Origin of the sequence: Variovorax endophyticus, assembly GCF_025376855.1 — a bacterium.
In the GTDB taxonomy this organism is placed as follows: Bacteria; Pseudomonadota; Gammaproteobacteria; order Burkholderiales; family Burkholderiaceae_C; genus Variovorax.
In genome coordinates this window covers 1-55,756 of sequence record NZ_JAHUTH010000006.1, presented here as the reverse complement: position 1 = coordinate 55,756, position 55,756 = coordinate 1, and the positions used below count along the sequence as shown (strand labels likewise).

General features: G+C 69.1%; 52 protein-coding genes (1 of these 52 cut by a window edge). 18 read left to right on the top strand and 34 right to left on the bottom strand.

The features are described 5' to 3' along the window. The 4 genes in view from arsH to KV106_RS09610 are tightly spaced (at most 33 nt apart) and all read right to left on the bottom strand, a layout consistent with a single transcriptional unit that may run on beyond the window. Positions 1 to 686, bottom strand: the 5' portion of a protein-coding gene (gene arsH, locus KV106_RS09625; protein WP_261209709.1) for an arsenical resistance protein ArsH. Its footprint begins 49 nt before the window's first position; the window shows 686 of its 735 coding nt (coding positions 1-686); the start codon lies at positions 684 to 686; the stop codon falls past the left edge of the window. Then, positions 655 to 1,086 carry an arsenate reductase (glutaredoxin) gene (arsC, locus tag KV106_RS09620; protein WP_261209707.1) on the bottom strand — a complete coding sequence of 144 codons (432 nt, stop codon included), beginning with the start codon at positions 1,084 to 1,086 and terminating at the stop codon, positions 655 to 657. Before arsC ends, arsH begins: the two co-directional genes overlap by 32 nt. Positions 1,087 to 1,119: 33 nt before the next feature. Further along, positions 1,120 to 2,406 carry an arsenic transporter gene (locus tag KV106_RS09615; RefSeq protein WP_261209705.1) on the bottom strand — a complete coding sequence of 429 codons (1,287 nt, stop codon included), beginning with the start codon at positions 2,404 to 2,406 and terminating at the stop codon, positions 1,120 to 1,122. A 17-nt stretch (positions 2,407 to 2,423) separates the two neighbouring features. After that, entirely contained in the window at positions 2,424 to 2,750 is a 327-nt protein-coding gene (locus tag KV106_RS09610; protein ID WP_261209703.1) for an ArsR/SmtB family transcription factor, read from the bottom strand. Between the two features lie 205 nt (positions 2,751 to 2,955). Here KV106_RS09610 and KV106_RS09605 point away from each other — a divergent pair, with 205 nt between their 5' ends. Both KV106_RS09605 and groL read left to right on the top strand, forming a co-directional pair. Beyond that, positions 2,956 to 3,246, top strand: coding sequence for a co-chaperone GroES (locus KV106_RS09605; RefSeq protein ID WP_007835162.1), 291 nt, complete (start codon positions 2,956 to 2,958; stop codon positions 3,244 to 3,246). 31 nt (positions 3,247 to 3,277) lie between these two features. Continuing rightward, entirely contained in the window at positions 3,278 to 4,930 is a 1,653-nt protein-coding gene (groL, locus tag KV106_RS09600; RefSeq protein WP_261209685.1) for a chaperonin GroEL, read from the top strand. Between the two features lie 84 nt (positions 4,931 to 5,014). On the opposite strand, the gene KV106_RS09595 is transcribed toward groL, so the two are convergent. Continuing rightward, positions 5,015 to 5,530: an Lrp/AsnC family transcriptional regulator gene (locus tag KV106_RS09595; protein WP_261209683.1), complete on the bottom strand. Its 516-nt coding sequence runs from the start codon at positions 5,528 to 5,530 to the stop codon at positions 5,015 to 5,017. 91 nt (positions 5,531 to 5,621) lie between these two features. Between KV106_RS09595 and KV106_RS09590 the strand changes: the two genes are divergently transcribed. Continuing rightward, a complete protein-coding gene (locus tag KV106_RS09590) occupies positions 5,622 to 9,284 on the top strand; it encodes an indolepyruvate ferredoxin oxidoreductase family protein (protein ID WP_261209681.1) in 3,663 nt (1,220 codons plus the stop codon). A gap of 14 nt (positions 9,285 to 9,298) precedes the next feature. Here KV106_RS09590 and xylB read toward each other — a convergent pair whose 3' ends face one another. From xylB to KV106_RS09535, 11 genes are all read right to left on the bottom strand, one after another. Beyond that, complete coding sequence (gene xylB, locus KV106_RS09585; protein WP_261209679.1) at positions 9,299 to 10,756, bottom strand: xylulokinase; 1,458 nt, start codon at positions 10,754 to 10,756, stop codon at positions 9,299 to 9,301. A gap of 36 nt (positions 10,757 to 10,792) precedes the next feature. Next, on the bottom strand, positions 10,793 to 11,746 hold the full coding sequence (locus KV106_RS09580) for an AraC family transcriptional regulator (protein WP_261209677.1): 954 nt from the start codon (positions 11,744 to 11,746) through the stop codon (positions 10,793 to 10,795). Positions 11,747 to 11,793: 47 nt separating this feature from the next. Further along, positions 11,794 to 12,744, bottom strand: a complete 951-nt coding sequence (locus tag KV106_RS09575) for a carbohydrate kinase family protein (RefSeq protein ID WP_261209675.1) — start codon at positions 12,742 to 12,744, stop codon at positions 11,794 to 11,796. A 23-nt stretch (positions 12,745 to 12,767) separates the two neighbouring features. Then, positions 12,768 to 13,439, bottom strand: coding sequence for a transaldolase family protein (locus tag KV106_RS09570; protein ID WP_261209673.1), 672 nt, complete (start codon positions 13,437 to 13,439; stop codon positions 12,768 to 12,770). Positions 13,440 to 13,552: 113 nt separating this feature from the next. Then, positions 13,553 to 14,341, bottom strand: coding sequence for an L-iditol 2-dehydrogenase (locus tag KV106_RS09565; RefSeq protein WP_261209671.1), 789 nt, complete (start codon positions 14,339 to 14,341; stop codon positions 13,553 to 13,555). Further along, positions 14,338 to 15,720 (bottom strand): D-arabinitol 4-dehydrogenase, encoded by a 1,383-nt coding sequence (gene dalD, locus KV106_RS09560; RefSeq protein ID WP_261210125.1) that lies wholly within the window; start codon positions 15,718 to 15,720, stop codon positions 14,338 to 14,340. Before dalD ends, KV106_RS09565 begins: the two co-directional genes overlap by 4 nt. Before the next feature lie 91 nt (positions 15,721 to 15,811). Further along, positions 15,812 to 16,852: an ABC transporter ATP-binding protein gene (locus KV106_RS09555; RefSeq protein ID WP_057594077.1), complete on the bottom strand. Its 1,041-nt coding sequence runs from the start codon at positions 16,850 to 16,852 to the stop codon at positions 15,812 to 15,814. Between the two features lie 17 nt (positions 16,853 to 16,869). Next, positions 16,870 to 17,703, bottom strand: coding sequence for a carbohydrate ABC transporter permease (locus KV106_RS09550; protein WP_261209668.1), 834 nt, complete (start codon positions 17,701 to 17,703; stop codon positions 16,870 to 16,872). A gap of 13 nt (positions 17,704 to 17,716) precedes the next feature. Next, complete coding sequence (locus KV106_RS09545; RefSeq protein WP_057594079.1) at positions 17,717 to 18,574, bottom strand: carbohydrate ABC transporter permease; 858 nt, start codon at positions 18,572 to 18,574, stop codon at positions 17,717 to 17,719. A 63-nt stretch (positions 18,575 to 18,637) separates the two neighbouring features. After that, entirely contained in the window at positions 18,638 to 19,948 is a 1,311-nt protein-coding gene (locus tag KV106_RS09540; RefSeq protein ID WP_261209665.1) for an ABC transporter substrate-binding protein, read from the bottom strand. A gap of 174 nt (positions 19,949 to 20,122) precedes the next feature. Further along, a complete protein-coding gene (locus KV106_RS09535; protein WP_261209664.1) occupies positions 20,123 to 21,058 on the bottom strand; it encodes a LysR family transcriptional regulator in 936 nt (311 codons plus the stop codon). A gap of 125 nt (positions 21,059 to 21,183) precedes the next feature. Between KV106_RS09535 and KV106_RS09530 the strand changes: the two genes are divergently transcribed. Together KV106_RS09530 and KV106_RS09525 are read left to right on the top strand one after the other, a co-directional pair. After that, positions 21,184 to 22,179 carry a Bug family tripartite tricarboxylate transporter substrate binding protein gene (locus tag KV106_RS09530; protein WP_261209663.1) on the top strand — a complete coding sequence of 332 codons (996 nt, stop codon included), beginning with the start codon at positions 21,184 to 21,186 and terminating at the stop codon, positions 22,177 to 22,179. 35 nt (positions 22,180 to 22,214) lie between these two features. Further along, positions 22,215 to 23,273 carry a 4-hydroxythreonine-4-phosphate dehydrogenase PdxA gene (locus KV106_RS09525; RefSeq protein ID WP_261209662.1) on the top strand — a complete coding sequence of 353 codons (1,059 nt, stop codon included), beginning with the start codon at positions 22,215 to 22,217 and terminating at the stop codon, positions 23,271 to 23,273. Positions 23,274 to 23,346: 73 nt separating this feature from the next. On the opposite strand, the gene KV106_RS09520 is transcribed toward KV106_RS09525, so the two are convergent. The 3 genes from KV106_RS09520 to tal form a co-directional block, all read right to left on the bottom strand. After that, positions 23,347 to 23,679, bottom strand: a complete 333-nt coding sequence (locus KV106_RS09520) for a DUF805 domain-containing protein (RefSeq protein ID WP_057594083.1) — start codon at positions 23,677 to 23,679, stop codon at positions 23,347 to 23,349. A 106-nt stretch (positions 23,680 to 23,785) separates the two neighbouring features. Further along, positions 23,786 to 25,351, bottom strand: a complete 1,566-nt coding sequence (gene pgi / locus KV106_RS09515) for a glucose-6-phosphate isomerase (protein ID WP_261209661.1) — start codon at positions 25,349 to 25,351, stop codon at positions 23,786 to 23,788. A 2-nt stretch (positions 25,352 to 25,353) separates the two neighbouring features. Continuing rightward, the gene (tal, locus tag KV106_RS09510; protein ID WP_261209660.1) at positions 25,354 to 26,310 is read right to left on the bottom strand and encodes a transaldolase; all 957 of its coding nucleotides are present in this window, start codon (positions 26,308 to 26,310) and stop codon (positions 25,354 to 25,356) included. A gap of 268 nt (positions 26,311 to 26,578) precedes the next feature. Between tal and KV106_RS09505 the strand changes: the two genes are divergently transcribed. Next, a complete protein-coding gene (locus KV106_RS09505) occupies positions 26,579 to 27,250 on the top strand; it encodes a lipocalin family protein (RefSeq protein ID WP_057594086.1) in 672 nt (223 codons plus the stop codon). Here KV106_RS09505 and KV106_RS09500 read toward each other — a convergent pair. The 4 genes from KV106_RS09500 to KV106_RS09485 are packed head-to-tail and all read right to left on the bottom strand — an operon-like array spanning position 27,196 to position 32,224. After that, positions 27,196 to 27,858 (bottom strand): HAD family hydrolase, encoded by a 663-nt coding sequence (locus KV106_RS09500; protein WP_057594087.1) that lies wholly within the window; start codon positions 27,856 to 27,858, stop codon positions 27,196 to 27,198. The genes KV106_RS09505 and KV106_RS09500 overlap by 55 nt on opposite strands. 23 nt (positions 27,859 to 27,881) lie before the next feature. Further along, positions 27,882 to 28,928 (bottom strand): ABC transporter ATP-binding protein, encoded by a 1,047-nt coding sequence (locus KV106_RS09495; protein WP_261209659.1) that lies wholly within the window; start codon positions 28,926 to 28,928, stop codon positions 27,882 to 27,884. Further along, complete coding sequence (locus KV106_RS09490; protein ID WP_261209657.1) at positions 28,925 to 31,210, bottom strand: ABC transporter permease; 2,286 nt, start codon at positions 31,208 to 31,210, stop codon at positions 28,925 to 28,927. Before KV106_RS09490 ends, KV106_RS09495 begins: the two co-directional genes overlap by 4 nt. After that, positions 31,211 to 32,224 (bottom strand): ABC transporter substrate-binding protein, encoded by a 1,014-nt coding sequence (locus KV106_RS09485; RefSeq protein WP_261209655.1) that lies wholly within the window; start codon positions 32,222 to 32,224, stop codon positions 31,211 to 31,213. Between the two features lie 152 nt (positions 32,225 to 32,376). On the opposite strand from KV106_RS09485, the gene zwf reads away from it, so the two are divergent. Beyond that, complete coding sequence (zwf, locus tag KV106_RS09480; RefSeq protein WP_057594091.1) at positions 32,377 to 33,846, top strand: glucose-6-phosphate dehydrogenase; 1,470 nt, start codon at positions 32,377 to 32,379, stop codon at positions 33,844 to 33,846. A gap of 1 nt (position 33,847) precedes the next feature. Here zwf and ygiD read toward each other — a convergent pair whose 3' ends face one another. The 8 genes from ygiD to KV106_RS09440 form a co-directional block, all read right to left on the bottom strand. Next, positions 33,848 to 34,786 carry a 4,5-DOPA-extradiol-dioxygenase gene (gene ygiD / locus KV106_RS09475; protein WP_261209650.1) on the bottom strand — a complete coding sequence of 313 codons (939 nt, stop codon included), beginning with the start codon at positions 34,784 to 34,786 and terminating at the stop codon, positions 33,848 to 33,850. Positions 34,787 to 34,877: 91 nt separating this feature from the next. Beyond that, positions 34,878 to 35,906, bottom strand: a complete 1,029-nt coding sequence (locus KV106_RS09470) for an ABC transporter ATP-binding protein (protein WP_057594093.1) — start codon at positions 35,904 to 35,906, stop codon at positions 34,878 to 34,880. Then, entirely contained in the window at positions 35,903 to 36,973 is a 1,071-nt protein-coding gene (locus KV106_RS09465) for an ABC transporter ATP-binding protein (protein WP_261209648.1), read from the bottom strand. Before KV106_RS09465 ends, KV106_RS09470 begins: the two co-directional genes overlap by 4 nt. A gap of 18 nt (positions 36,974 to 36,991) precedes the next feature. After that, on the bottom strand, positions 36,992 to 37,903 hold the full coding sequence (locus KV106_RS09460) for an ABC transporter permease (protein WP_261209646.1): 912 nt from the start codon (positions 37,901 to 37,903) through the stop codon (positions 36,992 to 36,994). A gap of 158 nt (positions 37,904 to 38,061) precedes the next feature. Next, complete coding sequence (locus KV106_RS09455) at positions 38,062 to 39,645, bottom strand: ABC transporter substrate-binding protein (protein WP_261209644.1); 1,584 nt, start codon at positions 39,643 to 39,645, stop codon at positions 38,062 to 38,064. A 32-nt stretch (positions 39,646 to 39,677) separates the two neighbouring features. Then, positions 39,678 to 40,952 carry a M20 aminoacylase family protein gene (locus tag KV106_RS09450; protein ID WP_057594097.1) on the bottom strand — a complete coding sequence of 425 codons (1,275 nt, stop codon included), beginning with the start codon at positions 40,950 to 40,952 and terminating at the stop codon, positions 39,678 to 39,680. 1 nt (position 40,953) lies between these two features. Beyond that, the gene (locus KV106_RS09445) at positions 40,954 to 41,934 is read right to left on the bottom strand and encodes an ABC transporter permease (protein WP_261209635.1); all 981 of its coding nucleotides are present in this window, start codon (positions 41,932 to 41,934) and stop codon (positions 40,954 to 40,956) included. A gap of 222 nt (positions 41,935 to 42,156) precedes the next feature. Continuing rightward, entirely contained in the window at positions 42,157 to 43,428 is a 1,272-nt protein-coding gene (locus KV106_RS09440; RefSeq protein ID WP_261209633.1) for a porin, read from the bottom strand. 280 nt (positions 43,429 to 43,708) lie between these two features. On the opposite strand from KV106_RS09440, the gene coq7 reads away from it, so the two are divergent. Then, the gene (gene coq7 / locus KV106_RS09435) at positions 43,709 to 44,338 is read left to right on the top strand and encodes a 2-polyprenyl-3-methyl-6-methoxy-1,4-benzoquinone monooxygenase (RefSeq protein ID WP_261209622.1); all 630 of its coding nucleotides are present in this window, start codon (positions 43,709 to 43,711) and stop codon (positions 44,336 to 44,338) included. A 12-nt stretch (positions 44,339 to 44,350) separates the two neighbouring features. Here coq7 and KV106_RS09430 read toward each other — a convergent pair whose 3' ends face one another. Then, on the bottom strand, positions 44,351 to 44,800 hold the full coding sequence (locus tag KV106_RS09430; protein ID WP_057594099.1) for an OsmC family protein: 450 nt from the start codon (positions 44,798 to 44,800) through the stop codon (positions 44,351 to 44,353). Between the two features lie 253 nt (positions 44,801 to 45,053). Between KV106_RS09430 and KV106_RS09425 the strand changes: the two genes are divergently transcribed. After that, on the top strand, positions 45,054 to 46,343 hold the full coding sequence (locus KV106_RS09425; RefSeq protein ID WP_261210123.1) for a porin: 1,290 nt from the start codon (positions 45,054 to 45,056) through the stop codon (positions 46,341 to 46,343). Positions 46,344 to 46,542: 199 nt separating this feature from the next. Here the strand turns inward: KV106_RS09425 and KV106_RS09420 are convergent, their stop codons facing one another. Beyond that, complete coding sequence (locus KV106_RS09420; RefSeq protein ID WP_057594102.1) at positions 46,543 to 47,673, bottom strand: hypothetical protein; 1,131 nt, start codon at positions 47,671 to 47,673, stop codon at positions 46,543 to 46,545. A 70-nt stretch (positions 47,674 to 47,743) separates the two neighbouring features. Between KV106_RS09420 and ilvA the strand changes: the two genes are divergently transcribed. Further along, the gene (gene ilvA, locus KV106_RS09415) at positions 47,744 to 49,336 is read left to right on the top strand and encodes a threonine ammonia-lyase, biosynthetic (protein WP_261209598.1); all 1,593 of its coding nucleotides are present in this window, start codon (positions 47,744 to 47,746) and stop codon (positions 49,334 to 49,336) included. 51 nt (positions 49,337 to 49,387) lie between these two features. On the opposite strand, the gene KV106_RS09410 is transcribed toward ilvA, so the two are convergent. Next, the gene (locus KV106_RS09410; RefSeq protein WP_261209597.1) at positions 49,388 to 50,020 is read right to left on the bottom strand and encodes a type II secretion system protein N; all 633 of its coding nucleotides are present in this window, start codon (positions 50,018 to 50,020) and stop codon (positions 49,388 to 49,390) included. Positions 50,021 to 50,070: 50 nt separating this feature from the next. Here KV106_RS09410 and gspG point away from each other — a divergent pair, with 50 nt between their 5' ends. The 8 genes from gspG to gspN form a co-directional block, all read left to right on the top strand. Next, entirely contained in the window at positions 50,071 to 50,511 is a 441-nt protein-coding gene (gene gspG / locus KV106_RS09405) for a type II secretion system major pseudopilin GspG (RefSeq protein ID WP_057594104.1), read from the top strand. Beyond that, positions 50,486 to 50,965 (top strand): prepilin-type N-terminal cleavage/methylation domain-containing protein, encoded by a 480-nt coding sequence (locus tag KV106_RS09400; protein ID WP_057594105.1) that lies wholly within the window; start codon positions 50,486 to 50,488, stop codon positions 50,963 to 50,965. The genes gspG and KV106_RS09400 overlap by 26 nt, the downstream gene beginning before the upstream one ends. After that, entirely contained in the window at positions 50,962 to 51,354 is a 393-nt protein-coding gene (gene gspI, locus KV106_RS09395) for a type II secretion system minor pseudopilin GspI (RefSeq protein ID WP_057594106.1), read from the top strand. The genes KV106_RS09400 and gspI overlap by 4 nt, the downstream gene beginning before the upstream one ends. Then, positions 51,354 to 52,064 carry a PulJ/GspJ family protein gene (locus KV106_RS09390; RefSeq protein WP_261209592.1) on the top strand — a complete coding sequence of 237 codons (711 nt, stop codon included), beginning with the start codon at positions 51,354 to 51,356 and terminating at the stop codon, positions 52,062 to 52,064. The genes gspI and KV106_RS09390 overlap by 1 nt, the downstream gene beginning before the upstream one ends. Then, positions 52,061 to 53,059, top strand: a complete 999-nt coding sequence (gene gspK / locus KV106_RS09385; RefSeq protein WP_057594108.1) for a type II secretion system minor pseudopilin GspK — start codon at positions 52,061 to 52,063, stop codon at positions 53,057 to 53,059. The genes KV106_RS09390 and gspK overlap by 4 nt, the downstream gene beginning before the upstream one ends. A gap of 128 nt (positions 53,060 to 53,187) precedes the next feature. Continuing rightward, positions 53,188 to 54,399, top strand: coding sequence for a type II secretion system protein GspL (gene gspL / locus KV106_RS09380; RefSeq protein ID WP_057594109.1), 1,212 nt, complete (start codon positions 53,188 to 53,190; stop codon positions 54,397 to 54,399). Continuing rightward, a complete protein-coding gene (gspM, locus tag KV106_RS09375; RefSeq protein ID WP_057598076.1) occupies positions 54,396 to 54,962 on the top strand; it encodes a type II secretion system protein GspM in 567 nt (188 codons plus the stop codon). Before gspL ends, gspM begins: the two co-directional genes overlap by 4 nt. A 28-nt stretch (positions 54,963 to 54,990) precedes the next feature. Beyond that, a partial coding sequence (gene gspN / locus KV106_RS09370; protein WP_261209578.1) for a type II secretion system protein N occupies positions 54,991 to 55,756 on the top strand: 766 nt, incomplete at its 3' end.

The following is a 55,756-nucleotide window of genomic DNA, read 5'->3' as shown; positions in this document are numbered from 1 at the left end:
CGCCGCTCGCTGTAGCGATCGACCAGATGGCCGGCGCAGTCGCGCGTCAGCAGCGTGAACTTGACCAGCTCCTCCATGACGTCGACCACGCGTTCGTAGTACGGCGAGGGCTTCATGCGCCCGGCTTCGTCGAACTCGAGGTAGGCCTTGGCCACCGAGGACTGGTTCGGGATGGTGATCATGCGCATCCAGCGTCCGAGCACGCGCAGCTGGTTCACCGCATTGAAGGACTGCGAGCCGCCCGAGACCTCCATCACGGCCAGCGTCTTGCCCTGCGTCGGCCGCACGGAGCCGACCGACAGCGGGATCCAGTCGAGCTGCGCCTTCATGATGCCGGTCATCGCGCCATGGCGTTCCGGCGAGCACCAGACCATGCCTTCGGACCACTGCGCGAGCGCGCGCAGCTCCTGCACCTTCGGATGGTCCTCGGGTTCGCTGTCGGGCAGCGGCAGGCCGCGCGGATCGAAGACGCGGGTCTGCGCGCCCAGCGTGCGCAGCAACCGCTCGGCCTCTTCGGTCAGCAGGCGGCTGTACGAGCGCTCGCGGACCGAGCCGTAGAGCAACAGGATGCGCGGCGCGTGCGTCGAACGCTCGGCGGGCCACAGGTGCCGTGGGTCCGGCAGCCGGAAGGCCTCCGCATCCAGGTTCGGCAGGTCAGGGCTTGGCGACACGCTGGCCTTTCGCATCGATGACGGGCTCGCCGTCTTCCTTCGAGAACGCGCCGCGCTGGGCGTGCGGCAGCAGGTCGAGCACGGCCTCCGATGGCCGGCACAGGCGCGTGCCCAACGGCGTGACGACGATCGGGCGGTTGATGAGGATCGGATGCGCGAGCATGAAGCCGATCAGCTCCGCATCGGTCCACTTCGCATCGGCCAGCCCGAGCTCGTCGTGGGGCGTGCCCTTCTGGCGCAGCAGGTCGCGCACGCCGATGCCCATGTCGGCGACCAGTTGCTCGAGCGTTGCGCGGCTCGGCGGATGCTTGAGGTACTCGATGACGGTCGGCTCCTCGCCGCTGTTGCGGATCAGCGCGAGCACGTTGCGCGACGTGCCGCAGTCGGGGTTGTGATAGATCGTGATGTCGCTCATGGAAGGGAGGGATGTCGCTGGTGAGAAAGCAGATCAGCCGAAGCTCAGGCGCAGTGCGAGCGCGGCGAGGGTCAGGGCGAGCACGGGCACCGTCATGACGACGCCCACCTTGAAGTAGCAGTCCCAGCCGATGGTGGTGCCCTTCTTCGCGAGCACATGCAGCCACAGCAAGGTGGCGAGGCTGCCGATCGGCGTGATCTTCGGGCCCAGGTCGCAGCCGATGACGTTGGCGTAGACCATCGCCTCCTTCACCACGCCGGTGGCGCCCGAGGCATCGATGGAGAACGCGCCGACCAGCACCGTCGGCATGTTGTTCATCACGGAGGACAGCACGGCCGCCAGGAAACCCGTGCCCAGGGCCGCGCCCCAGATGCCGCCTTGCGCGAACACGTCGAGCAGCGTCGAGATCCGCTCGGTCAGGCCGGCATTGCGCAGGCCGTAGACCACCAGGTACATGCCCAGCGAGAACACGACGATCTGCCAGGGCGCGCCGCGCAGCACCTTGCGCGTGGCAATGACCTCGCCGCGGGCCGCCACGGCCAGCAGCAGCAGCGCGCCAACGGCCGCCACGGCGCTGACCGGCACGCCCAATGGCTCGAGGCCGAAGAAGCCGACGAGCAGCAGCACCAGCACGACCCAGCCCGCGCGGAAGGTGGCCGGGTCGCGAATGGCATCGGCCGGGCGCTTGAGGCGGCTGGCGTCGTAGCGCGCGGGGATGTCGCGACGAAAGTAGAGCAGCAAGGCCAGCAGGCTGGCGACCACCGCAACGAGGTTGACCGGCACCATCACCGCCGCATAGGCGCTGAAACCGATCCCGAAGAAGTCGGCCGAGACGATGTTGACGAGATTCGACACGATCAGCGGCAGGCTCGCGGTGTCGGCGATGAAGCCCGCCGCCATCACGAAAGCCAGGGTGGTGGCCGGCGTGAAGCCCAGCGCCACCAGCATGGCCATCACGATCGGCGTGAGGATCAGCGCGGCGCCGTCGTTGGCGAACAGCGCCGAGACGGCCGCGCCCAGCAGCACGATGAAGGCGAACAGCCGGCCGCCGCTGCCGCCGCCCCAGCGCGCGACGTGCAGCGCGGCCCATTCGAAGAAGCCGGCCTCGTCGAGCAGCAGGCTGATGACGATCACGGCGATGAAGGTCCCGGTGGCATTCCAGACGATCTGCCAGACCCGCACGACGTCGGGCGGATGCACCACGCCGAGGGCCAGGGCCACCAGCGCGCCCAGCGCGGCGCTCCATCCGATGCCGAGGCCGCGCGGCTGCCAGATGACGAGCACCAGGGTCGCGAGAAAGATGAGAACGGCGGTGAGCATGAGGATGGCGCCGACCGTCAGCAGTCGCAGGACGCGCCTTGCGCATCGACCTCGCAGGGCTGCCCCTGGCAGCAGTTCTCGCTCAGATAGGCCAGCAGCCCGTTCATCCGGTCGAACGAGGCGCGGTAGATCAGGTGACGCCCCTGCCGCTCCTGCGACACCAGGCCCGCGCGGCCCAGCTCCTTGAGATGGAACGACAGGCCCGTGGCCGGAACGCCCAGCGTTTCGGTCAGCGCGCCAGGCGTCATGCCCTGCGGGCCGGCCACGACCAGGGCGCGAAACACGCGCAAGCGCACGCTCTGGGCGAGTGCCATGAGGGAACGGATGACGACTTCTTCTTCCATATTTCAATCATCGTTGAAATATTGAATCGTGGCAACCGACTTCCGGCTCGGCCCGCTCCGGCGCTTGAAACCCCGGCGATTGCCCTTATGATTAGCACTCGCTGTGGTTGAGTGCTAACAAGCCTCGCCTCCAGTCGACGGGCAACCGGTCCTGCGGGATGGGCGCCCAAAAAACCACCACCCAGTTTCTTATCCAGGAGATGCAATGAAACTTCGTCCTTTGGCCGATCGCGTGATCGTCAAGCGTGTTGACAGCGAAACCAAGACTGCCTCGGGCATCGTCATTCCCGACGCCGCCGCCGAAAAGCCCGATCAGGGTGAAGTCCTGGCCGTGGGCCCGGGCAAGCGCAACGACAAGGGCGAACTGGCCGCACTGACCGTCAAGGTCGGCGACCGCGTCCTGTTCGGCAAGTACAGCGGCCAGACCGTCAAGGTCGGCGGCGACGAACTGCTGGTCATGAAGGAAGACGACCTGTTCGCGGTCGTCGAGAAGTAATTCAACAGATCCCCATTCGGAGTAATAGAACATGGCAGCAAAAGACGTAGTCTTCGGCGGTGAAGCCCGCGCACGCATGGTCGAGGGTGTGAACATCCTGGCCAACGCGGTCAAGGTCACCCTGGGCCCCAAGGGCCGCAACGTGGTGCTCGAGCGCTCGTTCGGCGCCCCCACCGTGACCAAGGACGGTGTGTCGGTCGCCAAGGAAATCGAACTCAAGGACAAGCTGCAGAACATGGGCGCCCAGCTCGTGAAGGAAGTGGCTTCCAAGACTTCGGACAACGCCGGTGACGGCACCACCACCGCGACCGTGCTGGCACAAGCCATCGTGCGCGAAGGCTTCAAGTACGTGGCCGCCGGCATCAACCCGATGGACCTGAAGCGCGGCATCGACAAGGCCGTGACGGCCCTGGTCGAAGAGCTGAAGAAGGCTTCGAAGCCCACCACCACGTCGAAGGAAATCGCTCAAGTCGGCTCGATCTCGGCCAACAGCGACGAAACCATCGGCAAGCTCATCGCCGACGCGATGGACAAGGTCGGCAAGGAAGGCGTGATCACCGTCGAAGACGGCAAGTCGCTGGACAGCGAACTGGACGTCGTCGAAGGCATGCAATTCGACCGCGGCTACCTGTCGCCCTACTTCATCAACAACCCCGAGAAGCAATCGGCGCTGCTCGACAACCCCTTCGTGCTGCTGTTCGACAAGAAGATCAGCAACATCCGTGACCTGCTCCCCACGCTGGAACAAGTCGCCAAGGCCGGTCGTCCGCTGCTGATCATTGCCGAAGAAGTCGAGGGCGAAGCCCTGGCGACGCTGGTCGTGAACACGATCCGCGGCATCCTGAAGGTCGTGGCCGTCAAGGCGCCTGGCTTCGGCGACCGCCGCAAGGCCATGCTCGAAGACATCGCCATTCTGACGGGCGGCAAGGTCATCGCCGAAGAAGTCGGCCTGACCCTCGAGAAGGTGACGCTGGCCGACCTGGGCCAGGCCAAGCGCATCGAAGTGGGCAAGGAAAACACCATCATCATCGACGGCGCCGGCGCTGCTGCCGACATCGAAGCCCGCGTGAAGCAAGTGCGCGTGCAGATCGAGGAAGCCACGAGCGACTACGACCGTGAAAAGCTGCAAGAGCGCGTGGCCAAGCTGGCCGGCGGCGTTGCGGTGATCAAGGTCGGCGCCGCCACCGAAGTCGAAATGAAGGAAAAGAAGGCTCGCGTCGAAGACGCCCTGCACGCCACCCGCGCTGCAGTGGAAGAAGGCGTGGTTGCCGGTGGTGGCGTGGCCCTGCTGCGCGCCAAGCAAGCCGTGGGCGACAAGGTCAAGGGCGACAACGCCGACCAGGACGCCGGCATCAAGCTGGTGCTGAAGGCCATCGAAGCCCCCCTGCGCGAAATCGTGAACAACGCCGGCGGCGAAGCCTCGGTGGTGGTGAACGCGGTGCTGGCCGGCAAGGGCAACTACGGTTTCAATGCCGCCAACGACTCGTATGGCGACATGCTCGAGCTGGGCATCCTGGACCCGACCAAGGTGACCCGCACCGCGCTGCAGAACGCCGCCTCGGTGGCCTCGCTGCTGCTGACGACCGAAGCCATGGTGGCTGACGCTCCGAAGGACGAAGCTCCTGCCGGCGGCGGCATGCCCGACATGGGCGGCATGGGTGGCATGGGCGGCATGGGCATGTAATTGCCTCTCGCCCGGCGAGCGCTTCGGCGTTCGGCGGGCGGGTCGTCCAGACACGAAGAAGGCCGGGGTTCGCCCCGGCCTTTTTCATTTCGAGCGCCGTCTCGGCCCCGCCGCGGTCGACGCCATGTCGATCGGCAGCGGCGCATCGGCCTTGACCTCGCGCAGCACGATCGCCGAGCGCACGTGCGTCACGCCGGCCTGCTCGAACAGCGTGGTGTGCAGGAATTGCTCGTAGTGCTTGATGTCGGGCACCAGCACCGTGAGGATGTAGTCGGCCGGCCCGGTGGCCGAGGCACAGCGCACCACCTGCGGACTCGCGGCCACCGCACGCTCGAAGTCGCGCACCTTGGCCTCGCTGTGGCGGTCGAGGTTCACCTCGGTCACGGCCGCGAGGTTCAGCCCCACCTTCTCGCGGTCGACGATCACCGTGTAGCCGCGGATCACGCCGCTGGCCTCCATGTCCTTGATGCGGCGCCAGCAGGGCGTGGGCGACAGTCCCACCGCGTCGGCGATCTGCTGCACGGTCTGGCGCGCGTCGCGCTGCAGTTCGTCGAGGATGCGCAGCGAATGATGGTCGAGAGGAATGAATTCGTCGTTCATGGCGATTTTCGAGATGGATATTCCTGATTACAGGGTCACCCTGTAGTGATTCAAGAGAATATTCCTCCTGAGCGAGAACAACAATCTCGCAATGAATTCGAATGACCTCTCTTCGGCCGCAGCCCCCACCCGCGCCGCCGAAACCGCCGCCACGACCACCCTCGCCCGTCCGGGCTACCAGCTCGCCGACAACCTCTGGGCGAGCTCGGGCGTGGTCTTTCTCACCGGCACGCAGGCGCTGGTGCGCCTCTTGTGCATGCAGCGCCAGCGCGATGCCGCGCGCGGCCTCGACAGCCGCGGCTTCGTCAGCGGCTACCGCGGCTCGCCGCTCGGCATGGTCGACCAGGCGATCTGGAAGGCCGGCAGCCGCTTCGAGCAGGAGGGCGTGCGCTTCGTGCCCGCCATCAACGAGGAGCTGGCCGCCACCCAGGTGCTCGGCACCCAGCGCGTGGAGTCCGACCCCGAGCGCGAGGTCGAGGCCGTGTTCGGCATGTGGTACGGCAAGGGCCCGGGCGTGGACCGCGCGGGCGACGCGATCAAGCACGGCAACGCCTACGGCGCCTCGCCCAACGGCGGCGTGCTGGTGGTGGCGGGCGACGACCACGGCTGCGTGTCCTCGTCGATGCCGCACCAGTCCGACCAGGCCTTCGCGGCCTGGGGCATGCCGGTGCTGCAGCCGGCCAACGTGGCCGAGCTGGTGGAGTTCGGGCTCTACGGCTATGCGCTCTCGCGCTATTCGGGCACCTGGGTCGGCATGCCGGCGCTGTCGGAGGTGGTCGAGAGCTCGAGCACGGTCGACCTCGACCTGATCCTCGCGCGCAGCGCCGCCTGGCTCGATGCCGACGGCGTGCGCGAGGCCACCGGCCACCGCGCGCCGGCCGACGGCCTGCACTACCGCTGGCCCGACCTGCCCTCGCTGCGCATCGAGTCGCGGCTGGCCGACAAGCACGAGGCGGTGGCCGCCTTCGCGCGCGTCAACAGCATCGACCGCGTGGCGGTCGAGAGCCCCGAGGCGCGCGTCGGCATCGTGACCTGCGGCAAGGCCCACTACGACCTGATGGAGGTGCTGCGCCGGCTCGAGATCCCGACCGAACGCCTGGCCGCGGCCGGCGTGCGCATCTACAAGGTGGGCCTGAGCTTCCCGCTCGAGCAGACGCGCATGCGCGCCTTCACGGCGGGCCTGGCCGAGGTGCTGGTGATCGAGGAGAAAGGCGCCTTCGTCGAGAGCCAGCTGCGCGACATGTTCTACAACGCGCCGGCCGACGCACGCCCGGCGCTGGTCGGCAAGCACGACCGCGACGGCCGCCCCTTCATCTCGGCGCTCGGCGAGCTGCGGCCCTCGCGGCTGATCGAGCGCGTGGCCGAATGGCTCGAGCGCCACGTCGGCGGCGCCGACGGCATCGGCCGCCCGACCGAGCGCGTGCGCGACTTCACGCCGCCCGACCTGCTGGCCAACGCCAGCGATGCCGTGAAGCGCCTGCCCTACTTCTGCGCCGGCTGCCCGCACAACACCAGCACCAAGGTGCCCGAGGGCTCGACCGCGCGCGCCGGCATCGGCTGCCACTTCATGGCCAGTTGGATGGAGCGCGGCACCGCGGGCCTGGTGCAGATGGGCGGCGAAGGCGTGGACTGGATCTCGCATTCCAAGTTCACGCGCGTGCCGCACGTGTTCCAGAACCTCGGCGACGGCACCTACTACCACTCGGGCTACCTGGCGATCCGCCAGGCGGTGGCGGCCAAGGCCACCATGACCTACAAGATCCTGTTCAACGACGCGGTCGCGATGACCGGCGGCCAGCCGGTGGACGGCGTGATCACCGTCGACGCGATCGCGCGCCAGGTCGAATCGGAAGGCGTGGCGCGCGTGGTGGTGGTCAGCGACGACATCCGCAAGTACGACGGCCAGAAGGACCGCTTCCCGGCCGGCACCGGCTTCCACGACCGCAGCCTCCTCGACACGGTGCAGCGCGAGCTGCGCGAGGTGGCGGGCGTCACCGTGCTGATCTACGAGCAGACCTGCGCCGCCGAGAAGCGCCGCCGGCGCAAGAAGGGCGAGCTCGCCGATCCGCCCAAGCGCCTGTTCATCAACCAGGCGGTGTGCGAGGGCTGCGGCGACTGCACGGTGCAGAGCAACTGCGTGGCGGTGGTGCCGCACGAGACGCCGCTGGGCCGCAAGCGCCAGATCGACCAGACCCACTGCAACAAGGACTACTCCTGCGCCCAGGGCTTCTGCCCGAGCTTCGTGGGCGTCACCGGTGCCTCGCTGCGCCGCAAGGCCGGCGCGCTGCAGCGCGAGAAGGACGCCGTGCTGGCGCGCGCCGCCGCGCTGCCGCAGCCCCCGGGCCACGACTGGGACAACGCGCCCTACGACCTGCTGGTCACCGGCGTCGGCGGCACCGGCGTGGTGACCGTGGGCGCGCTGGTCGCGATGGCCGCGCACCTCGAGGGCAAGGCCGCGAGCGTGCTCGACTTCATGGGCTTCGCGCAGAAGGGCGGCTCGGTGCTGAGCTTCGTGCGCATGGCGAGCCATCCGGAGCGCCTGAACCAGGCCCGCATCGACACCCAGCAGGCCGATGCCGTGCTGGCCTGCGACCTCGTCGTCGGCGCCTCGCCCGAGGCGCTGCAGGCCGTGCGCCACGGCCGCACGCGCATCCTCGCGAACCTGCACGAGATCCCGGTCGCCGAGTCGCTGCGCAATCCCGACGCCGAGCTGCACATCGACCTGCTGCTCGAGAAGCTGCAGTTCGCGGCCGGCGAGGAACAGGTGAAGACCTTCGACGCGCAGGCGCTGGCCGAGGAGTTCATCGGCGACACGCTGGCCGCCAACATCCTCGCCGTGGGCTATGCGTGGCAGCTCGGCCTGGTGCCGCTGGGCTTCGAGGCGCTGATGCGCGCCATCGAACTCAACGGCGTGGCGGTCGCCGCCAATCACCTGGCCTTCGCGCTGGGCCGCATGGCCGCGGCCGATCCCGAAGGGCTCGAGCGCCTGGGCGACACGCTGCAGCCCGCGTCGACGATGGACCTCGCGAACGCGGCCGACGGCAACGACCTCGAGGCCATCGTCGCGCGCGGCGTGGCCCATCTCTCGGGCTACCAGAACGCCGCCTGGGCGCGGCGCTTCGAGACCCGCATCCGCGCGCTGCAGCAGCGCGAATCGGCGCTCGGCGGCGATGCCTCGCTGCCCTTCACGCGCAACGCGGCGCGCAGCCTGCTCAAGCTCATGAGCTACAAGGACGAGTACGAGGTGGCGCGCCTGTACACCGACGGCAGCTTCCAGCGCAGCCTGATGGAACAGTTCGAGGGCGAGAAGATCAAGCTCGAGTTCCACATGGCCCCGCCCTTCCTCGCACCGCCGAAGAACGGCCAGGCCCCGCGCAAGATCCGCTTCGGCGCCTGGATGCTGCCCGCGATGCGCCTGCTCGCGCACGGCAAGGCGCTGCGCCACACGCCCTTCGATCCCTTCGGCCGTACGCAGGAGCGGCGGCTGGAGCGCGAGCTGATCGCCCACTTCGAGGCCCGGCTCGACGAACTGGCGCAGGACATGGCGGCCGCCGACCAGAAGCTGCTGGCCGACATCGCCGCGCTGCCGATGACGATTCGCGGCTACGGCCACGTGAAGATCGGCAACCTCGCGCTGGCGCGTGCGCGCGAAGCCGAACTGCTGCACCGCCTGCGGCCGCAGCGCTATCCGGCGCCGGCCTCGACCAAGGCCGCGGGGCAGATCAAGGGCATCGCGATCGTCGCGGCGCACTGAGGCCGCGGAGGCACTCAGGCCTCGAAGGACGCGCGCAGCAGCGGATAGAGCTTGCGAAAGCGCGCATGCCGCGCGCGGTGCCCCGCAGCGGCCTCGGCCTTCGGATCGAAGCGCTGCCGCACCGCGGGCGCGGTGCAGACCGCGGCGATCGCGCCGCCGTCGGCCAGCCAGGCCAGCCGCGCGGCGCCCAGCGCGCCACCGGCCTCGCCACCCTCGGCCAGCGTCAGCGGCACCTCGAGGATGTCGGCCAGCAGCTGCGCCCACCAGCTGCTGCGCGCGCCGCCCCCCACCAGCGCCAGCGCGCCCGCGGGCCGCGCCAGCGTGTCGAGCCCGTCGCGCAGGCCGAAGCTCACGCCCTCGACCACGGCATAGGCGATGTCGTCGGCGCCGTGCGCCTGCGTGAGCCCGAAGAGCACGCCCTGCGCGTTCGCGTTGTTGTGCGGCGAGCGTTCGCCCGACAGGTAGGGCAGGAAGATCGGCGCGCGCGCACGCGCCGCGTCGTCGAGCCGCGCGGCCGCCGCCAGCAGCGTGGCCTCGTCGCCGAAGCCCAGGTGCCGCGAGGCCCAGCTCACGGCGCTCGCGGCCGAGAGCATCACCGACATCTGGTGCCAGCGGCCCGGCAGCGCATGGCAGAAGGCATGCACCGCCTGCGCGGGATTCGGTTCGAAGCGGCTGGAGGCGACGAAGATCACGCCCGAGGTGCCGAGCGAGACGAAGCCCTGCCCCGGCTCCACGATGCCCATGCCGACCGCGCTGGCGGCGTTGTCGCCCGCGCCGCCGGCGATCTTCACGTCCGCAGCCAAGCCCCAGCGTTCGGCGAGCGCGGGCTTCAGCATGGCAGAGACCTCGCTGCCCTCCACCAGCCGCGGCATCTGCGCCCGCACGAGGCCGGTGGCCGCGAGCAGCTCGTCGGACCAGTCGCGCGCGCCGACGTCGAGCCACAGCGTGCCGGCCGCGTCGGACATCTCGCCGACCGCCTCGCCGCTCAGCATGAAGCGCAGCCAGTCCTTGGGCAGCAGCACGCGCGCCACGCGCGCGAAGATGTCCGGCTCGTGCTCGCGCACCCACAGCAGCTTGGGCGCCGTGAAGCCCGGCATCGCGAGGTTGCCCGCGATTTCGCCCAGGCGCGGCACCGCGCGCGTCAGCGCCTCGCACTGCGCGCCGCTGCGGCCGTCGTTCCAGAGGATGGCCGGGCGCAGCACCTCGCCGGCCGCGTCGAGCAGCGTGGCGCCGTGCATCTGGCCCGACAGCCCGATGGCGCGCACCTGCGCGAGCGCCGCCGGCTGGTCGACGCGCAGCTGCGCCATCACCTGCTCGAGCGCCTGCCACCATTGCGCGGGCGATTGTTCGGACCACAGCGGATGCGGCCGGTCCACGGTCAGCGATGCGCGCGCCACGCCGACGATGCGGTGATCGTCGGCGAGCAGCAGCGCCTTGAGCTCGGACGTGCCGAGGTCGAGTCCCAGATACAAGAGAAGCTCCCGGTGGGTTTGGATGAAAGGCGGCGTTCAGGCCATGCCGTTGCCGAAGCGGGTGTCGGCCTGGCGGCGGAACTCGCTGGGCGTCATGCCCTTGATCTCGAGAAAGCGCCGGTTGAAGTTCGCCACGTTGTTGAAGCCGACCTGGTAGCAGATGTCGGTCACGTAATGGTCGGTCTGCATCAGCAGGTGGCAGGCGCTGTTGATGCGCACGCGGTTGACGAAGTCGGTGAAGCTGTTGCCGGTGGAACGCCGGAAGAAGCGGCTGAAGCGGCTCTCGCTCATGCCGAGCTCGGCGGCCAGGTCGGCCATCGAGAGCTGCTCGGTCATGTTGTTGGTGATGCGGTTGACGATGCCGTTGATCTGGTCGACCTGCGCATCGCCATCGGCGCCCTGCGCGCCCTGCATCTGCACGCTCGACAGCAGCCGGTAGTCGGTGCACTGCGCGAGGTCGGCCAGGAAGCCCAGGAACAGCCCGAGCCGGCGCACGCCGCGCGCGGCCTTGATGTCGTCCCAGTGCCGCTGCGCCTGCTGCGAGAGGCCGAAGAACTCGATGCCGTGGCGCGCGCGCTCGAGCAGCTGCATGACCTCGCGCAGCTCGGGAATCTGCGCCGCGGCCTGCTCGATCGGCTCGTGCCGGAACTGGATCACGCGGTCGCGCCCGGCGGCACCTCCTTCGGGCACGTCGAGCGAGATCCAGTTGTGCGGCAGCCGCGGGCCGCACAGCACCAGGTGGCCGGGCTGGAACGGCCCGATCCAGTCGCCGATGAAGGCCTTGCCCGAGGTCTCGGTGATCAGGTGCAGCTCGTAGTCCTCGTGGAAGTGCCAGCGCACCAGCGGGCTCGGGAAGCCATGCGCCAGGCATCGCACCAGGCCGGTCTCCTCGGGCGCCTCGTAGCCCAGCGAGGGCGAGCGCGCGAAGTCGCGCTCCAGCTCGGGCTGGCGCTGGCGGGGAATCGAACGCTTGCGGGTGGTGGTGGTCATGGCTGCATGCTCGCTGGCGGGCCGCGCCCGCTGCCAATGCAAGGGTGCTAGAGATTGTCTCCCTGCGCCAGCGCCGCCTGCACGGCCGCCAGCACCGGTGGATCGGCACCCTCGCGGGTGCAGTTCAGGGCCGCGGCGGTGGCGGCGAAGCGCATCACCGCGCGCCAGCCGTCGTCGCCGAGCGCCGCGAGCTGGTCGCGGTGCTCCACGCCCTGGTCGAGCAGCGCGACCGACAGGCCGGCCGTGAAGGTGTCGCCGGCGCCGATGGTGTCGACCACCTGCACGCGCGGCGCGGCCACCGACAGCGGCGCCTTGCCCGCGCGCCACAGCGTGGCGCCCTCGCCGCCGCGCGTGACGATGACGGCGCGCGCGCCCGCGGCCAGGATCTCGGTGGCCAGCGCATCGACCGGGCGATCCGGTGCCAACAGCGCGGCATCCTCGTCGCTGAGCTTCACGAGGTCGGCCATCGCGAACCAGTTGGCGACTCGCAGGCGGTAGGCCGCGAGGTCGGGGATCAGGCTGGGCCGCACGTTGGGATCGAACACGATCACGCAGCGGCCCGCGTTGGCGCTCACGAGGTCGGCGATGCGCGTCGCGGCCGGCTCCTGCAGCAGCGAGATCGAGCCGAAGTGCAGGAAGCGGCAGTCGGCCGGCAGCTGCGGCAGCGGCTCGGGCGCCCAGGTCGCGTCGGCGCTGCCGTGCGTGTAGAAGGCATAGCGGTTGGTCTGCGGCGTGCGCTCGACGAAGGCCAGGGTCGAGGGCGCGCTGCTGCGAAGGATGAAGCCGGTGTCGACGCCATTGCGTTCGAGGAAGGCCATCAGCCGCTCGCCGAACAGGTCGGTCGACAGCTGCGTGAAGAAGCCCGTGTGCTGGCCCAGGCGCGCGCAGGCCACGGCCGTGTTGAGCGGCGAACCGCCCTCGTGGCCGAGGAAAGCCAGTGCGCCGGCCTCGCTGGCGGTGAAATCGATCAGGGCTTCGCCCGTGAGTGCAATGCGCATGGTGGAGAAAGGATTTTCTTCGGTCAGTTCAGGGCGCCAGCGTCGTCCAGGAAGCCGCGTTCGGCGGCCAAGGTGGCGGGATGGTCGAGCAGTTCGGCGAACAGGCGCGGCGGGATCGTGATGGCGCCGACGCCCAGCGCGAGCAGCGACAGGTAGGCCTCGCGCGAGCGGATGCTCGCCACCAGCAGCCGCGTGCCCGACGCGGGCCGTTGCGCGACCAGCGACTGCATGCGCGCGATCAGCGCGAGCCCGTCCTGGCCGGCATCCTCGAGCCGCCCGAGGTACGGCGCCGCATAGGCCGCGCCCAATTGCGCCGCGAAGTGCGCCTGCTCGGGCGCGTAGACGGCGGTCCAGGTCACGGGCACGCCCTGCGCGATCAGCCGCGCGCCGGCCACCAGGCCCTGGCGCGTGGCGGGAATCTTGACGACGAGCTGGCCGGCGTCGAACTTCGGCAGCAGCGAGCGCGCATCCTCGAGCATGCCGTCGACCTCGCTCGAGTACACCTGAGCCTGCACCTGGCGCGCACCCAGCTCGATGCAGCGCTGCAGCAGGCCGGGCACGTCGGCGCGACCGACACCGGCGCGCCGAAGCAAGGTCGGGTTGGTCGTCACGCCATGGACGACCGGGTGCGGCAGGCAGGCCCGCAACTCCGCGAGGTCGGCGCTGTCGAGGTAGAGATGGAAATCGTCGTTCATGGATCGCGTGCGGCGGGGGCCGGCTATCTTCTCACCGGGCGGCCCGCGCTTCACCGCAAGGAAGGCAAGCGCTCCGATACTTTCCTGACTTCGCTGCAGCGTGCATCGCCACCTCAGCTCATGACGTTGCCGCCATCGACGTTCAAGGTCTGCGCCGTGATGTAGCGCGCCTCGTCGCTGGCCAGGAACACGGCCGCGCCCGCGATGTCGCCCGGCAGGCCCATGCGGCCCAGCGGCACCTCGAGCCCCACGCGCCGCTTCTTCTCGCCGAGGGCCAGTCCCTCGGCCCGGGCGAACAGGCTGTCGACCTGGTCCCACATCGGCGTGTCGACCACGCCGGGCGCGATGCCGTTGACGCGGATGCCGTGCGGCGCCATCGCGAGCGCCGCGCTCTGGGTGTAGCTGATCACGGCGGCCTTGGTGGCGCAGTAGTGCGACACCAGCGCCTCGCCGCGCCGCCCCGCCTGCGAGGCCATGTTGATGACCGAGGCACCGCGGGTGCCGGCTTCCACCATGTGGCGCAGCACGGCCTGCATGACGAAGAACATGCCCTTCACGTTGACGGCGAACAGGCGGTCGAACGAGGCCTCGTCGCTGTCCAGCAGCGGCGCGAGATCGAACACGGCGGCGTTGTTGAACAGCACGTGGATCGGCCCGAAGGCCACCTGCGCCTCGACCAGCAGGCGCGCGATGGCCTGCATGTCGGTCACGTCGGCCGCGATGTAGGCCAGGCGATCGGGATGGCGCTGCTGCAGCGCGCGCACCGCCTCGGAGGGCGCGGCCGCGCGATCGACCACGCTGCAGCGCGCGCCCTCGGCGATGCAGGCCTCGGCGACCGCCAGGCCGATGCCGCCGCCCGCGCCGGTCAGCAGCACATGGCGATCCTGCAGCCGGGTGTTCATGCCTTGTCGCCGATGAAACTCGCGACACGCCCGCTCGCGCGGCGCACCGCATCGACCAGCCGCGCATCGCCCGCGATCGGGCCCCACAGGCCCGCGTCCGCGCACAGCGCGGCGACCGGGTCGGCCGCATCGCAGATCGCATGCGCCACGGCTTCGTCCATGCCCTGGTCCTGGTAGGCATAGGGCAAGGTGCCGCGGTGCCAGCGCTGCAGGAAGGCCAGGAACAGCGCGGGCAGCATCGCCACGCTGTCGATGGGCTGGCCAGCGGCCAGCCGCTCGCGCACGGTGGGTGCGATGAAGCCAGGGATCTTCGAGAAGCCGTCGGCTGCCACGCGCTGGTTGGTGTCGCGGATGGCGGGGTTGCCGAATCGGTCGAGCACCACGTCGCGGTAGGCCGCGAGGTCGATCGGGCTCGGGCTCAGGCAGGGAATGACGTCGTCGCTCACGTAGTCGAAGGCCATCTGGCGGATGGCGGCGTCGTGCGTGCCCTCGTGGATGAAGCCGAGCCCCACCAGCGTGCCGGCCCAGGCGATGCAGCTGTGGGTGGCGTTGAGGATGCGGATCTTGGCTTCCTCGTAGGGCTGCACCGAGTCGACCAGTTCGACACCCACGCGCGCCCAGTCGGGGCGGCCGGCCGCGAAGTCGTCCTCGATGACCCACTGGATGAAGCTCTCGCCGGTGATCGCGGCCGCGTCGTCGCGACCGGTGGCGGCCTGCACGCGCGCGCGCAGCTCGGGCGGCGGGCGCGGCGTGATGCGGTCGACCATGGCGTTGGGGCAGCGGGTGTTGGCCTGCGTCCAGGCCAGCAGCTCGGCATCGCCCGCGCGCTCGATGAACTCGAGCAGGCCGGCGCGGAAGCGCTCGCCGTTGTGGCGCAGGTTGTCGCAGTTCAGCAGCGTGAGCGGGCCCGCGTCGGCCGCCTTGCGCGCGCGCAGGATCGCGCAGACGGCGCCGTAGATGGTCACGCCCGCGCCACCCGCCTCGCCTTTGGCGGCACGCGCGATGTCGGCAGCGAGGTCGGCGAAGGACAGGTCGAGCCGGCCCTTGGTGTCGAGGTAGTAGCCGGCCTCGGTGACGGTGAAGGAGACGATGCGCGTCGACGGCGCGGCGCCGCGCGCGATCGGGCCGGCGAGCGAGGGCTCGTAGGGCAGCACCTCGCGGATGGCCTCGATCTGCTCGTAGCGGTACTCGCCCGCGGGCGACACGGTTTCGAGCGTGTAGCGGCCGCCCTGGGCGCGCAGCGCCTCGACGACCTCGGCCATGTCGGGCCGGATGTTGGCGCCCGAGATCGACCAGCGCGTGTCGCCCGCGTCGATCAGCCGCTGCAGGTAGACCGCCTGGTGCGCCCGGTGGAAGGACCCGAGGCCGAGGTGGAGCACCGTGAACTCCGAGGGAGCGGGTGGAAGGGGTGCTGCTGCGAGAGTCACGAAGAATGTCCCGGAAGAGGAAGAGTGAAACGAGAGAGGGGATTCAGGCCGCGACCGCGCGCCCGTCGCGCGTGAACAGGTGCAGCACCGAGGGATCGAGCTCGACCGCCACGTCGTCGCCGGCCTGCAGCGGCGTGCGGTCGTTCTGGCGCGCCACCAGCGGCACGCCGCCCACGTCGACGTGGATCAGCGTGTCGGCGCCCAGCGCCTCGATCAGCTCGACGCGGCCCTGCACGTCCGACACCGGTGCGCCGGCCTTCGCATGCACGCGCAGGCCCTCGGGCCGCACGCCGAGGAAGCCGTCGCTCGGCAGCCGGCCGCCGGTGGCGGCCGAGAAGCTCGGGATGGCGCTGGCCGCCACCATGTTCATCGAGGGCATGCCAATGAACTGCGCGACGAACTGGTTGGCCGGGCGGTCGTAGAGCTCGAGCGGCGTGCCGACCTGCTCGATCAGCCCGTCCTTGAGCACCACCACGCGGTCGGCCAGGGTCATGGCCTCGACCTGGTCGTGCGTGACGTAGATGGTGGTCGCGCCCAGCGCGCGGTGCAGCTTGTGGATCTCCACGCGCGTGTTGCCGCGCAGCGCCGCGTCGAGGTTCGACAGCGGCTCGTCGAACAGGAACACCTTGGGCGCGCGCACGATGGCGCGGCCGATGGCCACGCGCTGGCGCTGGCCGCCCGAGAGGTCCTTGGGCAGGCGGTCGAGGTACTGCGTGAGGTTCAGCGTCTTGGCCGCATGCTCGACCTTGGTCTTGATCTCGGACTTGCTCGTGCCCGCGAGCTTGAGCGCGAAGGACATGTTGTCGTACACGCTCATGTGCGGATAGAGCGCATAGCTCTGGAACACCATCGCGAGGTCGCGCTTGCCCGAGGGCGCCCAGGTGATGTCCTTGCCGTCGAGCAGCAGGTTGCCGCTGGTGATCGGCTCGAGTCCCGCGATCAGCCGCAGCAGGGTCGACTTGCCGCAGCCCGAAGGCCCGACGAAGACGATGAATTCGCCCTTCTGGATTTCGAGGTCGACGCCCTTGATGATGTTGACGTCACCAAAGCTCTTCTTGATGTTCTTGAGTTCGAGGTAGGCCATGGGGTGTCTCCCTTTCTTTACTTGACGGCGCCGAAGGTCAGGCCTTGCACGAGTTGCTTCTGGCTGAACCAGCCGAACACGACGATGGGCGCGATGGCCATCAGCGAGGCCGCCGACAACTTGGCCCAGAACAGGCCCTCGGGGCTCGAGTACGAGGCGATCAGCGTGGCCAGCGTGCCGGCCTTGGCCGAGGTGAGGTTGAGCGCCCAGAAGGCTTCGTTCCAGCTCAGCACCAGGCACAGCAGGCCGGTGGAGGCGAGGCCGCCGACCGACAGCGGCATCACGACATGGCGGAACTCGGTCCACAGGCTCGCGCCGTCCATGCGCGCGGCCTCGAGGATCTCGTTCGGGATGTCCTTGTAGGCGCTGTAGAGCATCCAGACCATGATCGGCAGGTTCGACAGCGTGAACACGATGGTCAGCGCGCTCAGCGAGTCCAGCATGCCCGCGGTCTGCGCGAGCACGTAGATCGGCACCAGCGCGCCCACGGCCGGCATCATCTTGGTCGAGAGCATCCACATCAGGATGTCGCGCGTCTTCTTCGTGCGGAAGAAGGCCATCGAGTACGCGGCCGGCGCCGCGATCAACAGGCCGAGGATGGTCGAGCCCAGGCTGGTGATCAGCGAGTTGCGCGCGTACAGCAGGTAGTCGCTGCGCCGCTGCACCTCGCCGAAGTTGTCGAGCGTGGGCTCGAAGATGAACAGCGGCGGCACGTGGATCGCCTGCAGCTCGGTCTTGAAGGCCGTGAGAAACAGCCAGCCGAGCGGGAAGAACAGCAGCAGCGCGACGGCCCAGGCACCGACGGTGCGCAGCAGTTGCGGCAGGAAATTGCTGGGCGCTTTTTGTTGCATGGCGTGGCGCTCCTCAGTCCAGGTTCTTGCCGATGATGCGGATCAGGAACACGGCCACGATGTTGGCCAGCACCACCGCGAACAGCGCGCCCGCTGAAGCCACGCCCACGTCGAAGTTCATGAGCGACTGCTTGAAGATCATGTAGGTCATGTTCGTGCTCTCGTTGCCCGGGCCGCCGTTGGTGGTGATGGCGATCTCGGCGAACACGCTGAGCAGGAAGATCATCTCGATCATGATCACCACCGCCATCGGGCGCGCGAGGTGCGGCACGGTGAGGTAGAAGAAGCGCTGGAACGCGCTCGCGCCGTCCATGCGCGCGGCCTCCATCTGCTCGCGGTCGAGCGACTGCAGCGAGGTGATGAAGATCAGGCAGGCGAAGGGCAGCCATTGCCAGGCCACCATGATGATCACCGACAGCAGGGGCACGTCGGTGAGCCAGTCGATCGGCTGGGCGCCGAACATGCGCCACACGTCGGCCAGGATGCCGTAGATCGGGTTCATCATCATGTGCTTCCACAGCAGCGCGTTGACCGCGGGCATGACGAAGAAGGGCGAGATCAAGAGCACACGCACGATGCCGCGGCCCGGGAAGGGTTCGTTGACCAGCAGCGCGAGCAGCACGCCGAGCACCACGGTGATGCCGATCACGCTGCCGATCAGGAGCAGCGTGTTCCAGGTCGCGGGCCAGAAGTCCGGGTCGGTGACGAAGTACTCGAAGTTGGCGAGGCCCGCGAAGGGATGGTCGCCGGGCTGCATGAGGTTGTAGTTCACGAACGAGAAGTACAACGTCATCGCGAGCGGCACGATCATCCAGAGGAAGAGCGTGAGCACGGCCGGCGCCATGAGCGCGCGGGGCAGGAGTCTTTTCATGGGTGATCCCTTCTCTCTTCTGTCTGGCGCCCTCCCCCAGGGGGAGGGCGCAGGCCGCGCGGCTTACTTGTAGTAGCCGGCCTTCTTCATCTCGCGCTCGGCCGTGGTCTGCGAGGTCTTCAGCGCCTGGTCGACCGTGACCTTGCCCGCGAGCGCCGCGCTCATCTGCTGGCCCACCGCCACGCCGATGGCCTGGAACTCGGGGATGGCCGCGTACTGCACGCCGACATAAGGCGACTTGGGCAGCGTGCTGTCGCTGAGGTTGGCGCTGTCGATGGCCTTCTTCTCGGCGGCGGCGAACTTCGCGACCTTCTGGAACTCGGGGTTCGCGTAGGTCGACTTGCGCGTGCCGGTGGGCACCGCGCCCCAGCCCTGCTCCTTGGCGACCAGGTTGATGTAGTCCTTGGAGGTGGCCCACTTCACGAAGGTCTGGGCGGCGGCGGCCTTGGTCGAGCTGGCGGGGATCGCCAGGTTCCAGGTCCACAGCCAGTTGGCGCCCTTGGGCGTGACGGCCACCGGTGCCTGCGCGAAAGCCACCTTGTCGGCCACCTTCGACTGCTTGGGATCGCTGATGAACGAGGCCGCGATGGTCGCGTCGACCCACATGCCGCACTTGCCTTCGTTGAAGAGCGCGAGGTTCTCGTTGAAGCTGTTGGCCGAGGCGCCCGGCGGGCCGTAGGCCTTCATCAGGTCGACGTAGAAGCCGATCGCGTCCTTCCAGGGCTTGGTGTCGATCTGCGGCTTCCACTGCATGTCGAACCACTGGCCGCCGTTGGTGTTGACCAGCGTGGTCAGGAAGGCCATGTTGTCGCCCCAGCCCGGCTTGCCGCGCAGGCACATGCCGTAGACGCCGGCCTTCGGGTCGTGGATCTTGCCGGCCAGTTCCTTCACCTGGGTCCAGGTCGGCTGCTCGGGCATCTGGAAGCCGACCTTGTCGGCCAGGTCCTTGCGGTACATGAGCATCGAGCTCTCGCCGTAGAACGGCGCGGCGTAGAGCTTGCCCTGGTACGACAGGCCGTCGCGGATCGCGGGCAGCAGGTCGTCGGCGTCGTAGGCGGCATCGGTGGCGATGGGCTGCAGCCAGCCCTTCTTCGACCAGATCGGCGCTTCGTACAGGCCGATGGTCATCACGTCGAACTGGCCGCCCTTGGTGGCGATGTCGGTGGTCACGCGCTGGCGCAGCGTGCCCTCCTCCAGCGTGACCCACTTGAGCTTGATGTCGGGATTGGCCTTCTCGAAGAAGGGCGTGAGCTTCTGCATCTCGATCATGTGGCCGTTGTTGACGGTCGCGATCACGAGTTCGGTGGCCGCCTGGGCGACGAGGCCGGTGCCGGCGAGTGCGAGGACGAGGCCCGCTTTCAGAAAACGCTGCATGTTGTCTCCTAGAGGGTGAGCGACGCCCCCTTGGGTCGCCGTGCCCGGATTCTGGATAAACCGGCTTGCGATTTTGGTACTTCGAATGTCATCGACAGTACTTTCATGCACCGATTGGCTAGTGAAATCCCTAGTCAATGCAATACAGCATGTGTTTTGTGCAATCCAAAGCGTTCAGCCGGTGCCCAGCAGCTGCCGGCGGAACTGGGCCGCCGCGGGCGAGAGCGGCCGCCCCTCGCGCGTGACCAGGCAGATCGGCGGCACGCGCACCGGCAGCTCGATCGGCACCACCCGCAGCAGCCCGAGCCGCGCATAGTGCCGGGCCTGCGAGGCGGGCATGACGGCCGCCATGTCGGAGCTCTCGAGCAGCGCCGTGATGGCGATCGGCGAGGCGGTCTCGAGAATGTCGAGCCGCGCCTGCACGCCGGCCTCGCGCATGGCGGCCTCGAAGCGCCCGCGCTGCGGCGAGCCCGGCGGCTGCAGCACCCATTGCCAGGCCGCCAGGTCGGCCAGCGTGAGGCCCTCGCGCTCGAAGGCCGGATGGCCGCCGCGCACCACCACCACCTGCGATTCGCCGAGCAGCGGCACGCTGGCGTAGCGCGACTCGTCGTGCCCGTCGGTGAGCCGGCCCAGCACCAGGTCGACCTCGCCCTGCTCGAGCTGGGCCTGCATCACGTCGCTGGTCTCGACCACCACCGACACCGCCACCTGCGGGTGGCGCCGGCGGTACTCGACCAGCGCGGGCGCCAGCAGCTCGGGCACGGCGCCGGGCACGCTGCCCACGCGCAGCGCGCCGCTGAGGCCGGAGCGCAGCGCCAGCATCTCCTCGCGCGCGCTGCCGAAGTCGCTGACCACGCGGTGGGCGTAGCGCACCAGGATCTCGCCGTAGGCGGTGGGCTCCATGCCGCGCGCCAGCCGCTCGAACAGCTTCTCGCCGAGCGAATCCTCGAGCTGCTGCAGCAGCTTGGTGGCCGCGGGCTGGCTGATGTTCATGGCCTCGGCCGCGCGACCCAGGTGGCGGTGGGCGTCGAGGCGCACCAGCAGCAACAGCTGGCGCGGTCGCACCTGCAGCATCAGCGAGGCATCGGGCGAGGCTTTCTGGATGGCCATCACCAAAAGTATATGGAGACCCCGCCAATTTCGATTGGATCGAGGGGAGCGAACGGCCTAACCTGCGGCCTCGCCATGCATGGAAAGCAATGGCATCCAAGACCAACAAGCAGGAGACAACCCCGATGCGCCCCTTTTCCCCGGCCTTCCGCCAGCGATGCGCCATCGCCTTCGCCGCCGCGCTCGCGCTGGCCACCGGCCTCGCCACCGCCCAGACCGCGCCCGCCTACCCCGACAAGCCACTGCGCATCATGGTCGGCGCCTCGCCGGGCGGCGGCACCGACATCCTGGCGCGCGTGCTGGCCGACAAGCTCTCGCCCGCGCTCAAGCAGCCGGTGGTGGTCGAGAACCGGCCCGGCGCCTCCAACACCATCGCGGGCGAGCTCACGGCGCGCGCGCCGGCCGACGGCGCCACGCTGCTCCTGGCCACCAACACCGCTCAGGCGGTGGCGCCGCACATCCTCAAGCTCAAGTACGACCCGCTCAAGGACCTGCAACCGCTGGGCCTGGTGGCCGTGATGCCCAACGTGCTCGTGGTGTCGGCCAGCTCGCCCTACAAGTCGGTGAAGGACCTGCTGGCCGCGATGGCGGCCAGGCCCGGCGGCTTCAAGTACGCCTCCTCGGGCATCGGCAGCACCCAGCACGTGGGCGGCGAGGCCTTCAACCTGGCCACCGGCATGAAGTCGGTGCACGTGCCCTACAAGGGCAGCTCGCAGGCGCACATCGACATCATCGCGGGCGAGGTCGAGATGATGTTCGACAGCACCTCCTCGGCCATGGGCCAGATCAAGGCCGGCAAGTTCCGCGCGCTGGCCGTGAGCGCGCCGCAGCGCTCGCCCGAGCTGCCCGACGTGCCCACGCTGGCCGAACAGGGCGTCAAGGGCGCCGACGTCTCGACCTGGTACGGCCTCTACGTGACCGCCGGCACGCCGCGCCCGGCCGTCGAGCGCCTGAGCGCCGAGCTCGCGCGCAGCCTGCAGCTGCCCGACGTGCAGGCCCGCATCAAGGCCCTGGGCGGCGAGCCCGGCAACCTGATCGGCGAGCCCTTCGCGGCCATGAACCGGCAGGAGTTCGAGCACTACGGCCAGCTCGTGCGCGCCGCCAACATCAAGGCCGAATGAGGCCGTCCCCCGCTTTTTCTCCACCGACGATCGCCATGTCCACTCCTTCGAAGATCCCGACCGTGACCTCCGCCAAGCCCCGCATCGCCGTGCTGCTCGGCGACCCCAGCGGGGTCGGCCCCGAGATGGCGGTCAAGCTGCTCGCGCGCCAGCGCAACCTCGACGCCGCGCGCGTGCTGCTGATCGCCGACCCGGTGGTGCTGGCCGCGGGCGAGCGCATCGCCGGCGCGAAGCTCGATCCGCTCGCGACCGAGAGCCTCGACACGCTGCGCTTCGAGGACGGCCGGCCCACGCTGCTGGCCCGCGACTGGATGGACGGCGCCGAGCCGGTGCTCGGCGAATCGAACGAAGCCTCGGGCCGCGCCTCCTTCGAGGCGCTCGAGCTCGCGACCGCGGCCGTGCGCCGCGGCCAGGTCGACGCGATCCTGTTCGCGCCGCTCAACAAGCATTCGCTGCGCCTGGGCGGCCTGGTGCACGAGGACGAGCTGCGCTACATGCAGGCGCGCTTCGCGGTGCCGGGCTTCGTCTGCGAGTTCAACCTCACGGGCGCGCTGTGGACCTCGCGCGTGACCTCGCACATTCCTCTCAAGGACGTGGCGAGCCACATCACCGGCGAAGGCGTGCGCGACGCGGTGAAGATCATCGCCGCGGCACTGCGCCAGTCGGGCGTGGCGCAGCCGCGCATCGCGGTCTCGGGGCTCAACCCGCATGCCGGCGACGGCGGCTCGATCGGCATGGAGGAGATCGAGATCATCGGCCCGGCCATCGAGAAGCTGCGCGCCGAGGGCTACGACGCGCGCGGCCCGTTCTCGCCCGACACGGTGTTCATCGGCGCGCGGCGCGGCGACGTCGACGCGGTGGTCTCGATGTACCACGACCAGGGCCAGATCGCGATGAAGCTCATGGGCTTCGAGCAGGGCGTGACCCTGCACGGCGGCCTGCCCGTGCCCGTGGCCACCTCGGCCAGCGGCAGCGCCTTCGACATCGCGGGCCGGGGCATCGCGCAGATCGAGGGCCTGCAGCAGGCCTTCGACCTGTGCCTGCGCATGGCCAGCGGCGCGCCGGTGCGCGCGGCCGCGACGGCCGAGGCCTGAGTCGGCGGCGACCAGAAAAAAGGGCCGCATGCGCGGCCCTGTCGAATCGTTGTTCTGCGAGTCCCGGGGGGCTTCAGGCGCCCGGCGGCTGGCCGTAGGCGTTGGCCTCGGGCTGGCTGGGCTGCACGAAGAAATAGATCAGCACGAGGTTGACCAGCGGAATGATCATCAGCAGCTGGAACCAGCCGCTCTTGCCGATGTCGTGCAGGCGGCGCGAGCCCGCGGCCAGCACGGGCAGCAGGAAACCCAGCGCGGCGATCAGGTAGACGATCTGGTGGATGAGGCTGGCGACGATCAGCACGACCACCTCGGCCAATATGAACCACCAGAACTCGGAGCGCGAGGCGCGCCCACTGAAATCCGTGTACTTCTGAAAGCAGGTCTTGACCGCTGTTTGAAAATCCATTTGCTCGGCTCCTCTTGAGGTCCCCGGGAAATTTCCCGGGGCCATCATATCGGCGCCTTCTTCAACGGCAATGGCAACGAATGGCGTACTTCAAATGGCCAAGCAGCTATTGCGCGGGCGGACTCAGGCGCTGCAGCAGCCCCGCGGTCGAGGCATCGAGCCCCGTGATGTCGCCCGAGGCGAGCCGCGGCTCGATGTCCTTCGCGAGCACCTTGCCGAGCTCCACGCCCCACTGGTCGAAGCTGTTGATGCCCCACAGCGCGCCGCTGGTGAACACGCGGTGCTCGTACATCGCGATGAAGGCGCCGAGCGCCTCGGGCGTGAGCTTCTCGAACACGAAGAAGCTGCTGGGCCGGTTGCCCGGGAAGTTCTTGTGGCCGCCCGCGTCGAGCTTGCCCACCATCAGCGCCTGCGCCTGCGCGAGCGCATTGGCCAGCAGCTTCGGATGGTGGCCCTCGAGGTCGTGCGAGGCATCGCGCACCGCGAGGAACTCCAGCGGGATCACGTCGGTGCCCTGGTGCAGCATCTGGAAGTAGGCATGCTGGCCGTTGGTGCCCGGCTCGCCCCACAGCACGGGCGAGGTGCCCAGGCCCGGCGGCAGCGCGGCACCGGTCGCGTCGACCTGCTTGCCGTTGCTCTCCATCTCGAGCTGCTGCAGGTAGGCCGGCAGCCGCTTCAATGCGCTGTGATAGGGCGCGATGCTGCGGCTCGTGAAGCGGTGGAAGTTGCGATACCAGACGTCGAGCAGGCCGAGGCGGATCGGCAGGTTCTGCGCCAGCGGCGCGGTGCGGAAGTGCTCGTCCATCGCATGCGCGCCCGCCAGCAGCCGGCGGAAGCCCTCGGCGCCGATGGCCAGCGCGATCGGCAGGCCGATGGCCGACCACAGCGAATAGCGGCCGCCCACCCAGTCCCAGAAGCCGAAGGTGGTCTCGATGCCGAACTTGTTGGCTGCTTCCACGTTGGTGGTGAGCGCCGCGAAGTGGCCCGCGATGTCGGTGCCGCCCGATTGCTCGTACCAGCGCTTGGCGGACTGCGCGTTGGTCATCGTCTCGGCCGTGGTGAAGGTCTTCGAGGCGATCAGGAACAGCGTGTGCTCGGGCGCGAGGCCCTCGAGCACGCCGTCGAGCTCGTGGCCGTCGACGTTCGAGACGAAATGGAAATGCTTGCCCGGCGCCGCGAACTCCGCGAGCGCCAGCACCGCCATCTGCGGGCCGAGGTCGGAGCCGCCGATGCCGATGTTGACCACGTCGGTGATGGTGTGGTCGCCGCGCACCTTCTCGGCGTAGGCGAGCATGGCGTCGAGCGTTTCGTGCACCTCGCGCAATTGCGGCGCGGTCTTGCCGGCCTTGGCATCGGCCGGCGCGCGCAGCAGCGTGTGCAGCACCGCGCGGTCTTCCGTGTTGTTGATGTGCTCGCCCGCGAACATCGCGTCGCGGTGCGCCTCGAGGCCGCACTCGCGCGCGAGCGCGAACAGCAGCGCTTCCACGCGCGCATCGATCAGGTTCTTCGACAGGTCGGCGAACAGGTACGGCGCCTCCTGGCTGAAGTGCGCGAAGCGGCCGGCGTCGTCGACGAAGGCATGGCGCAGGTCGAACTGGCGGCCCGCGGTCTCGAAGTAGGACTGCAGCTGCGCCCAGGCCGGCGCGCGGTCGCAGCGAAGCGGGGTCGCCATGATCAGCGGCCGCTTTCCTGCATCAGCTTCTCGAGCTTGATGGCATCGGCCGCGAAGGCGCGGATGCCCTCGGCGAGCTTCTCTGTGGCCATCGCGTCCTCGTTGAGCGCGAAGCGGAAACCGGCCTCGTCGTAGGCGATCTTCTCGGCCTTGCCCTGGGCGGCGGCCTTGGCGTCGAGCGCGTGCTCGAGCGGCTCGTTGCTCGCGGCCAGTTCGGCCAGCAGCTCGGGGCTGATGGTCAGCAGGTCGCAGCCGGCGAGCGCCTTGATCTGGCCCACGTTGCGGAAGCTCGCGCCCATCACCTCGGTCTCGATGCCGTTGGCCTTGTAGTACTCGAAGATCTGGCGCACCGACTTCACGCCCGGGTCGTTGGCGCCGGCATTGGCGGCCTCGTCCCACTTGGCGCCCTCGGACTTCTTGTACCAGTCGTAGATGCGGCCGACGAAGGGCGAGATCAGCTGCACGCCGGCCGCGCCGCAGGCCACGGCCTGCGCGAACGAGAACAGCAGCGTGAGGTTGGTGCGGATGCCCTTCTTCTCGAGCTGGCGCGCGGCCTCGATGCCTTCCCAGGTGGAGGCGACCTTGATCAGCAGCCGCTTCTCGGTGTCGATGCCCTCGGCCTTGTAGAGCGCCGTGATGCGCTCGCCGCGCGCCACGGTGGCGGCGGTGTCGAACGACAGGCGCGCATCGACCTCGGTCGAGACGCGGCCCGGGATGATCGAGAGGATCTCGGTGCCGAAGCGCACCAGCAGGCGGTCGATGACCTCGTCGAGCGGCTTGCCCGCATGCTTCTTCACGCTCTCGTCGAGCAGCGGACGGTACTCGGGCTTCTGCACCGCCTTGAGGATCAGCGACGGATTGGTGGTCGCGTCCTGCGGCTTGGAGGCGCCGAGCTGCTTGAAGTCGCCGGTGTCGGCGACCACGGTGGTCCATTGACGGAGTGCATCGAGTTGGTTCATGGCAATGATTATGTTGCGGTGATGGCGACGTGGCCTGCACGTTGTTGCATGCGGGCCGATGCTTTCATGCGCACCGTAGCACGGCTTCAGGCCCGGTTCCATGACGGCGCGAACAACATGCGGCCAGCAGGGTTTCGGCCCCATGCCGCCCTACAGGCGCTGTGGTCCACGGCTGACGGCGACGGCTGGCGGGCGCGTCTAGTCTGGCGAGTCCTTCCTTCGCGAATCGTCGGATTCGCCGTCCCGTCCCGACCCAGGAGCCCCCTCCATGCAGCGCAGACTTCCTCCCGCAGCCTCCACCGACCTCGCCCCCTTCGACGACCGCCGCACCAGTGCCGCCATCGGCACGCTGGCCACGGCCTTCGTGATCGGCGGCGCGGCGGCCTGGCTCGCGCTGGATGCCGCGCGCCGCTCGCGCGTGCGGCTGGCCGGCCCGGCCGACGGCGCCCCGCTGATGCGCGCGCCGCTGCAGGTGGTGGCGCCGGTGGACCTGCACCGCTATGCGGGTCTCTGGCACGAGCAGGCGCGGCTGCCCAACCGCTTCCAGAAGTCCTGCGCCGGCCCGGTCACGGCCCACTACACGCCGCGGCCCGACGGCACGATCGAGGTGCTCAATCGCTGCGAACGCGCCGACGGCAATTTCGAGGAATCGCTGGGCACCGCGCGCGTGGTGCCGGTGGCCGGCCAGCCCGGCGCGGGCCGGCTCGAGGTGCGCTTCGCGCCTTCGTGGCTGGCCTGGCTGCCGGTGGTGTGGGGCGACTACTGGATCCTGAAGCTGGACCGCGACTACCAGGTGGCGCTGGTCGGCACGCCGAACCGCGAGTACCTGTGGGTGCTGTCGCGCGCCCCCTGCCTGGACGACGCGACCCTGCAGGCCGAGCTCGACTACGCGGGCAGCCTGGGCTTCGACATCGACAAGGTCGAGCGCACCGGCAGGTAGCGCGAGAGCTGGGTCGCGAGCGCGGCCGGCGCGGTGCAGTGGATCGCGTGCCAGCCGAAGGCGCGCGCGGCTTCCACGTTGGGCGCCGAATCGTCGATGAACACCGTCCGCTCCGCCGCCAGCGCATGGCGCACCGCGAGCAGTTCGTAGATCTCGCGGTGCGGCTTCAGGAACTTCACGTCGCCCGAGAACACGCCACCGTCGAAACGCCGCATGAAGCCGTGGCGCGCCATGATCGCGCGCGCATAGGGCGAGGGCATGTTCGAGAGGTAGTAGAGCTTCAGCGGCTCGCCGGCCTCGCGGCGCTCGAACAGTTCCTCGAGCAGCGCCACCGTGACATCGATCGGCACCAGCCGTTCGCCGAGTCCGTCGAGCATGGCCAGCAGGCGGTCGGCCGGCAGCGAGAGCCGCGCCGCCATGCGGGCGACCGATTCCTCGAGCGTGCGGGTGCCGCAATCGAAGCTGGTCCAGTCGTCGTGATGGAACAGCGCGCGGCCCAGGGCCGCGGCGGCGGATTCAGTGGGAGCATGCTCCGCCAGATGGGCCTGGACCAGCCGGGTGGGCTCCCAGGCGAAGAGCACGGCGCCAAGATCGAAAACCACGTTCATGGCGCCATTGTTCCATGCGCGCGCTACACCACGCTGACGCCGTGCGCCCCCAGGGAGAGCCGGGTCTGCGCGCCCGCGGCCAGCGGGTTCGACAGGTCGGTCGAGACCACGAAGACCGCGCCCAGCGGCGTGTCGAAGCCGTACTCGTAGAAGCTGCCGAGGTAGGCCACCTTTTTCAGCGTGGCCGGCAGGCCGGTGTCGGCCGCCGAAGCCTCGCCGATGCGCCAGGCCTCGGGCCGCACCGCCACCTTGACCGCGCCCGGCGCCACCGCGTGGCGCGGCCGCAGCCGCAGCGGCCCGAGCGTGACGTCGCCGTCGACGCCGGCCACGGCCGGGAACACCATCGCCTCGCCCATGAAGCCCGCGACGAACTCGCTCTCGGGCCGGCCGTAGAGCTGCTCGGGCGTGCCGCGCTGGGCGATCACGCCATGGTCCATCACGATGATCTGGTCGCTCACGGCCAGCGCCTCGCTCTGGTCGTGCGTGACGTAGGCCACCGTGAGCCCGAGCCGCTGCTGCAGCGAGCGGATCTCCTCGCGCATCTCGCGCCGCAGCCGCGCGTCGAGGTTCGACAGCGGCTCGTCGAAGAGCAGCACCGCGGGCTCGAGCACCAGCGCGCGCGCCAGCGCCACGCGCTGCTGCTGGCCGCCCGAGAGCTCGCTCGGCAGCCGCTGGTCGAAGCCCACCAGGCCCACGCCGCGCAGCGCCTCGCGCGCACGCGCCGTGGCCTCGTCCTTCTTCACGCCGCTCATGCGCAGGCCATAGCCCACGTTGCCGATCACGTCCATGTGCGGGAACAGCGCATAGCTCTGGAACATCATGCTGACGTTGCGCTCGGCCGGTCCGAGCGTGGTGACGTCGCGCCCGCCCATGAAGATCGCGCCCGAGGTCGGCGACTCGAGCCCCGCGATCATGCGCAGGGTGGTGGTCTTGCCGCAGCCCGAGGGGCCGAGAATGGTGGTCAGCGTGCCCTCGGGCACCTCGAAGCTGATGCCCTTGACCGCCAGCGGCGCGTTGCGGTCGGCACCGTAGCGCTTGGTGACGTCGCGAAACTCGATGCCCGTGCTCATGCCAGCCCCTCCATCTTGTGATGCCCCTGGTGCCCCGGCGCCGTGCCGCGCCGTCCCAGCCTGCGTTCGCCCACCACCCACTGCACCAGCGCGATCGCGAGCGACATCAGGATCATCAGCACCGTGCAGTAGGCCAGCGCGATGCCGTAGTCGCCGTTGCCGACGCGGCCGATGATGTAGGTGGTGGCCAGTTCGTTCTCGGCCGTGACCAGGAAGATCACCGCGCTCACGGTCGTCATCGCGCGCACGAAGCTGTAGACCAGCGCCGCCACCAGCGCCGGCTTGAGCAGCGGCAGCACCACCTTGAACAGCGTCTGCGAGGTCGAGGCGCGCAGCATCAGCGAGGCCTCGTCGAGCGAGCGGTCGAGTTGCTTGAAGGCCGCGGTGCCCGCGCGCACGCCCACCGGCAGGTTGCGGAACATGAAGCACAGCACGATGATGAGCCCGGTGCCCGTGAGCTCGAACGGCGGCACGTTGAAGGCCAGGATGTAGCTCACGCCGAGCACCGTGCCCGGGATCGCGAAGGCCAGCAGCGCGGCGAACTCGAAGGCGCCCTGCCCCTTGAACTCGTTGCGCGCCAGCAGCCAGGCGATCAGCAGGCCCAGCGCCGCGGTGATCGGCGCCGAGATGCCGGCCAGCTTGAGCGTGGTCAGCAGCGAGTTCCACGCGGTGCCGGCCCACACCAGCCCGAACTGGCCCCACTCGAGCGCGAACGCGGTCTTGAAGTGCTGCAGGGTGAAGCTGTAGTCGCGCCCCCAGGTCTGCACGAAGCCGCCCGCGAAGGCGAACAGGTAGACCACGGCCGTGAAGGCGATCCACGGCAGCGCGATGCAGTGGATGGTGCGGCGCACGCCGTCGGGCAGCGCCATCGGGATGCCGGCGTCGCCCTTGCCGCTGACGGTGGTGTAGTTCTGCTTGCCGAGCAGCCCGCGCTGCAGCGCGAACACGCCGAGCGCGAACAAGGTGAGCACCCAGGCCAGCGAGGCCGCGCGGCCCTGGTCGTACTGCGCGCCGACGATGGCGAAGAAGATGTCGGTCGACAGCACCGAGAACTGGCCGCCCACCACCACCGGGTTGCCGAAGTCGGCGATGCTCTCGATGAAGCCCACCAGGAAGGCATTGGCCAGCCCTGGTTTGAGCAGCGGCAGTGTGATGGTGAAGAAGGCGCGGCGCCGGTCGGCGCGCAGCATCTGCGCCGCCTCCTCGAGGCTGGGCGCGATGCCCTGCACCACGCCGCGCATGATCATGAAGGCGATCGGCGTGAAGGCGAACAGCTGCGCCACCAGCACGCCGGGCATGCCGTAGAACCAGCGCGTGGGCTCGATGCCGAACAGGCTTTCGAGCAGCTGGTTGACGATGCCCGCGCGGCCGAACAGCAGGATCAGGCCGAGGCCCACCACGAAGGGCGGCGTGATGATCGGCAGCAGCGCCAGCACCCGCAGCGCGCCCTGCCCGCGCCGGCTGCCGCGCTCGGCCATCAGCGCCATCAGCGTGCCGAGGAAGGTGGTGCCCGCGGCCGTGAGCAGCGCCAGCACCAGCGTGTTCCAGGCCACGCCGCAGCGCACTCCGCCCGCGAGGCAGCCCAGGCCCCAGATGCGCTCGGTGAAGACCCGCGCGAGGAAGGCGGCCATCGACACGCGGCCATCCTCGTCGAGGAAGGCGCCCGACAGCGCGCGGCTCACGGGGTAGGCGATGAACAGCGCCATCAGCACGCCGCAGCCCAGCACCGAGGCGGCCACGAACAGGTCGCCCTTGAAGCGGCCGAGCCGCGCGATGCCGAAGGCCGCGAGCAGCACCAGCGCACAGAGCGCCACGAAGCCGCCGGCGCCGATGCCGAACTGGTTGACCCCGAGCTCGCCGAAACGCGCCTCGAGCGCCGCGAAGGCCCAGCCGCGCGCGCCGATCGCGAAGCCCGCGAGCGCGAGCCCGAGCGCACCGCCCGCGCCGCCGGCCAGCAGCCAACGCCCCTGCGCGCGGCCCGGCGGCAGCCAGGCGCCGATGGCGCAGACCAGCAGGCCCGCCAGCCCGACGAACAGCCAGGCGCGCCCCTGCAGGGCCGCCTGCATCAGGCCATTGGCGCCCTCGGCGCCGCCGAAGACCTGCGGAACGGCCTCGTACCAGGTCGCATCCTGGATCGCATACCAGGGCAGCAACAGGTAGGCCGCGAGGCCCAGCAAGACCCAGGCGCGGATCCAGCGCTGGGTGCGCCGCGCCGCGGCCTCCGATGCCGGATTGCGCGGGGCCGCCGCGCGGGGCGAGGCTCCGATGGAACGCGCTTCCACTTAGCGCGGCAGCGAGTTGACGTCCTTCTCCCAGCGCGCGATCAGGCGGCGGCGCTCGGCGCTGGCACCGTACTTGGCGTAGTCGTAGTTGATGAACTTGATCTTCTTGAAGTCGGGAATGCGCGGATCGAGCTTGGCATTGACGTTGCTCGGCAGCTGGAACTGCTTGTTGGCGGCGCCGAGTTCCTGCGCGGCGGGCGTGAGCGCCCATTCGTAGAACTTCTTCGCGGCCTCGAGGTTGCGCGCGCCCTTGATGATGCTCATGGAGCCGATCTCGGCGCCGGTGCCGTCGCTCGGCGTGATGGTCTCGACCGGGAAGCCCTGCATCTTCTCGCCCGGGCCGTCGTGCACGAAGCTGATCGACACCGCGGTCTCGCCGCGCGCCACGGCCTTGATCGGGCCGGTGCCCGAGCGCGTGTACTGGCCGACATTCTTGTGCAGCGCCTTGAGGTACTCGAAGGCCTTGTCCTCGCCCATGAGCTGCACCAGCGTGGCGATCATGGTGTAGGCCGTGCCGCTCGAGGCGGGGTTGGCCACCTGGATGTCGCCCTTGTACTCGGGCTTGAGCAGGTCGGCCCAGGTCCTGGGCACCGGCAGCTTCTTCTTCGCCAGCAGCTCGGGGTTGTAGCCGAAGCCAAGCGGGCCCGAGTAGATGCCCACGGTCTTGTAGCCCGACTGCTTGGCCTGCTGCTGGGCCCAGGGATGCAGCTGCGGCAGCGAGGGCGACTTGTACTCGAGCGTCAGGCCCTGCTCGGCCGCCTGCAGGTGCGGGTCGCCGGTGCCGCCGAACCAGACGTCGGTCTTGGGGTTGTCCTTCTCGGCGATGAGCTGGGCCAGCGCCTCGCCCGAGCCCTTGAGCGCCATGTTGATGCGGGTGCCGGTGGTGCGCGCATACACGGTCGAGATCACGCTGCACCACTCGGCCTGCACCGAGCAGATCACGTTGACCGTGCCCTGGGCCGATGCCATGGCCGATCCACCCAGCAGCGCCGCCGCAACAAGAAGCTTCTTCATGGAGTTCTCCGCTTTGTCCAATAAAAAAAGGCCTCCCGGCCGTGGGTGCAGCGTAGCTTTAGTACAAGTGCGTGGAATCGGTACAAGTACCATCGCGATTGGCGGACCGGCGCATTGCCTGCTCTCGCCCCAGACCCAAGGAAAGTGTTCCCATGAGCTTCGATCTCGTTCTGTTCGGCGGCACCGGCGATCTCGCATGGCGCAAGCTGATGCCCGCTCTGTTCCAGGCCTTCCGGCACGGGAGCCTGCCGAAGGACGGGCGCATCGTCGGCGTGGCGCGGGACAACCTGTCGGACGACCAGTACCGCGAGCTGATCCAGTCGCGCTTCAATGCCGTCGAGGGCGCCAAGCGGCCCTCGCCCGAGGAGTTCGAGAAGTTCGCCTCGATGCTGCACTACCTGCGCATGGACCTGTCGAAGCCCGACGACTATGCGCGCCTGTCCGACCTGCTCAAGCAGCGCGATGCCGAAACGGTCGTGATGTATGTCGCCACCGCGCCGGGCCTGTTCACGCAGGTGGTCGAGCAGATCGCGGCTGCCGGCCTCAACGGCGCGCGCACCCGCATCGTGCTCGAGAAGCCGCTGGGCCACGACCTGGCCTCCAACCGCGCGATCAATGCCGCGGTGGGCAAGGTGCTCGAGGAGAAGCAGGTCTTCCGCATCGACCACTACCTCGGCAAGCCCTCGGTGCAGAACCTGTTCGCGATGCGCTTCGGCAACGCGCTGTTCGAGCCCATCTGGCGCCGCGAGCACATCGCCAACATCCAGATCACGATCGCCGAGGACCTCGGCGTGGAGAAGCGCGGCGCCTTCTACGACCAGACCGGCGCGCTGCGCGACATGGTGCAGAACCATGCGCTGCAGCTGCTGTGCGCCATCGGCATGGAGCCGCCGATCAACTCGCACGCCGACGCGATCCGCGACGAGAAGCTCAAGGTGCTGCGCGCCCTCAAGCCCTGGACGCCCGAGACGCTGGGCCTGCACACGGTGCGCGGCCAGTACACGGCCGGCACGGCCTACGGCGAGCGCGTGCCCGGCTACCGCGACGAACCCGGCGTCGACCGCGAGAGCCGCACCGAGACCTTCGTCGCGCTGCGCACCGAGATCGCCAACTGGCGCTGGGCCGGCGTGCCCTTCTACATCCGCACCGGCAAGCGGCTGGCCTCGCGCGACGCGCGCATCGAGGTCAACTTCCGCCCGACGCCGCACGCGATCTTCCGCGCGCCGGCCGGCAGCGCGAACAAGTTCGTGATCAACCTGCAGCCCAAGGACGGGCTCGAGCTGCACATGCTCGCGCAGGCGCAGGACAACCGCCGCAGCAACGGCCGCCAGGACAGCGCGGCGCAGCTCGCGCCGGTGCAGCTGGACCTCGACTTCGACAAGCGCTTCGGTTCCGAGCGCGTGGGCGCCTACGAACGGCTGCTGCTCGATGTGATCGACGGCCGGCTCAACCTGTTCGTGCGCAGCGACGAGCAGGAAGAGGCATGGCGCTGGGTCGAACCGCTGATCGACAGCTGGGCCAACGACGGCGGACCGCGCCCCTACGCGGCCGGCACCTGGGGCCCGAGCGCGTCGAGCGCGATGATCGCGCGCGACGGGTTCTCGTGGGGCGAGGAGCAGTAGCTCAGCCGAACTGCACGCAGCGCATGCTCAGCGTGCCCGACTGGAAGCCCTCGTGGACCGTCTTCGCGCGCTCGCCCGCGCCCGCGGCGCCGAGCGCGTAGAGAAACGGGAAGTAGTGATCGGGCGTGGCCACCGCGGTCGATGCGCCCGCGAGCCTTTCATAACCGATCAGCGCGCGGTCGTCGCGCCCGGCCAGCGCGGCCTTCACCGCATCGTCGAAGGACTGGGCCCAGGGCCGGCTCGCCGCCGGGCCGTCGGGCGTGCCGCGGTCGGTGGCGCGCAGGTTGTGCACCACGTTGCCGCTGCCCATCACCAGCACGCCCTTGTCGCGCAGCGCGGCGAGGTCGCGCCCCACCGCGTAGTGGAAGGCCGCGGGCTTGTCGTAGTCGATGCTGAGCTGGAACACCGGCACGTCGGCCTTCGGATAGAGATGCCTGAGCACGGTCCAGGTGCCGTGGTCCAGGCCCCATTGCTCGGTGGCGACCACCGGCGACTGCTTCACCGCCGCGGCCGCCTCGCGCGCGAGCGCGGGATGGCCGGGCGCCGGGTAGTCGATGTCGTGCAGCGCCTGCGGAAAGCCGCCGAAGTCGTGGATGGTGCGGGGCCGGGCCTGCACGCCGACGCCGGTCGCGCCGCTGCTGAGCCAGTGCGCCGAGACGCTGAGGATGGCCGTGGGCCGCGGCAGTTCGCGGCCCCAGGCCGCGAGCCGGCGCGTGAAGCCGTTGTCGGCCAGCGCATTCATCGGCGACCCATGGCCGATGAAGATCACCGGCATGCGCCGCGCGGGCGCACCGCCGGCGGCCGACGCCGCCTGCGAGACGGAAGCCAGCGCGCCCAGCACGGCGGTCGCCCCGAGCGCCGAGCCCATGAGGAAGCCGCGGCGGCCGAGCGCGCGCAGCGCACTGGCGTCGGAAGGAAGAGGGGTCATCGGAAGGGGCATGGCGCGGTGCAAAAGAGGCCGCGCCACTGTGCCGCGATGCGGCGCGCCCGGCTGTGCCTTTGCGCACATCTTCGTGCGCCCGACCCGATCTTCAGATCCGCCCTTCCTCCGCCGCATGGCAGGCCACCTGCACGCCGCGGATGCTCTGGAGCTTCGGCCGCTCGGCCGAGCAGCGCGCATTGGCATGCGGGCAGCGCGGATGGAAAGCGCAGCCCGCGGGCGGATTGAGCGGATTCGGCACCTCGCCCTGGACCGGCGTGCGCGCGCGCCCCGTGTGCTTCATCTGCGGGATCGCGTCGAGCAGCATGCGCGTGTACGGATGCTGCGGCGTCGAAAACAGCTTCTGCTTGTCCGCCACCTCCACCAGCCGCCCCAGGTACATCACGCCCACCTGGTCGGCCACGTGGCGCACCACCGCGAGGTTGTGCGAGATGAACAGGTAGGTCAGGCCCTGCTCGCGCTGCAGGTCCTTCATGATGTTGAGCACCTGCGCCTGCACGCTCACGTCCAGCGCCGAGGTGGGCTCGTCGCAGACCAGGAACTCCGGCTGCGTGGCCAGCGCGCGCGCGATCGAGATGCGCTGGCGCTGGCCGCCCGAGAACTGGTGCGGGTACTTGCTCATGTCCAGCGGCGACAGGCCCACCGACTGCAGCAGTTGGCCCACGCGCTCGCGCAGCTGGGCCTTGTCGCTCAAGATGCCGTGTTCGCGCAGCGGCTCGCCGATGATGTCCTCGACGATCCAGCGCGGGTTGAGGCTCGCGTAGGGGTCCTGGAAGATCATCTGGATGCGGCGGCGCAGCTTGCGGCCCTCGGCGGTCTTGAAGGCCGCGTGCGCGTCCTGGCCGTCGAACTGCAGCCCGCCGCGCGTGGGCGCGTACAGGCCCACGAGCAGCCGTGCGACCGTGCTCTTGCCGCAGCCCGATTCGCCGACCAGCGCGAGCGTCTTGCCGCGCTCGATCGAGAAGCTCACGCCATCGACCGCATGCAGCAGCACGCGCGGCTTGCGCTCGAGCACGCGGTTGAGCCAGGGCGGCGAGACGTCGAAGGTGCGCGCGAGGTCGTGGGCCACCACGAGCGGCTCGCCGCCGGTGGCCTTGCCGGGTTCGATCACGGCGCTCATCGCGTCACCTCCACGATCGGTTCGGCCGCCTCGGGCGTGGCGCGTTCGCCGGCCGCGAGCACGTCGTGATGCTTCGCCGCGATCTCGGCCTGGCCGGTGTGCGGATCGGTCGCGTCGTGCAGCCAGCAGGCGGCGCGCGTGGCGCCCGCGTGCATCAGCTCGGGCCGCTCCTCGAGGCAGCGCGCGAAGGTGCGCGGGCAGCGCGGGTTGTAGGCGCAGCCCCTGGGGATCGCATTGAGCCGCGGCATCGCGCCGTCGATCTGATTCAGCCGCTCGCGGTCGCTCGCCATGTCGGGGATCGAAGCCATCAGGCCCGCGGTGTAGGGATGCGCCGCCTGATGGATGACCTCGTGCACCGGGCCGATCTCGGCGATGCGGCCCGCGTACATCACGGCCACGCGGTCGCAGGTCTCGGCGATCACGCCCATGTCGTGCGTGATCAGCATCACGGCCGCGCCGCGGTCCTTGCAGACGCGCTTGAGCAGCTGAATGATCTGCGCCTGGATCGACACGTCGAGCGCGGTGGTCGGCTCGTCGGCCACGATCAGCTTGGGCTCGGCCGCGAGCGCGAGCGCGATCACCACGCGCTGGCGCATGCCACCCGAGAACTGGTGCGGGAAATGGTCGATGCGCTGCTCGGCGGCGGGAATGCCGGTGTCCTGCAGCAGGCCGATGGCACGCTTGCGCGCTTCCGATTCGGTCACGGGCAGGTGGGTGCGGATGGTCTCGACGAGCTGCCGGCCCACCGTGTAAAGCGGGTTCAGCGAAGTCAGCGGGTCCTGGAAGATCGCGCCGATCTTGCGGCCGCGGATCGGCCGCATGGCGTCGAAGCCGAGGTTGTCGATGCGCTGGCCCTCGAGCAGGATCTGGCCGCCGGCCACGCGGCCCGGCGGCTCGAGCAGGCCGATGATCGAGGCGCCGGTGAGCGACTTGCCGGCACCCGATTCGCCGACCACGCCGAGGATCTCGCCGGGTGCGATGTCGAAGGAGATGTCGTCGAGCGCGCGCAGGGTGCCGCGGCGGTTCGGAAATTCGACGACGAGGTTCTTGACCTGGAGCAGTGTCATGGCGTGTCTCCCGCTTCTTCAGCGCAGCCGCGGGTTGAGCGCATCGCGCAGCCAGTCGCCCAGCAGGTTCACGCTGAGCGCGATCAGCACCAGCATCGCTCCGGGGAACACGGTGATCCACCACTCGCCCGAGAACAGGTACTGGTTGCCGATGCTGATGAGCGTGCCCAGCGAGGGCGAGGTCGGCGGCACGCCGACACCGAGGAAGGACAGCGTGGCCTCGGTGATGATCGCGGTCGCGACCTGGATCGTGGCCAGCACCATCACCGGCCCGAGCACGTTGGGCAGCACGTGGCGCAGCATGATGCGCAGCGGCGCGACGCCGGTGACGCGCGCGGCCTGCACGTATTCCTTGCTGCGTTCCACCAGCGTGGAGCCGCGCACGGTGCGCGCGTACTGCACCCAGCCGGTCAGCGAGATCGAGATGATGAGCACGCCGAAGGCCAGCGAATCGTTGGCATGCGGGAACAGCGCGCGGCCCACGCCGGCGATCAGCAGCGCGACCAGGATCGGCGGGAACGACAGCATCACGTCGCACAGCCGCATGAGGAAGGTGTCGAGCCAGCCGCCGAAGAAGCCGGCCAAGAGGCCCAGCACGACGCCGACGAAGACCGACAGCACCACCGACACCACGCCGACGATCAGCGAGATGCGCGCGCCGTAGATCACGGCCGAGAGGATGTCGCGGCCCTGGTCGTCGGTGCCCAGCAGGTACTTGGCCGAACCGTCGGTGGTCCAGGCCGGCGGCAGGCGCGCGTCGCCGAGTTCGAGCGATGCGAGATCGAAGGGGTTGTGCGGCGACACCCAGCCGGCGAACACCGCGCAGAACAGGCAGGTCAGCGCGATCAGCGCCGCGACGATCGCCACCGGCGAGGTGCGGAAGCTGTAGCCGACGTCGCTGTCGAACCAGCGGACTATGGTTCTTTTCATCGCCGGGCCGCCCCAAGAGGAAAAGCGGCCCCCTCGGGGGGCAGCGGACCTTGCGCAGCAAGGAGAGCGTGGGGGTTGTTTTTCATCGTGGAAGCAAAAGGAATGGGCCCGCAAGAAGCGGGCCCATGGTCAGGCCGCAAGAGCAGCGAAGGGCCGCATCAGGGCTTGACGCTCATCCACTTGAAATACATGAAGTTGTCGGCCAGCTGCACCAGCTCGACCTTCTTGCTCACGCCCCAGGCCAGCGACTGCTGGTGCAGCGGCAGCGTGCCGACGTCGTCCGCATGGATCTTGAAGGCTTCCTTGATCAGCTCGTTGCGCTTGGTCTTGTCGCTCTCGGACTGGATCTTCTTCGTGACCTCGTCGAGCTTCGGATTGCAGTAGGCGCCCAGGTTGAACTGGCCCGTGCCCTTGTCGTCGGGGCAGGAGGTCAGCGAGCTCAGCGCGTTGTGCGAGTCGTAGGTGGTCGGGGTCCAGCCCAGCATGTAGAAGCTGGTGTCGCGGCGCAGGATCTTCGGGAAGTAGGTGCCCTTGGTCTCGGCCACGAGGTTGATCTTGACGCCGATCTTCGCGAGGTTGGCGGCCACGCTCTGGCAGATCTGGCCGTCGTTGACGTAGCGGTCGTTCGGGCAGTTGAGCGAGACCTCGAAGCCGTTCGGATAGCCGGCCTCGGTCAGCAGCTTCTTGGCGGCCTCGACGTCGAAGGGCAGGCGCTTGTCCTGCTCGGCGGTCCAGCCGTTGATGCCGGGGCCGACCAGCAGGCCCGTGGGCCGCGAGGCGCCGCGCATCACGGTGCGCTGGATGCCGGCGATGTCGATGGCCTGGTAGAAGGCCTGGCGAACGCGCTTGTCCTTGAACGGGTTCTTGCCCTTGATGTTCGAGTACTGCAGCTCGTCGCGCTTCTGGTCCATGCCCAGGAAGATGGTGCGCAGCTCGGGGCCGGTGATCACGCGAGCGTTGGGCGCGGCGTTGATGCGCGCGATGTCCTGCACGGGCACCGGCTCCATCACGTCGACTTCGCCCGAGACCAGAGCGGCCACGCGGGTGGCGGGGTTGGCGATCGGCGTGAAGACGATCTCCTGCGCGTTGCCGTCGATCTTGCCCCAGTAGGTGCCGTTGCGCGTGAACACCGTGCGCACGTTCGGCTGGCGCTCGCGCACGCGGAACGGGCCGGTGCCGTTGGCCTTGAACGAGGCCGTGTTCTCGATGCCCTTGCGGCGGTCGACCGGCTTGGTGGCCTGGTTCTCCTCGCACCATTTCTTGCTCATGATCATCGTCAGCGAGATCACGTCGGGCAGGATCGGGAACGGGCCGTTGGTCTCGATCTCGACGGCGAGCTCGCCGACCTTGCGCACGGCCTTGATCTCGCTGAGCGTGGCCTTCATGTCGGAGCCGTCGCCCTGCGCGCGCGCGAAGCTGAACACCACGTCGTCGGCGGTGAACGGCGTGCCGTCGTGGAACACCACGCCCTTGCGCAGCTCGAAGCGCCAGACGTCGGGCGAGGTCTGTTTCCAGCTGGTGGCCAGGAGCGGCGCGAGGCTCAGGTCCTTGTTGCGGCCCACGAGGGTTTCGTAGACGTTCGCCGTCACGCTGAGCTGCAGCGATTCGTTGAGCGAGTGCGGATCGAGCGACAGCGCGTCGCCCTGGTTGGCGATGCGGATGGTCTGCGCGCCGGCGACCATGCTGACGGCGCCCAGGGCGCACACGACCGCGGCCGCGGCCACATTTCTTCTGAGACTCATGGGAAACACTCCTCGGGTTGGGATCAAAACAATCAAGGCGCCGCGGTGGCGGCAGCTCTCTCCGGCTGCCCGCCGCGGGTCGCGGCGAGCGGCATGCCCCGCTCGATCAGCCCCGCGTGCAACGCGGCGCCGAGCGGCAGGATCTCGTCATTGAAGTCGTAGCGGCTGTTGTGCAGGAAGGCGCCGCGGCGCGCGTCCTGGCCCAGGCGCAGGTAGGCACCGGCCTTCTTCTGCAGCATGAACGAGAAGTCCTCGGCGCCCATGCTGGGCTCGAGGCTGCGGTCGACATTGGAGGCGCCGACCAGCGACTCGGCCACGTCGGCCGCGAACATGGCCTCGGGCGCGGTGTTGATGGTGGCCGGGTAGATGCGTTCGTACTTCAGCGTGGCGGTGGCGCCGAAGCCCGCGGCCACGGACTTGCAGAGCTCGCCGAGCCGCTGCTCGACCTGCGCCTGCACGCGCGCGCTGAAGGTTCGCACGGTGCCCACGAGGGTGGCCTCGCCCGGCACCACGCTGAAGGCGCCGAGGTCGCCCGCCTGCATCGCGCAGATGCTGATCACGGCCGCGTCGATGGGCCGCACGTTGCGCGAGACGATGGTCTGCACCGCGGTGATCAGATGCGCCGCCACGGCCACGGGATCGACCGTGAGGTAGGCATGCGCGCCATGGCCGCCCTTGCCCTTGATCTCGATCGTGATGCGGTCGGCCGCGGCCATCATCGCGCCGCGGTTGATGCCGACCGTGCCGGCCGGCATCGCGGGCCAGTTGTGCATGGCATAGACCGACTGCACCGGGAAGCGGTCGAACAGGCCGTCCTCGATCATCACGCGCGCGCCGGCGTAGCCTTCCTCGCCAGGCTGGAAGATCAGCACCGCGGTGCCGTCGAAGTTGCGCGTCTCGGCGAGGTAGCGCGCGGCGCCCACGAGCATCGCCGTGTGGCCGTCGTGGCCGCAGCCGTGCATCAGGCCCTCGGTGCACGAGCGCCAGCCGAAGTCGTTGTCCTCGCGCATCGGCAGTGCGTCCATGTCGGCGCGCAGGCCGATCATGCGGCCGCTCGCGGTGGAGCGGCCGCGGATCACCCCGACCACGCCGGTCTTGCCGATGCCGTCGTGGATCTCGTCGACGCCGCAGGCGCGCAGCGCCTCGCGCACGCGGCCCGAGGTGTAGACCTCCTCGAAGCCCAGTTCGGGATGCGCGTGCAGGTCGCGCCGGAAGGCCTCGATCTCGGGATAGAAGCTCGCGATGTGGGCGAAGGCGCGGCCGTTGGCCTGCAGGCGCGGAGTGGCCGCGGTGGGGGTGGCGCTCATGTCAATGTCCTCCCGCCTTGCCGATGCGCAGCCGTGGATCGACCACGAAATACAGCAGGTCCACGATGAGGTTGATGGTGACGAAGATCAGCGCGATCAGGCACAGGTAGGCGGCCATCACTGGGATGTCGGCGAAGGTCACGGCCTGGATGAACAGCAGGCCCATGCCCGGCCACTGGAACACCGACTCGGTGATGATCGCGAAGGCGATGAGGCCGCCGAGCTGCAGGCCGGTGATGGTCATCACGGGCACCAGCGTGTTCTTGAGCGCATGGCCGAAGTGGATGGCGCGGTTCGAGAGGCCGCGTGCGCGCGCGAACTTGATGTAGTCGGTGCGCAGCACCTCGAGCATCTCGGCGCGCACCAGCCGCATGATCAGCGTGAGCTGGAAGATCGCGAGCGTCACCGCGGGCAGCACGATGTGCATCCAGCCGTCGGGCTTGAGCAGGCCGGTGGACCACCAGCCGATCTGCACCGTGTCGCCGCGGCCGAAGCTCGGGAACCAGCCGAGCGTGACGGCGAAGACCAGGATCAGCAAGATGCCGATCAGGAAGGTGGGCAGCGACACGCCGAGCAGCGAGACGGTCATGAAGACCTGGCTCATGAAGGTGCCGCGGCGCAGCGCGGTGTACACGCCCATCGGTATGCCGATCAGCAGCGCGAGCAAGGCCGCGACCAGCGCGAGCTCGAGCGTGGCCGGGAAGCGCTCGCCGATCAGGCGCGAGACCTTCGCGCCCTGGCGCAGGCTCAGGCCGAATTCGCCCTGCGCGGCGTTCACCAGGAAATGCCAGAACTGCACGAAGAAGGGCCGGTCGAGCCCCAGCGCGGAGCGCATCTCGCGGATCTGCTCGGGTCGGGCGTCCTGGCCCAGCAGGAACACGACCGGATCGCCCACGTATTGGAAGAGAAGGAAGGCGATGAACGCGACCGCGACCATCACGATCACGGCCTGGATCAGGCGACGCAGTACGAAGGCAATCATTCAGTTCTGAAAATGAGCAGGCATGCTAGCAGTGCAAACTGCGTGCCCGCACGGGGGTTCCCCCGGGGTGCACGCGCTTGGTGCGTGTGCTCTTTCGAGAGCGGCGCGAGGGTACCTCGACGGACCCGATGCCAACAGAATGCCCATGAAAAAAAGCCGCTCGACTTGCGTCGAGCGGCTTCTTGATCTTTCGATTCGAAGCTGGCTTGCGCCAGCATCAAATTAGAAAGCGTGACGGATACCGAAGTCGTAGCCCGTAGCGCTCTTCGGAGCGTACGTGTAGCCCGTCAGGGTGCCGTAGCCCGGCGAACCGCCGGTCGTGATGCCCATCACGCCAGGGTTGTTCTGGCCGTCCTTGATGGAGATGCGCGACAGCGTAGCGTACAGAGCCGTACGCTTCGACAGGTTGTGCACATAGCCCACAGCGAACTGGCTGGCGCGGCTGCTGCCGTTGTTGTAGAAGTTGAACGGCACGATGGCCGAGTCAGGCTTGTACTTCACTTGCGAGTACGAAGCGCGGATCAGGCCGGGGCCGACGGGGATCGTCGCACCGATCAGAGCGCCGTTGTACTTGTTCGACACGCCTTGCGTCAGAACGTACGGGATGCCCAGCAGGGAAACCGTCGAGCTCAGGTTGTACGCGTCCTTGACTTGCGAGATTTCACCGAACAGCTTGACGGGACCGAAGTCGTACGAAGCGCCCAGGTTGAAGGTCTTCAGACGATCCTTGCCAGCGACGGTCAGGTCGGTCAGGCTGTCCTTGGTGTCGATGCCGTAGGCAGCAGCGACGTCCAGGGGACCGTTCGCGTAGCCGAAGCGACCACCGATGTAGCGACCCTTCTTGCTCGGGCTGCCCAGGACTTCGTCCGACTTGACGTTCTCATGCAGAGCGTACTGGAACTGGCCGTAGAAACCGCCCAGGTTCGGGGGCAGGAAGTAGGCGATGGCGTTGCTGGTACGGACATAGCTGTCCGACGGGCTAACACCGACCGGCGTGCCGCCGTGCGTCGAAGCCAGGTTCACGTTGGTGCGGAAGATCGCGCTCGAACCGACACCGTTGGTGCCGAAGGGGTCGAACACGGTGTCGTTCCAGAACGTGGCGGTGTAGTCACGACCCAGACGGATTTCACCGAAACCACCCGACAGGCTCACGGTCGAGCGGCGAGCGAAGTTGGAGATACCACCCTTGCCGTCGTCGTTCGTGATCGGGGCTTCGAGCCAGAAGCTGGCTGCCAGGCCACCACCGAGGTCTTCCGTACCACGGAAGCCGATGCGGCTGGAGTTGTAGCCCGAGTTCGACAGAGCGGTCTGGCTGCGCTTGAGCGAGCCCGGCACCGTGAACGGAACCGCGAACGGGTTCGTGTAGTACAGATTGCTCTTGGTCGAATAGCCGCTGACTGCAGCGTCAACCACGCCGAACAGCGTCACGGACGATTGCGCCGAGGCAACACCGGCAACAGCCAGGGCAGCCAGAGCAACTAGAGATTTTTTCATTGCAAGTTTCTCCAAGGTTAAACATAGGGCTCCGGCGCGAAGGGCTCACCGTGACTGGCACTTCTGTGCTCCCACCGGACCCCGGGCCAACCTCCTTTTGGGAAGTTGTCGCTATTGCACCAGAGCCGCTGCGGCAGGGCAAAACAATTCGGCCGAAATCTCCTACCCTCCCCGCGTTTCGTTGCAGTGATGCAACAAAGGACTTAGGGCCTTTCCATCTCATAATGTGAAACAAACTTGCCGGAATTGGTGCTTTGGCAAGTTGCGTTCCAATCCCTTCATGACGACTTCGCTCGACCCCCTGCTGACCGCCGCCGATTCCGCGCTGCGGACGCTGTTCGCCCGTCCGCATGCCACCCGCGCGAGCCCCGTCCCCGCCCAGCCCGGCGGGGAATTGAGCGACACGGAGCGGCGCGAGGCCGGCGCGCTGATGCGCGTCAACCATGTCGGGGAAGTGTGCGCGCAGGCGCTCTACACGGCGCAGGCGGCCGTGGCGCGCGATCCCCTGCTGCGCGCGCAACTGCTCGAGGCAGCGCACGAGGAAACGGACCACCTGGCCTGGACGCGCGAGCGCCTGGACGCGCTCGGCGCACGCCCCTCGATGCTCAATCCACTCTGGTACGCGGGTGCTTTCGGGCTTGGCCTGGTCGCCGGGCGGCTCGGCGATCCGCTGAGCCTGGGCTTCGTGGCGGAAACCGAGCGCCAGGTCGAGGCCCACCTGGACAGCCACCTGGACCGGCTCCCCCCCGCGGACAGCGCTTCGCGCGCGGTGGTCGAACAGATGAAGGCCGACGAGGCCCGGCACGCCGACAACGCCGTGGCCGCGGGCGCCGCCGAGCTGCCGCCGCCCGCCAAGTCCCTGATGCGCGTCGCCTCACGGGTGATGACGACCGTGGCGCACCGGATCTGACCCCCGGGAGGATCAGGCTTCGATCAGGTCGAAGCTGGTCGTGATCTCCGCGGTCTTGGCCAGCATGATGCTGGCGGAACAGTAGGTCTCATGGCTGAGAGCGATCGCTCGCTCCACTGCGGAGGCCGGAATTCCCTTGCCGGCCACGGTGAAATGCATGTGGATCTTGGTGAACACCTTGGGATCCTTCTCGGCCCGCTCGCTGGTCAGCTTGACGCTGCAGCGCTCCACCTGGTGGCGGCCGCGCTTGAGGATCAGCACCACGTCGTAGGCCGTGCAACCGCCGGTGCCGGCCAGCACCGTCTCCATGGGACGCGCCGCCAGGTTCTGGCCGCCGTTCTCGGGCTTGGCCGCATCGGGCGCCCCGTCCATCATCAGGACGTGGCCGCTGCCCGTCTCGGCCACGAAGCCCATCGACGAACGCGCGCCCGCATTGCCGGTCCAACTTACAGTGCATTCCATCTTTTTTTGAACTCCGGTTCCGGATGTCTGGCAAAAATCACGCCCGGCATCGTTATCTGTGTGGGAAAAGCGTCACTCGCTTGTTGCATCGCAACAAACAACCGATATACTTTATTTCATTGCGCACCCCGGTGCGTGCAAGTTGTCTCCTCCACCCTTCCAATTGGTGGATTTAGCCCCGAGCCGCAAGGCCCGGGGCTTTTTTCTTGGGCGCCGCGCCCACTCTAGCCATCCGCTCCGAAGGGCAGTTGCTCTGGCTGCCCTGGCTGTTGCCGGTGTTGCCTCGGCCCAGTCTTCCGTCACGTTGTTCGGTGTGGTCGATGCCGCAGTCAGCAACTACTCGACGAAGAGCACCTACTACAGCCCGCTCGCGAACCCCTTCCTGGTGGCACCCGTCGGCGTGAAGCAAAGCCAGACCGCGCTCTCGCGTTCGGGCTACAACTCCAGCCGCCTCGGCTTCCGCGGCACCGAGGACCTAGGCGGCGGCCTGGCCGCCAGCTTCTGGCTCGAGGCCCCCATCAGCAACGACGACGGCTCCAAGGGCGTCGCCGACTTCAGCCGCCGCTCGACCGTGAGCCTGTCGGGTGGTTTCGGTGAAGTCCGCCTCGGTCGCGACTACACCTCGACCTTCTGGAACGACACCGTGTTCGATCCGTTCGGCACCAATGGCGTCGGCACCAACCTCATCGCCACGATCAACAGCAACCTGTCGACCTCGTCCGGCCCCGGCTCCGCCGTGGACAAGACCGACAACTACTACCGCGCCAGCAACAGCATCGGATACTTCCTGCCTCCGAACCTGGGCGGTTTCTACGGCCAGATCCAGTACGCGCTGCACGAGAACGTGAAGTCGAGCGGCCTGCCCGAAAGCCCGTCGACCAAGGGTCGCTACGTCGGCGGCCGCTTCGGCTACGCCAACGGCCCGATCGACGTGGCTGCCGCCTACGGGCAAAGCACCGCCGCCGACAGCGTGACCATCAACAACCTGTCGCTCATCACCGGCTCGCAGGATCGCAAGATCAGCACTTTCAACCTCGGCGCTTCGTACGACTTCGGTCCGGTCAAGCTCTTCGGCGAGGTGTCCCGCGTGAAGGACAAGAACGAAACGGGCGCGAGCTCGAGCTTCGTGAACCCCCTCACGCTGCAGTCGGTCCCCTACTTCGCCACCAGCTCGCAGAGCGACAAGTACAACGGCTACCTGCTGGGCGTGACGGTGCCGGTCGGCCCCGGCCTGATCCGCGCTTCGTACTCGACGGTCAAGTTCAAGAACGGCGCGCCGCTCAGCGTCGCGGAAGCGCTCTTCGGCGGCAACCGCGATGCCTCGGCGAACAAGTTCGCGATCGGCTACGTGCATAACCTGTCGAAGCGCACCGCGCTGTACGCCACGGTGGCTCGCATCCGCATCAAGGACGGCCAGAACAACCCCGGCGTGATGGGCGCGACCACGGGCGGCACCCCCGCTTACCTGGACGCCGCGAAGAACCTCGGCTGGGCTCCGCGCACGGCCACCGGTTACGACATCGGCATCCGCCACGCGTTCTAAGCCGATCTGAAAGAAGCCGATTCCGATGCTGGCTCCCGCCAGATCGAATCCTTCTCATCCCAAGCCGCCCGGTTCGCGCCGGGCGGCTTTTTGGTCGTCCGTGTCGAGCGTTCTGTCGACGCTCTTTCCGAATCCGCCTCTTCCGCGCCTGCGGCGCCGGCCTCAAGCCTCGAGGACCGACGGGTTCATCGCAGCCCTCTCACACCGTGCGTCCCCGACGGCTTTGCAACAGCCCCACATTCATTTCCCCATTGAGCACCGACGCATAGAAGCGCTCGACCATGTTGACACTCGTTCTTGCATTGCGCGCCAAGGTCAGCATGTCGATGCCCTGCCCATAGAGCAAACGCAACGTGATGGCGGTATGGCGCAGGCAGTAGAGCGTGCGGTCCTGCCCCAGCGGCCCCTTCTCGATGCCCTCGACCTCGAGCACCCAGTGAAAGAGGAAGTTGAGAACCGCGAGCGCGTGCTCGCGGTTCTTGAGCTGCGGCAGGAAGATGTAGTCGTCCGCGCCATCGAAGCCGTGTCGCGCGCGGTGCGCGACGAGGCGTTCGTAGACACGCACCGCGGGCTGCAGGCTCACGATGGGCTGGCTGTGGCGCTTCGTCTCCGGCAGGTTCATGCGCAGGTAGACATGCTTCGCGCGCACCACCTCGATGTGCTTGTGCTTCATGAGCTTGATGTCGCTCGGCCGCACGAAGGTGTTGACCATCCAGCGGATCAGCCACGGCATCTCGTCGGGCATCACCAGCAGTTCGCGCGCGATCCAGAAGCGCTCGCCGGGCGCGAGTGCATCGAGCACGGGATGCGATCGGCCGCGCAACCTGCGCGCCGCGGCGATCAGTGCGCGGTACTCGGCCACGCTGAAGCTTCCGCGCGGCCGGCTGCGCACCTTCACCTTCGGAAACAGCGGCGCTTCGCGCAACACACCGATGTGCACGCCATGCATCACGACCTTGCGCAGCAGCACGAGGTACTGCGCGATCGTCGTGCTCGTGAAGCCCTCGTCGCCGAGCCGATCGATGAGCCGCTGCGCATCGCGAGTGCCGAACGCCTGCGCGGGCAAATCCCCCAGCAGCGGAAGGACATGCGCACGCAATCTGTTGCCCATCACCTGCCAGGTGGCGCGTCCTATCTCCCCACGTTGAACGCGCGCGGCCTCCGCGTGCATCAACTTTTCGGAAAGATCACTGACAGAAATTGATAACAGATTCTGTCCGTCTTTGAACTTTTCGGCGGCCGGTGGGACTGCGGGATAGGTGCGTCCAAAAAAACCGGAATCATTGGCGGCAGGCGCGTTGGGAAAGAGAGTTATGACATTTGTGTCCATGTCATCTCCCGTATGCAATCCCGATGCCTCTTATCATTCGTTGTTAACAAAATTCTCCCCAGGAACAATCGTGCGCCATGCACCCTCGTCGGCACTGACACCTGCTGACTATCTCCGAAAAATTCTCAACGCCCGCGTGTACGACGTGGCGGTCGAATCGGCCCTCGAAAAAGCGCGCGCGCTGAGCGAGCGAATCGGCAACACGGTGCTGCTCAAGCGCGAGGACCAGCAGCCCGTCTTCAGCTTCAAATTGCGCGGTGCCTACAACAAGATGGCGCACCTGAGCGCCGAGCAACTCGCCAACGGCGTGATCTGCGCATCGGCCGGCAACCATGCGCAAGGCGTGGCCCTCGGCGCGCGCAAGCTCGGCGCGCGCGCGGTGGTGGTGATGCCGGTGACGACGCCCAAGCTCAAGATCGATGCGGTGCGCGGCTTCGGCGGCGAGGTCGTGCTGCATGGCGACAGCTATTCCGACGCCTACACGCGCGCGCTCGAACTGCAGGCCGAACAGAAGCTGACCTTCGTGCACCCCTTCGACGATCCCGAGGTGATCGCGGGCCAGGGCACGATCGCGATGGAGATCCTGCGGCAGCACCAGGGCCGGCTCGATGCGGTCTTCGTCGCGATCGGCGGCGGCGGCCTGATCTCGGGCGTGGCCAACTACATCAAGGCCGTGCGTCCCGAGATCAAGGTGATCGGCGTGCAGATGAACGACTCCGACGCGATGATGCGATCGGTCGCGGCGCGCCAGCGCGTGACCTTGTCCGACGTGGGCCTGTTCGCCGACGGCACCGCCGTCAAGCTCGTGGGCGAGGAAACCTTCCGCGTCGCGAGCGACCTGGTGGACGACTACGTCTCGGTCGACACCGACGCGGTCTGCGCCGCGATCAAGGACGTGTTCGTCGACACGCGCAGCATCGTCGAGCCCTCGGGCGCGCTGGCGGTGGCGGCGATCAAGCAGTACGCGGCGCAGCATGGCCGCCATGGCGAGACCTACGCGGCGATCCTCAGCGGCGCGAACATGAACTTCGACCGCCTGCGCTTCGTGGCCGAACGCGCGGAAGTCGGCGAGGAGCGCGAAGCGCTGTTCGCGGTCACGATCCCCGAGGAGCGCGGCAGCTTCCGGCGCCTGTGCGAGCTGGTCGGCCAGATGCCGATCGGCGACGCCGACACGAACGCGGCCACTCCGGGCGGCGGCTTGCGCAACGTGACCGAGTTCAACTACCGCATCAGCGACGCGGCCCAGGCCCATGTCTTCGTCGGCCTCACGACCTCGACGCGCGGCGAGTCGGCGGTCATCGCCAGGGCCTTCGGCGAGAACGGCTTCGACGCGCTCGATCTCACGCACGACGAACTCGCCAAAGAACACCTGCGCCACCTCGTCGGCGGGCGCACCGGCCTCGCGCACGACGAGCGCCTGCTGCGCTTCATCTTCCCCGAGCGTCCCGGCGCGCTGCTCAAGTTCCTGAGCCTGATGCGTCCGAACTGGAACATCAGCCTGTTCCACTATCGCAACCAGGGTGCGGATTACGGCCGCATCCTGGTCGGCCTGCAGGTGCCCGCCGGCGACGGCGAAGCATTCGACGCTTTCCTCGAAACCCTGGGTTATCCCTACGTGGAAGAAACCGCGAACCCCGCGTACCGCCTGTTCCTCCAGGCCTGAAAGAAGAAAACCGGCGCGCTGCCGGTTTTTTTCTTTCCGCCCAACGCGGCGCTACTGCGCGGTCGCCCCGCCCTGCCCGGGCTGCGGCATTGCCGCCCCGTCCGGCTGCGGCTGCGGCTGCAGCGCGGCGGCGGCAGGCGCCATCGCGGGCATGGTCGCAGGCAGTACGCCAGGATTCGGAGGCGCCTGCATCACGGGTGCCGAACCGATCGGCGGCGGCACGCTCACGTTGATCGGCGCCTTCACCGGCAGCTGCAAGGTGAACGCGGCCGGCGCATCCATCCGCGTGCCCAGCGTCGCCGAGCGCAGTCCGACCGACTGCAGCACGTAGCCCTCGCCGACACGCGAGCCCACGCGGAAGGGCCGCGGCGGCTTGCCGTCGATGGCGATCAGCGCCGCGCCCTGGCTCGAGGGGTCGGCCACCACGCCCGCGAGCGCGAAGCGGCTGGCCGCCTCGGGCGCCACCGGCGCGTTGCTCGAGGCCGGCAGCACGCCGAAGATCCGCGCCACCGCGTCGTTGTCGGCCGCCGCGGCGGGCCGTCCGGCGGCAGCGGCCGCGGCGACGGTCTGCACCGGCGACGCCAGCCGCAGACCCCAGAACACGGCCGCACCGGCCGCGAGCGCCCACAGGCCCGTGGTTGCGAGGGGCGCATGCCAGCGCGCGGCGGTATAGGGACTTGTCATGGCCGCGGATTATCATGCAGCGCGCTTTCCGAACCATGTCACCGAAATCCATGACCAAACTCCTTCGCGCCGCCACCCGTTCCGCCCAGCGCGGCTTCACGCTGATCGAGCTGATGGTGGTGCTCGTCATCATCGGCGTGCTGGCCGCGCTGATCGTGCCGAACGTGATCGAGCGGGCCGATGACGCCCGCGTGACGGCCGCCAAGACCGACATCAACAACCTGATGCAGGCGCTCAAGCTCTACCGCCTCGACAACCAGCGCTATCCCACGGCCGAACAGGGCCTGCAGGCGCTGCTGGTGCGCCCGACCACCGGCCCGGCGGCCCCCAACTGGAAGCCTTACGTCGAAAAGCTCCCGAACGACCCCTGGGGTCATCCCTACCAGTACATGAACCCAGGCATCAAGGGCGAAATCGACGTGCTCTCGCTCGGCGCCGATGGACAGGCCGGCGGCGAGGGCAAGAATGCCGACATCGGCAGCTGGCAATAGACGCCGCGCCGGCCGCCGGGCCGCGGGCTTCACGCTGATCGAACTGATCGTGGTGATCGCGGTGATCGCGATCGCCACGGCCGGCGTGAGCTTCGCGATGCGCGACAGCGGCCAGGCCCGGCTCGACCGCGAGGCCGACCGCCTCGCCGCGCTGCTCGAATCGGCCCGCGCCCAGTCGCGCGCCAGCGGCATCGCGGTGCGCTGGCGCCTGGTCGAGGGCGGCAGCTTCGTGTTCGACGGCCTGCCGCCCGGCACGCTGCCCAACGGCTGGGCCTCGCAGGGCATGACGGCGCAGGCCTTCTTCGCCAACGGCATTCCGGTCGCGGCGCTGCTGCTCGGCCCCGATCCGATCATCGCGCCCCAGCAGGTGCTGCTGTCCTCCGACGGCCCGCCCGCGCGCACCTTGCGCATCGCGACCGACGGCCTGCGCCCCTTCTCGGTCAGCAATCCATGAGGCAGCGCGCCCCCCGCGCCGCGGCCGCCGCGCGGCGCCGCCGCGGCTTCACGCTGATCGAGGTGCTGATCGCGCTCGGCATCGTCGCGCTCGCGCTGGCCGCGGGCTCCGAGGCGACGATGGCGCTCACGCGCAACGCGCAGCGCCAGTCCGACCTGCTGCTGGCCGACCTGTGCGCCGAGAACGAACTGGCCAAGGCCCGGCTCGCGCGCCAGATGCCGGGGGTGGGCATCTCGGGCTCCATCTGCGCCCAGGCCGGCGCGAGCTTCAACGTGACGACCACCGTGTCCCCCACGCTGAATCCCAATTTCAACCGCGTCGACGTGCAGGTGCGCGACGCGGTCGATGCGCCGATCCTGCGCCTGTCGACGGTGGTGGGGCGCTACTGATGAACCGCAGGCCTGCCCGCACAACCCGCGCCCGCGGCTTCACGCTGATCGAGCTGCTGGTCGCGATCGCGGTGATGGCGCTGCTCGCGCTGGTCAGCTGGCGTGGGCTCGACGGCATGTCGCGCGCCACCTCGCAGAACCAGCTGCGCGCCGACGCGGTGCTCACGCTGCAGACCACGCTGGCGCAATGGAGCACCGACCTCGACGCGGTGGTCGCGCTCGCGCAGACGCGGCCGATCGACTGGGACGGCCGCGTGCTGCGCCTCACGCGCAGCGGCGGCGACGCCGCCAACCCCGGCGTGCTGGTGGTGGCCTGGACGCTGCGCGCCGGCCCCGACGGCGTGCGCTGGCGCCGCTGGCAGTCGCCGCCCTTCAGCACCCGTGGCGCCTGGCAGCAGGCCTGGGCCCAGGCCGCCGCGTGGGCGCAGGAAAACGCCGGTGCGCAGGGCAGCTACGGCGGCCCCAACGGCTTCAGCGACACGGTGCTGATCCCGGTGCAGAGCTGGCAGCTCTACTACTTCCGCAACGACGTCTGGGTGCCCGCGAGCGAACTGCAGGCCACGCCGGCCAATCCGCAGGCACCGACCGGCTCGATCGTCAGCATGCCCGACGGCGTTCGGCTGGTGCTCACCCTGCCGCCGGGCGACGGCCTCTCGGGCACGCTCACGCGCGACTGGGTGCGGCCCACCGTGGGATCGCAACGCTCATGACGCCACGCCACCACCAACGCCATCGGCAGGCCGGCGCCGCGCTGCTGGCCGCGATGCTCACCGTGACGCTGGTCGCCACCTTCGCCGCCGCCGCGCTGTGGCAGCAGTGGCGCGCGTCCGAGGTCGAATCGGCCGAGCGCGCGCGCGTGCAGGCGGCCTGGGTGCTGGTCGGCGCGCTCGACTGGTCGCGCCTGATCCTGCGCGAGGACGGCCGCGCCGGCGGCCCCGACCACCTGGCCGAGCCCTGGGCCGTGCCGCTCGAGGAAGCGCGGCTCACCAGCTTCCTGGCGGCCGACAAGAACGTCTCGAGCGACCAGCTCGAGGGCCTGCCCGATGCCTTCCTCTCGGGCCGCATCGTCGATGCGCAGTCCAAGCTCAACGTGCTGACGCTGGTGAATGCGGGCAAGCCGGTGCCAGCGGCGGTCGCCGCCTTCACCAAGCTGTTCGGATTGCTGAACCTGCCGGGCGCCGAACTCAACGCGATGGTCGCCTCGCTGACGCGCACCCTGAACACCACCACCGATGCCTCGGCCGGCGCACCGGCCGACGACGGCGCCAGCGCGCCGCTGATGCCGCAGGAGGTGTCGCAGCTCGTGTGGCTCGGCCTCTCGCCTGCGACCGCGGCCGCGCTCGAGCCCTACGTCACGGTGCTGCCGATCCGCACGCCGATCAACCTCAACACGGCGTCCGCCGAAGTCATTGCCGCCAGCCTGCCCTCGCTCACCATCGCCAACGCGCGCCAGCTGGTGGAACGACGCACGCGCACGTACTTCAAGACCTTCGCGGACGCCAATGCCGGCCTGCCCGCCGACGGCGGCCTGTTCAACGCCGAGCAGCACGGCGTCGCCACGCAGTTCTTCGAGGTCTACGGCCGCCTGCGCATCGACCGCACCTGGGTCGACGAGCGTTCGCTGCTGCAACGCGATGGCGTCACCGTCAAGACCTTGTGGCGTACGCGCGGCACCGGCGCCACCTACACCTCGGTCAAACCCTGAGGCCCGTTACATTTTTCCGAGCATAAACGCCTTCCAACGCCCGTCACATCTGTCAGGTACGCTATGAAAAACGTAGTGCGCCTTTGTAAGACGCCCACCTACAATCACCGGCTTTTCCCCACACCCCCATGACCCCGCTGCTGCTCATCGCTCCCCTGCCTCCGGCCGACGCCGCGGGCGAGTACGACTGGGCCCAGGCCGGCGACGACGGCATCGTGCTGCGCGACCATGGCCGCGCACTGCTCGCGCTGCTGCCCTCGGGCAGCGAGGTCACGCTCGGCGTGCCGTCGACCGCGCTCTCGTGGCACCGCGTCACGCTGCCCAAGGGCAGCATGGGCAGCGCCTCCAAGCTGCGCGCCGTGCTCGATGGCCTGCTCGAGGAACACCTGCTCGACGACCCCGAGGCGCTGCACTTCGCCCTCGAGCCCGAGGCGCGCGCCGGCGATCCGGTGTGGGTCGCGGCCTGCAACCGCATCTGGCTGCGCTCGGTGGTGCAGGCGCTCGAGGCCAGCGGCCGGCGCGTCACCCGCATCGTTCCCGAGTTCGCGCCGCAGCCGGCCGACGGCCCGCCGCAGTTGCTGATCACCGGCGAGCCCGAAGCCCCGCAGCTCACGGTCTGCGACGCCGATGGCGTGGTCTCGCTGCCGCTCGCGGGCGCCGGCCTCGCGCTCTCGGCCGGCCTGCCGGCCGACACCGCCGTGATCTCGGCCGAGCCGGCCGTGGCCGCGGCGGCCGAACGGCTGCTCGAGCAGCGCGTGCCGATCGTGCAGGCGCCGCAGCGCTGGCTGCAGGCCGCGCGCTCGCGCTGGGAGCTCGCGCAGTTCGACCTCGCGGTCACGGGCCGCGCGCGCGCCGGCAAGAAATTCGCCTCCGTGGTCCAGACCCTGCGCTACGCGCCCGAATGGCGCGCCGCGCGCTGGGGCGCGGTGGTGCTGGTGCTGGTGCAGCTCGTCGGCCTCAACGCCTGGGCCTGGAAGGAGCGCAGCGCGCTCGAGGCCAAACGCGAAGCCGTCAAGGGCGTGCTCACGCAGACCTTCCCCGCCGTCAAGCTGGTGGTCGACGCGCCGGTGCAGATGCAGCGCGAAGTCGCCGCGCTGCAGCTCGCCGTGGGCGACGTGACCAGCGGCGACTTCGAACCCATGCTCGGCGCGCTCGCCGGCAATCTTCCGCCGGGCCGCGTGCCGAGCGCCATCGACTATGTGGCCGGCCAGTTGCGTCTGCGCGGCCTCGGGCTGCAGCCCTCCGAGGTTTCGCAGCTCACGTCCGCGATGGCGCCGCGCGGCTACGGCGTGCGCACCGAGGGCGATCTGCTGCTGGTACAGGCCGAGGCCACCCGATGAAATTCACCGAAGAACTCAAGGCCCGCTGGGCCGTCCTCGCGATGCGCGAGCGCCGCATGGTGATCGCCGCCGTCTCGCTGGTGGCGCTGGCCCTGCTGTGGTGGATCGCGCTCGCGCCCGCGCTGCGCACCCTCTGGGCCGCGCCGGCCGAGCACGCGAAGCTCGACGCGCAGCTGCAGCAGATGGCCACCCTGCAGAACCGCGCCAAGGCGCTGCAGTCGCAACCGCGGCTGGCGCGCGACGACGCGCTGCGCGCGCTCGAGACCTCGGTGCGCCAGGGCATCGGCGCCAGCGGCCAGCTGATGACCGGTGGCGGCGGCTCCGGCGACGTCGCCACCGTCACGCTGCGTCCCACCGCCGCCGACGCGCTCGCGCAATGGCTCGCGCAGGCGCGCGGCAATGCCCATGCGGTGCCGCGCGAGGCGCATCTCACGCGCGCCGTCGCCGCCACGCCGACCCCGCCCACCGGCCCGGCGCAGGCCGCCGCGCGCGACAAGACGCCCGAGCCGCCGCAGATCCGCTGGGAGGGCACCCTCGTCATGACGCTGCCGGCCGCGCGATGAGCCGCCCCCTCCACCGGTGCCCCCGTCCATGCTGACGCGCGCCCCGCTGTCTTCCCCCAAGCCGCGCCGCGGCTGGCGCTGGGCCGTGCTCGGCATCGTCGTCGGCGCGCTGGTCGCGCTGGTGCTGTTCGCGCCCGCGCGCTGGCTCGCGGCCGGCCTCTCGAGCTGGAGCGACGGCCGGCTGCTGCTGGTCAATCCGCGCGGCACGGTCTGGAACGGCGCCGCGGCCGTGGTGTTCGCGAGCGGCGCGGGCGGCGGCGAAGCCGTCTCGCTGCCCGGCACGCTCAACTGGCGCCTGCGGCCGGGCTGGGGCGGCGTATCCGCCTCGCTCGACCTGCCCTGCTGCGCCGCCCAGCCGCTCGAACTGCGCGCCGGCCCGCGCGCCGGCGGCGTGCAGATCGACTGGGGCGACGGCCGCTCGCGCTGGCCCGCCACCATGCTCAGCGGCCTCGGCGCGCCCTGGAACACGCTCAAGCTCGAAGGCACGCTCGACCTCTCGACGCGCGCCTTCTCGCTGCGCACCGACGGCCCGGTGCTGCGCATCGCGGGCCAGGCCACGCTCGACGCGACCGACGTTTCCTCCAGCCTCTCGACCCTGCGGCCGATGGGCAGCTACCGCCTCGCGCTCGAGGGCGGCAACCGCCCCTCGCTGCTGCTGAGCACGCGCCAGGGCAGCCTCGAGCTCAACGGCAGCGGCAGCTGGAACGGCACCGCATTCCGCTTCAACGGCGAGGCCAGTGCCGCGCCGGGCAGCGAAGACGCTCTCTCCAACTTGTTGAACATCATCGGGCGGC

Bases quoted from the DNA above. Each gene is read 5' to 3' on its own strand.
- KV106_RS09470 (WP_057594093.1), bottom strand. From the start codon at position 35,906: ATGAGCGCCGTGATCGAACCCGGCAAGGCCACCGGCGGCGAGCCGCTC.
- tal (WP_261209660.1), bottom strand. From the start codon at position 26,310: ATGAACCAACTCGATGCACTCCGTCAATGGACCACCGTGGTCGCCGAC.
- coq7 (WP_261209622.1), top strand. From the start codon at position 43,709: ATGACGACTTCGCTCGACCCCCTGCTGACCGCCGCCGATTCCGCGCTG.
- arsC (WP_261209707.1), bottom strand. From the start codon at position 1,086: ATGAGCGACATCACGATCTATCACAACCCCGACTGCGGCACGTCGCGC.
- KV106_RS09485 (WP_261209655.1), bottom strand. From the start codon at position 32,224: ATGAAGAAGCTTCTTGTTGCGGCGGCGCTGCTGGGTGGATCGGCCATG.
- KV106_RS09570 (WP_261209673.1), bottom strand. From the start codon at position 13,439: ATGAACGACGATTTCCATCTCTACCTCGACAGCGCCGACCTCGCGGAG.
- zwf (WP_057594091.1), top strand. From the start codon at position 32,377: ATGAGCTTCGATCTCGTTCTGTTCGGCGGCACCGGCGATCTCGCATGG.
- KV106_RS09420 (WP_057594102.1), bottom strand. From the start codon at position 47,673: ATGGACACAAATGTCATAACTCTCTTTCCCAACGCGCCTGCCGCCAAT.
- KV106_RS09590 (WP_261209681.1), top strand. From the start codon at position 5,622: ATGAATTCGAATGACCTCTCTTCGGCCGCAGCCCCCACCCGCGCCGCC.
- KV106_RS09575 (WP_261209675.1), bottom strand. From the start codon at position 12,744: ATGCGCATTGCACTCACGGGCGAAGCCCTGATCGATTTCACCGCCAGC.
- KV106_RS09555 (WP_057594077.1), bottom strand. From the start codon at position 16,852: ATGGCCTACCTCGAACTCAAGAACATCAAGAAGAGCTTTGGTGACGTC.
- KV106_RS09610 (WP_261209703.1), bottom strand. From the start codon at position 2,750: ATGGAAGAAGAAGTCGTCATCCGTTCCCTCATGGCACTCGCCCAGAGC.
- KV106_RS09495 (WP_261209659.1), bottom strand. From the start codon at position 28,928: ATGAGCACGGGCATCGAGTTTCGCGACGTCACCAAGCGCTACGGTGCC.
- KV106_RS09390 (WP_261209592.1), top strand. From the start codon at position 51,354: ATGAACCGCAGGCCTGCCCGCACAACCCGCGCCCGCGGCTTCACGCTG.
- KV106_RS09580 (WP_261209677.1), bottom strand. From the start codon at position 11,746: ATGACCACCACCACCCGCAAGCGTTCGATTCCCCGCCAGCGCCAGCCC.
- KV106_RS09440 (WP_261209633.1), bottom strand. From the start codon at position 43,428: ATGAAAAAATCTCTAGTTGCTCTGGCTGCCCTGGCTGTTGCCGGTGTT.
- KV106_RS09565 (WP_261209671.1), bottom strand. From the start codon at position 14,341: ATGAACACCCGGCTGCAGGATCGCCATGTGCTGCTGACCGGCGCGGGC.
- KV106_RS09410 (WP_261209597.1), bottom strand. From the start codon at position 50,020: ATGACAAGTCCCTATACCGCCGCGCGCTGGCATGCGCCCCTCGCAACC.
- KV106_RS09550 (WP_261209668.1), bottom strand. From the start codon at position 17,703: ATGCAACAAAAAGCGCCCAGCAATTTCCTGCCGCAACTGCTGCGCACC.
- KV106_RS09530 (WP_261209663.1), top strand. From the start codon at position 21,184: ATGCGCCCCTTTTCCCCGGCCTTCCGCCAGCGATGCGCCATCGCCTTC.
- KV106_RS09450 (WP_057594097.1), bottom strand. From the start codon at position 40,952: ATGAGCGCCACCCCCACCGCGGCCACTCCGCGCCTGCAGGCCAACGGC.
- gspL (WP_057594109.1), top strand. From the start codon at position 53,188: ATGACCCCGCTGCTGCTCATCGCTCCCCTGCCTCCGGCCGACGCCGCG.
- groL (WP_261209685.1), top strand. From the start codon at position 3,278: ATGGCAGCAAAAGACGTAGTCTTCGGCGGTGAAGCCCGCGCACGCATG.
- KV106_RS09455 (WP_261209644.1), bottom strand. From the start codon at position 39,645: ATGAGTCTCAGAAGAAATGTGGCCGCGGCCGCGGTCGTGTGCGCCCTG.
- KV106_RS09460 (WP_261209646.1), bottom strand. From the start codon at position 37,903: ATGAAAAGAACCATAGTCCGCTGGTTCGACAGCGACGTCGGCTACAGC.
- KV106_RS09505 (WP_057594086.1), top strand. From the start codon at position 26,579: ATGCAGCGCAGACTTCCTCCCGCAGCCTCCACCGACCTCGCCCCCTTC.
- KV106_RS09615 (WP_261209705.1), bottom strand. From the start codon at position 2,406: ATGCTCACCGCCGTTCTCATCTTTCTCGCGACCCTGGTGCTCGTCATC.
- pgi (WP_261209661.1), bottom strand. From the start codon at position 25,351: ATGGCGACCCCGCTTCGCTGCGACCGCGCGCCGGCCTGGGCGCAGCTG.
- KV106_RS09465 (WP_261209648.1), bottom strand. From the start codon at position 36,973: ATGACACTGCTCCAGGTCAAGAACCTCGTCGTCGAATTTCCGAACCGC.
- KV106_RS09430 (WP_057594099.1), bottom strand. From the start codon at position 44,800: ATGGAATGCACTGTAAGTTGGACCGGCAATGCGGGCGCGCGTTCGTCG.
- KV106_RS09540 (WP_261209665.1), bottom strand. From the start codon at position 19,948: ATGCAGCGTTTTCTGAAAGCGGGCCTCGTCCTCGCACTCGCCGGCACC.
- KV106_RS09595 (WP_261209683.1), bottom strand. From the start codon at position 5,530: ATGAACGACGAATTCATTCCTCTCGACCATCATTCGCTGCGCATCCTC.
- gspI (WP_057594106.1), top strand. From the start codon at position 50,962: ATGAGGCAGCGCGCCCCCCGCGCCGCGGCCGCCGCGCGGCGCCGCCGC.
- KV106_RS09520 (WP_057594083.1), bottom strand. From the start codon at position 23,679: ATGGATTTTCAAACAGCGGTCAAGACCTGCTTTCAGAAGTACACGGAT.
- KV106_RS09400 (WP_057594105.1), top strand. From the start codon at position 50,486: ATGCCGACATCGGCAGCTGGCAATAGACGCCGCGCCGGCCGCCGGGCC.
- ygiD (WP_261209650.1), bottom strand. From the start codon at position 34,786: ATGCCCCTTCCGATGACCCCTCTTCCTTCCGACGCCAGTGCGCTGCGC.
- gspG (WP_057594104.1), top strand. From the start codon at position 50,071: ATGACCAAACTCCTTCGCGCCGCCACCCGTTCCGCCCAGCGCGGCTTC.
- KV106_RS09500 (WP_057594087.1), bottom strand. From the start codon at position 27,858: ATGAACGTGGTTTTCGATCTTGGCGCCGTGCTCTTCGCCTGGGAGCCC.
- gspM (WP_057598076.1), top strand. From the start codon at position 54,396: ATGAAATTCACCGAAGAACTCAAGGCCCGCTGGGCCGTCCTCGCGATG.
- KV106_RS09445 (WP_261209635.1), bottom strand. From the start codon at position 41,934: ATGATTGCCTTCGTACTGCGTCGCCTGATCCAGGCCGTGATCGTGATG.
- KV106_RS09535 (WP_261209664.1), bottom strand. From the start codon at position 21,058: ATGGCCATCCAGAAAGCCTCGCCCGATGCCTCGCTGATGCTGCAGGTG.
- KV106_RS09525 (WP_261209662.1), top strand. From the start codon at position 22,215: ATGTCCACTCCTTCGAAGATCCCGACCGTGACCTCCGCCAAGCCCCGC.
- KV106_RS09605 (WP_007835162.1), top strand. From the start codon at position 2,956: ATGAAACTTCGTCCTTTGGCCGATCGCGTGATCGTCAAGCGTGTTGAC.
- KV106_RS09545 (WP_057594079.1), bottom strand. From the start codon at position 18,574: ATGAAAAGACTCCTGCCCCGCGCGCTCATGGCGCCGGCCGTGCTCACG.
- gspK (WP_057594108.1), top strand. From the start codon at position 52,061: ATGACGCCACGCCACCACCAACGCCATCGGCAGGCCGGCGCCGCGCTG.